Raw genomic sequence first — 44,653 nt, 5'->3', positions numbered from 1 at the left:
TAATTGCATGGGCAATATCAGTAATACTTGCTTTTGTTCGCCAATCCACCATTTTTCGAAGACCATCGGTCTCTATTTTTTCACCATTTAAAATCGCTTCAAGGATACGGCGTCCCGATACACCAAAAATGTCTGATAGAACGGATGTTAGCTTGATATTAGCATCTTGAAGAATTTTGTGAATGCGATTCTGCTCTGATGTGCGATGATGAATCAATTTTTTTCGATAACGAGTAAGATCTCGTAAATCACGAATGTCCTCTGGTGGGACAAAATTACTTTCAATAAGTCCGCATCTTAGAAGCTTGGCAAGCCATTCGGCATCTTTTACATCAGTTTTACGGCCTGGAACATTTTTGACATGCCTGGCATTGGCAAGAACAAGGTGAAAAGATCCTTCGAGTATATTCCATATTGGTTTCCAGTAGACTCCGGTACTCTCCATCACAACATCGGATACCTGAAGGGTAGCGAGCCAATCACTTAAAGCCAAGAGTCCCGTTGTTGTAGTTGAAAACGTTTCTCTAGAGGTTTTTGGCTTTTTATCTAATGGACCAAATAATACACAGGCTACTACTGTTTCTTGGTGTACATCTAGGCCAGCACACCGTTCAATCATTGCTTCCATAGGAGAATCACCTCAAAAAAAGATTAACCATACATATGACAGGAGATTTGTTACAAAAATTTTTGTATACGTACTAGCAGTACACTAAATGGTTCTTCCATACTGTCACAACCAGTTTCTTATACAGGGTATCTTCTTTAAGATCCACCAAAAAAAGTTCAGCCTGGTTGTATTGTTATCATCCATTATCGTCAAGAGGTTAATGGGTTAGACTCTATTTTGAGTTTAGGTTTTCGTAGTAGATGGTGGCGGCGAGGAGCGCCGCCATAGGAGTTTCTTATGGAACTATAGGGATTAAATAAATTCCAAAAGGCACGGATAATTTCTGCAGATAAGAAGGGAGGAAAAGCTACTTTCCCTGAATGAATTACGCATAAGGAGAGTATGTTACTATCTCCATACGGTAACTCCATCGTAAAATACCTATCTTTTGTGAGGGGGCCTTTTGATTTGTTAGAGGCAGAAAAAGCTAAATAAATGAAAATCCACTTTCAATAATCCTTGAAAAAACCCTCAATTTATTTACTTTCAGTTTGAAAGCCGCATTCCTCCGTTGAAAAATGCGGCTGTAATAAATATTTAATTGAAAGCAAATAACAACAATTATAATATGGTTTAATACCCTCGGTTCCGATCTACCATTCCATTCAATGGTTGTTCACTTGTAAATCTCCTTAAATTTTCTATGAAAAAGTTGCTCACTTCGTTAATCGTACTTGGCCCTGACAGATGAGAAGTGACAAACACATTTGGCATTGACCAGAAGGCATGTTCTTTTGGCAACGGTTCTGTCTCGAATACATCGAGGACTGCTCCCTGAAGATGTCCCGCTCGCATGGTAGATATTAAATCCCCTTCATCTATCAATGCTCCACGGCCAACGTTGATAAGGTAAGCTGTGGATTTCATAGCTAAAAGAAGTTCCTTGTTAATGATATGATAAGTGGAATCCGTTAAAGGAAGGGTTAGGACCAAATAATCTAGATCTTTTACAAATTTACCCCATTGATCTGAAGTAAAGTGGGAATCCACTAGTGTTGCTTGCTTTCCACTAAAGCTTAAGCCATGCACATTCATATCAAATGCTCGAGCTTTACGTACAAGTTCAGCACCAATCGATCCAAGTCCAGCGATCCCGATCGTTTTCCCCTTTAGGGTTTCAGAAATGAAAGGATCCCACTTTCGCTCCATTTGCGATTGTTGCATCCGAGGACCGTCTTTCACTATGTCCAAGAGAAACGAAAATACATATTCAGAGATGTAAGCACCAAATTGATCAATAATTCGGGTTAATGTAATGTTTTTAGGTATCGATTTGTCTGCGATCAAATCATTGACTCCGGCTCCCATTGACTGAAACCAGCGAACAGATGAGGCAATTGGTTTACATAGTAGTTGTGTAGGGAAATTCCATCCCAAAATAACTTCAGTACCTGGTAAATATTTTTCTGCTTCCTCCAAAGTTTTCGCTGCCTTCACCGATATAAACCCATTATTGCGGATACAATCAGCATATGCTTCAACCTCTGTCTGAATAGGACTAAATACAAGAATGTTTGGTTTGTGTGTACCACCCATTGACTTTCTCCTTATTGATTCTTTAAATATAGTATAAATTCTTCCCCCTGAGTCCTGCATCTTAAGAAAGCAGTGCACTTCTTTCGGAGTTTGCACTGCTTTTTTTATGATTTTTAATTAGAAAATCGTTATTGGAGACCCGCTTAATGAATCATTAGTTTATTTGTTTAATAAAATTGCTTCTGCGTTACTAGATTGTAGAGCTATTTGTAGTGCTCTTTCTTCTTCATTGTTTAAAGGGACCAATGGTAAGCGGATACCTCCAACATTTATCCCCCGCATATTTAATGCTGATTTTACCGGTGCTGGGCTTGGTGCAGCAAATAATGCTTTCATAATTGGAAGAAGGTTACGATGTGCAGTGGCAGCACCACGGACATCACCATTTTTAAAGCTATTGATCATTTCTTGCATTTCATTACCAATTATGTGTGAAGAAACCGAAACGATGCCTGTTCCACCGATGGCTAAAACCGGTAATGTTAACCCATCATCGCCGCTGTACAATGTAAAATCACTAGTTGTTTTGCTTATGATTTGTGCCATGGCATCTAAGTCACCACTTGCTTCTTTTACTGCCACAATATTGTTGATTTTTGAGAGGCTAACAATCGTCTCTACTGACATGTTCACAACACTTCGTCCTGGGATATTATAAAGCATTACCGGTAATGAAGTTGAATGGGCAATAGCACTAAAGTGCTGAAATAATCCTTCTTGGGACGGCTTGTTATAGTATGGGGAAACGAGCATGATTCCGTCGACTCCTGCTGCCTCTGCTTGTTTTGTTAAGCTGATGGAAGCTTTCGTGTTATTTGAGCCAGTTCCAGCTATGACTGGGACTCTTCCATCAACAACTTCTACAACAATTTTGAATAAATCTACTTTCTCTTCTGCAGTTAATGTAGGAGACTCTCCAGTTGTACCAGCTATTACTAATCCATCAGAACCATTAGCAATTAAATAATTTACTAAAGTTCTCGTAGCATTAAAATCAACCTCATCATTATGATTAAATGGGGTAACCATTGCGGTTAAAACTTGGCCAAAATTCATAACTTCACACCCTTTTGTATAATTTTTTTAAAAATTCAGAGGTGGTTAGGGCCATTCAGGAGTAAACGCAAAAAAGCAACAACGAGGATTCGCTGCTGCAATAGAAACAATGTTTATCAAAAAAATGTTTCCGCGCATAAGATAGCCCTCCATATAGTTTCCTATATGACAGTCCTGTATTTATTCAATAGCAGAACCAGCTTCAAGAACATGAGATTCTTTCCGCTTCGGCAAATTCCCCTTTCCACAATAGTCATAGGATCTCATTCTCCTCAAAATGTGTACTAATGGTCTTTGCTCCTCTATCCTCACTTCAAAAAGTTTGAAGTAAGAAAATATTCAATTGACTGTAATATAACGTGGAATCCTTTCTATTGCAAGGCTATTTTAAAAATATTTTTTTAGAATACATGGATGATTGATGGAAATGGCTGAGTAATGGGGTGGATTCATCTTTTTTAGTAGTATGTAAACTCAATATAATAGTTTTATAAAACAATCTGTATGAAAAGCTTCATCCTTTTATAGTCCGTTTTGAGAATTGATATATCTTATAGAAGGAATTAGTATTTGTCTAATGAATACCTAGAGTAATGATCAAGGAGACATGACCAATACAAAAAGGTATGAATATTCGTGATGTCTGGGGAAGCAAGAAAACGAATCGCTTCAATTGTAAGTAGAACTCCATTGATTCAATCTACTATACTATCAGAAAAAACTTGTTACTTGGATACAGCATCGTGAGCCCTTGGAACAGGCTCTTGTAAATAGTGGTTTTCAAATAAAGCTAGTAGTCAGCGAGCCTCAAACCGATTTCCTTAAGAACAATGTCGATGTTAGTTTTGTATTTGTTAAGTATTCGGATAATGGTGAAATAGTCGCTAACGGATTTCCAGATGGGGTATGGAGGAAAGATTCTTGCCAATGCAACGTTATAATTTACAATACTTAAGAAAAAAATTTACGAACAAGGAACAGGAAGAACACTTCGTCCAAAGGATCTTGAAAACATAGAAATTATTCAAGAGATAATTGATGCAAAAAGTTAGAAGTTTAAATAAGATCTTATTGTGCTTACTAAGGGAGGTTGCTAAGGCAGCCTTTTTCTTTTTGGATCTATCTTGGCAGGAAAGTTGAATAAATATATCAAATATAAGTATTGGGGGGAGTTGATGAAAATGAATGACGCAAAAATTGGCACGGATAGCGGAGTAATAATAGCGGTAAGTAAAAGTGATAAACACACATTCAGTAAGGAAAATTGCAATAGTATAAAACTGTTGAAAGGTTTGGGCGTTGAAGGGGATGCCCATTCAGGTAAAACTGTTAAGCATCGTTCACGTGTAGCGAAGGACCCCAATCAGGCTAACCTGCGGCAAGTTCACCTAATCCACTCAGAATTATTAGATGAATTGAAAGATAGGTTTAATGTTACAGCTGGACAAATGGGTGAAAATATTACCACAAAAGGTATCGATCTGCTTGAATTACCGAGGGATTCGTTACTATATATTGGGGAAACGGCAGTTATTAAAGTAACAGGCCTGCGAAATCCATGCGCTCAGATTAATCAATTTAAATCAGGACTTATGGACGCGGTTTTGGACCGGGATCAGCATGGGAACTTGATACGTAAAGCAGGAATAATGAGCATAGTTTTGGAAAGTGGTGAGGTTCACCCCGGGGACCTGGTTAGAATTCAATTACCACCTTTACCTCATTTACCTCTTGAAAGGGTATAGTGTTTTCAATAGAACTTTTTATTTTCAGTAAAACAAATCAAACTAAATGATCGCTTTCCTTCAATTAGGGGTTGCAGAGGCAGCCTTTTTCTTATGCAATCCAAAAAGAAATTCGTTTAAAAATAGGTAAATTATGGTATTGTGATATTAGAGGTGATCACTTGAGGAATTGCTTTGTTTTTATTAGCCTATTTGCTTTATTCTTTTTATCAGCATGTTCATCAAACCCTTCTCTGGAAATAGTAGATGCGAAAGTTGATATTGTTAAAGATAAAAATTTGCTTGGTTCAATTGTGATAACTGAAGGAGAAAGAAAGGGAGATGAGCTGATACCGACAGCTTTATTTTATGAATTCACCATTATAAATACAGGTAATAAAACAGCGGGTATTGAAGAAGTTGATAAAGGAATTGAACTTAAGATTGAGCCCAAAGACAAATTGAAAGCGGTGTCAGAAGACGTAATGGGCTTCAATATTTATGATCCTGAAGATTATAACGGGAGTGGTGTAGGGTTCGGTCATTCATTTTTATCCGTTCTTAAGCCTGATCAAAAGGGTGAGTATACTCTTAACTACGATTTAGGTGTAAGCGAAGAAAATCCCCAAATTCCACTGCTCGTACCATCAAAAGAAAAATTAGCTGAACTTAAAGAGTATGCATTTGATGCTTTTTTAGTTGTGACAATTGAAGATCAAGAAATAGCAAGATTTGACCTGAATACACTTAAAAACTAACGTTAGTTGTTAGATCACACGGATAAACGCATCTTAGAGGAACTATCTAAAAATAGTCGAATCACAATGAAAGAGCTGGGTGAGAAAGTCCATTTGACTGGTCAAGCCACAGCATCTAGAGTGGCCAGATTAGAAGATAATGATGTAATTGAGGGATATACAATTCAAGTGAATCAATTGAAGGTAGGGTGTTTGGTATATGCTTTTATTAATATCTATACAAAAAGTACAAATCATGGGCCTTATCTATCGTTTATAAAATAACAAGAGAAATACGTTATTAATAATTATAAAATTAGCGGAGATAGTTGTTATCTTCTGGAATGCAGGTTTCCATCTAATGAATTATTAGATCAATTTTTGATAGATTTAAACAAGCATGCAAACTATAAATTATCGATCGTTATTAGTAAATAGGGCATGAATAAAAATGGATATTTGTGAAATAATCACATCTAAACTATTGAGGCTTGAATAGTACTTAAACTAACGGGTATTTACATCATTACCAGGAACTGATCGGCATCTACTTTTCTTATTAGTAAAATAAGTACCTTACAGATAAATGCTGTTAAATAATGAAAATATAAAATACTTGGCGGGATAAATAATATTTAAATGATTAAGGGAGGAAGAATTATGTCCAATAACGTAAGATCAAGAAGAATGATTTTAGATTTAGCAGTTACTTTAGATGGTTTTATAGAAGGGAAAAATGGGGAAGTTGATTGGTGCATCATGGACTCTGAAATGGGGTTTATTAATTTCTTGAATCAAATTGATACGATTTTATATGGAAGAAAAAGCTACGATTTATGGGGACAATTCACTCCAGGAATTGAAGATGCTGATACTGAAAAAGAACTTTGGGAAATAGTTCATAGTAAAGAAAAATACGTGTTTTCCAGAACGCAAAAAGGAACTGATAGTAAAGCAATATTTATAAATGATAATATTATTGAAGAAGTAAATAAATTAAAGAATAAGCCTGGTAAAGACATCTGGCTATATGGCGGAGCAAGTCTTATTACAACATTTATCAATTTAGGGCTTGTTGATGAATTTAGATTATCTGTTCATCCTGTTGTTTTGGGAGAAGGAAAACCATTGTTTATTGACATAAAGCAGAGGTTGAATCTAAAACTGGTTAATACAAGAACGTTCTCCTCTGGCGTTGTGCAACTAATATATCATTTGAATGAAAATTAATAATATTGTCTTCAACAATCGGGAGCTTTAATGGTGCAAGCGATATTAGGCTTTCTAGATGATGAGAGGAAAAATGGTTTCAGTATGTTATGCATTTGCACCAACCAGAACATAAATGGCTTCAATTATTAAAATAACATCTTGTTGAACAAACAGGTTATTTACTTCATTATCAGGAGCTGATCAGCAGCTCTTTTTCTTATGCAACAAACGGGGCAGTTTAGTACAAATCTTCTTATATATTGTTGCTGTGATTATTGAAAACGAAGTATTAAATTTAAAATCATAGAATAAGTATTAGAAGTGAAAAGGAGCTTGCCTAAGTTATTTTTTTCTTATTGTTTTCGTTTTATCTTCAACTTTCTTCCTTTTTATTATCAGGGGAAAAGACGTTTTGAAAAAGGACTAAAAAAACATCAAATTTCTTTCCTGCTAATAATAATACTCTAGGGTGTGTGAACATGAAAAATAGAATAAAAACAAAAATGATAAAAATATTCAGTGGAAACAGGGAAACTAGATTAACCGTTCAAGTTGCAGATACTCATAGAAAAAGAGAAAAGGGCTTAATGTTTGTTGGAAAATTACCCGAAAATGAGGGGATGTTATTTGTGTATCCAGAAAAGATATATGGTGGCTTTTGGATGAAAAACACATTTATTCCTTTATCTATTGCCTTTCTTGATTGGGATGGGGAAATTCTAAGAATACTTGATATGATGCCTTGTATAGATGATATATGCCCTACCTATGATCCGGGAATTTCTTACCAATATGCAATTGAAGTGAATCTTGGATGGTTTGATAAGAATCAAATCAAAGAAGGGGATTATGTAAAGGTATATTGAATTCATCTCACCTCATCTAGTCCTTAGAAGTGAGGTGATTTTTTAGTCTTTAAGTCAGCTTAGTCTTATCCAGCTATCGGGGCAGTTTACAACAGTACTGTTTGATCTTTGTTCAAGGCTCTTTTCATGATGCTTGTGGATTTTAAGTGAAATGAGGTGTAATTTACTTTTTATGGTATTGTATATACAGGAGCTTTTTAAGCAAAAGAACAGTTATCCCGAACGTTTAGATAAAAACGATGGATTTTGCTTTCTTAAGGGGGGATTAGCATAAATCGTTCACGGACAAATGTGTTTCTCTTCTTTTTGGCAATCTTATTTTTCGCAGGTATTATTCTATTTTCATATAGGTTATTTGTTTGGGGATTATTACCGCTGATATTCTTGCTCATCATCTACATCTCAACTAATAAATACCGTTCATCAGCTTCCTTGTTTATGTTTTTCTTATTAGGTACATTAGTGTATCAACTCGGAAGCAGCTACATCAATGAATGGAACATATCCATGGAAATGAAAATCATAATAAACAGAAGTTTACTTATGTTTATTATGGTTGGAACAGTGATTTCACTAATGTTATCTAAGCAGAAGATATTTTTCTTCGCACTATTACCAGAGTGGCACAGAAGGATCACAATGCCGTTTCATACAATTAAATTACCGTATTTTTTACTTATTGGGCTAATGGTATCGAGCACAATACTTATACCATTATTTAGTCAAGAAATGAGCGATTTAAAAACAATATTACTTTTCGGCATATTGTTTGCCATCATAAACGCTACACTTGAAGAGGTAATTTGGAGAGGTATTATGTTATCTAGTTTAAAAAGAAATGTTTCCACCTTTTATGCTGTCGTAATAACCAGTATCGGATTCGGGCTACTGCATATATCAATTGGAATTCCTGTAATAATAAGCTTACTTTTTTCTTTCGGAGGGCTTTTCTATGCAATCGTAGTTTTAAAGACCAATAGTATATATCCATCCATAGTTTTTCACATTGTTATCAACTTGGGGATGGTTTTCAATGGATGGATAATTTGAACTTATTCCATACAAGGTTTCTAAATGAACAAACAGGTGTGTTAGCTAAGAATCAGAGCTGTCTTTAAGGCAGCTTTTTCTTTATGCAACTATCGGGGCAAGTTAGTTCAACAAGCTGATAACTCTAAGAAGCCAGTGAAAACAACAACATTTTCACGTGGTATATAATAAAAATATAATTATCCGGAACTATTAAGTGAGGCGAATAACATGAAGGTAGAAATAAGCTACTTCCCTCCAGAAAAAATAATAACTGTACCTGGCCCAGAAGCGACTTATCCTTTTGAGATAACCGGTGAGTTCCAATATATCGTAGAGTTTTCTTGTTATATTGACGGGGATTATACAGATGCCCATGAAGAATTCTTTTGCAATTGGCTGGAGAGCCCCAATTATTACCCTATTTATTCACTTGCGGAAATCTATGATTTTCAACTAGCAGAGTACGAAGAGCTGTTTAAGATGCAAAATATAGAGTTCAATTATATGAAGGGGAGTCGCAAAGATACGTTCTTTGTAAAGGCAATTATCCGTAGCCCACAGCAATTTAAACAATATTATCCTTATTTGCACGGGAATGGGAGCATGTTGAACTTATCATTATGGTCCTTAAAACAGGATATATTCAGACTAGAGGAAAGGGAACATGAGTCACCTTATCCTGTAAAAAGGACTAAAAATAACCGAACCAGACTTATCAAACTAAAATGGATAGCCAATACCCTGATAGCAACTTTATCTGAGAGTTCCACTATGTTTTGGGTAGGGCATGATGGCGATTATATAGCCGCATTCACAAATGATGAACACTTTTCAACAATAGAGTCTCTTCAAAAAATAATGCCAGAAAAGGTTGAGTTGGTGACTGATTATGAATGGGAATAGTGTTCTCCCTTTCCATACCCTTGTTGAACTAACAGTGCTTTACTTCATTACCGGGAGCTGATCAGCCGCTCCTTTTCTTTCGCAACTATCGTGGCAGGTTACGATATATCCATCTGTTTAATTGAGTGCCAGCTCATGTTATAATGAATAGCTTACGAAATATTACTATTTTTGAACGGATGCCAAGAAAAGCCTCCGCAAAGCGATAAAATATGGAGGTGTAAGAGAATGAATAAACAATGGACGATTGGTAAAATTAAAGAATTTGTTGAGAACAATTCGGAAAGTAAGTTGCTAACGACGGAATATCACGGTTTTTCTCAAAAGTTACTATTTAAATGTACATGTGGCAGCAACTTTGAAAAAACATTTAAGAAATTTAAAAATAATAACCAACGTAAATGTGATGTGTGCCAACCGCCTAAAGCGGCACGATAACGTATAGTGAATAAACGAAGTGCTGATTTCTTTTAAAAGAGAAGTTGGCACTTTTTTTGTTTTGGAAAATAAAAGTGGATTTCAATAAAGGGGAGTTTAGACACTTATTCCTTCCAGAACTAACGGTGCTTTAGCTGAAGATCGGAGCAGAAGCTTTTTCTTTATGCAACTAAATGCCCAGGAAAGTTTAGAAGCATGTTACAAAAAAAGTTGGTTTGTGGAAAGTTTTTCTAATAACAGTTTTAAAGAAACGGGATTAGCTAATAGTGAGGGGCGGAATGAAAAATTCGAAAAAGAGAAAAAAAAATCCGAAAAAATATTAAAGACCCTATAAATAAACATTTACCCTTAACGGAAAATGAAGAAGAAGTTTCCCTTAGGACAAAGGAAGAGATTATAAACAGAATTATCATTAGCGATAGTCTCAGCGAAAGCCATGGAGGCTCCGCCAGCAAAAATTGAGGAATTTATTGAAAGGTATAATGCTAATGAATTATTCACAGAAGAAGAACAAAAGTTTTTAATGAAAAAACATCCTAATCAGAACGAGCTGATTCAATACTCGTGGAAGTTAGAATGTATTTGGCTTCTGCTTTGGTCTGTCAATCTAATATCCGATATAGATGTTCCAGCCGATACGTGTAATGCTGAATATGTTTTTGAGACGGTTTTTCTTCATTCTAAACAAGAGTTGCTTGATATATCCACTTTAAAACCAGCCAGTGATATATTAGATAGTCTTGATTTTATTTATAGAGCACATTGGGCGGTACGAGAAGCTCAAATAAATCATTTGGAAGTTCCATCATCTCTAGATGAAGGCGTTGTATATGAAAGACACTACAATCTTAATTGGCTAGTAAATTATATGGATCAAGAATGGGAGGAAATAAGTACTGGTACATAAAAGCTGCAATACATACTTTTATGCTCCCTTATCAGGGGGATGAAGTTAACCACTTAATCTAAAGGCAGGAAGGTTGCTGAGGCAGCCTTTTTCTTATGGCACTAACGAGGCAGGTTAGCTGGATAAGGGACGAATTACCAGTACAAAAGTTTTAATATTTTGAGATAATCAATATGAACCAAGACTTCGAAAGTAATAGGGTGGATTTGTGAAGAAAATATTCTATTGGCTTCGTTTTAGGTGTATTAGTTATAATAGTATGTATAAAATTAAGTAAACATTTCATGGGGAATGTATTACTTGGTCTACCAATTGGAATATTTATTGCGGCCTTTATAAGGCAATACACAGATAAAATTACAAATAAATTGTAGGTTCCATAAAATACATAGTTAAATAACTTAATCTTAATTAACTTAGGTCGGTTTGGTTGAAAATGGAGTTGGGACGGGAGCTCTTTTTTCACGTAAAAGAACAGGCATGTTATAGTATAGGAGAACCAGATTATTATCTGAGGTAATTTTAATCATCAAAGGAGTTTATTCATAATGCATGTGCTACAAAAAACACAAAAAATAGTTCGCTATCAGAATCAACAGGGCAAGATACATTACGGTATTGTTGAGGATGAGATGATATTACAACTGTCCAGCAGTTTTGCTGAACTTGTCAACAAGGAAATAAAGTTTGACGGGGTAGAGGTAAAATATAGTGACGTGAAAATTTTGGAACCTGTAAAACCTTCGAAAGTGGTTAATTTCGGCTGGACATATGCAGGTCATGCGAAGGAAACAGGGGGAGAGGCAAACCTTGTTGAACCATTTTTATTTTTAAAGCCATTATCTTCGCTTATTGCAGACAAGGAGAATATTATCCTTCCTCCAAACGATCTATCCAACCAAGTGGAACTTGAAGGGGAAGTAGCCCTTGTTATTGGAAAGCGCGGAAAAAACATTAAAGAAGAAGATGCGCTTGATTATGTATTTGGGTGCACGATATTTAATGACGTCACAGCAAGAGATCTTACAAAAAAAGATCCACAGTTTACGCGGGGCAAAGGATTTGATACATTCGGACCTTTGGGGCCGTGCATCGTTACCGGCGTAGATCCCACTAATTTACGGATTGTGACCACCTTAAACGGCCGCGTTGTCCAAGACGGAAATACCAATGAAATGTCTCTAAGCATTCCGTTTCTGATCAGCTGGCTTTCACAGGTGATGACACTGGAGCCCGGTGACATTTTGGCCACGGGTTCACCATCTGGCAGCTGCCCGATCAAATCGGGGGATGAGGTCGTTGTTGAGGTCGAAAATATCGGTCGGTTGTGTAATGGTGTCCAGTAGGATTTGCTGAAATTCTTAATACCGAAATCTAAATAGTTAACAAGAATCAGAGCTGCCTTTAAGGCAGCTTTTTCTTTATGCTAATTAAGGATATAATGGAAGATAATTTGTTGAGTCAAAATATACTTAAAGTAACGAGGACGATTGTTTAAGAAGAAGGACATTACATATTGGTCATATATAATATGTAATGTCCCTTGATTTATCAGCATTTGTTTAAATAATGTAAAATCAAAAGAAAAGCCTACTCTCCAAAACTAGTAGAAATCTCTTCAAGCATTAATTTGTATATTAAGAATTTTTTTTGGGATATGGCTGTATATAGAATCCATTTGTTTCTGACCATTCTCCATATAGGATATCCTCAATTGTTTTATAATTTTTTTTCTGAAGCCCTTCCAGAAGCCATTCTTTTGATTTTTTCACGGATTGCAGCTCTTCCTCTTTTATTTGGCCTTCCTCAATTACTAAGATAGATGGGTCTTCATCCACAGGATTGAGGCCTAGCATATCTGGTGTGACGCTTCCTGCCTTAGTATGAAGCTTTACACTGATGTCCCCGCCAGGCTCAAGATATAAATCACGCACTTCCCGGAGATTGAACACACCCTGTTTCCGTAGCATGGTTCGGACCTGTTCAAGATCCAGATGATTTTTTTTCATTTGCTTTAAATCCAATTCGCCATTACGAATAATCAAAGAAGGGTGTCCTTTGAGCAATTTTTTCAAGCGATCACTTCTTAGAGCGCAGACCTCTATTATATAAATGGAAATGCCCCAAAGGCAAATTGCAAATAGAATCTGCCAAATCGACACTTTTTCATCGTAAATGCCTTCTTCTAGAATGCCGCCCAATACTAAAGCGTAAATAAAATCAAAAGGGGTCACTTGAGACATTTCTTTTTTTCCAAGAAGTCTTGTCACTGCCAGGAGTCCAACCAGCCCAATCACCAGCTTCATTGCTATTTCCAGGTATATCATTTTATCACCTCATCTTTTTTTCTTTTTCTCCCTTTTAACAATCATTTAAACCAAATAGTACCTGTTATTTATTGCACACGCAGAATACCGTTTTCTGCAAAGTGATTTATGGAACTAAAGGGGCAGTTTAGTTGAAGAAGACCCGTTTGCTTTATGGTATAGTTTATTAAATTCAGTTTGTAGTTTATGGGGGAAATTTAGTGTCAAATAAGTTGAAATATGTAATGGGATTGTTTTTTGAAAAAAGAGAAAGTACTAAACCATTTATACTGATTAGATATTTAATGATAATAGCAATGGGCTTAATTTTAATATTATGTATAATTAATGATTTTAATTTTAATTTCATAAAAAATATATATCTTTTATTAGGAATTGGTTCAATAATAGATGGATTTGAAAGTTTTTTAAAAAAGGAAAATAAGAGGCAGATGTTATTAAATTTTGGTATTGCGTTTATGTGGTTCGTAGTATTTTTGATATAGTATTTATATGGTGGTTCGGAACATTTTTTTTATGGAACTATCGGGGTAGGTTAGTTCAAAGAACTGAAAAAGGGTGAAAGTGAATGAATTGCATATCAAGTGTTAATTGGAATCCCATCTTTTAACACCCTTTATCAAAAATTGATTGTAGTTGTTTAAGAAAGTTACTTACCCAATTTTATTTAATTTTTGACGAACAAAACATACAATACACAACAGTAAAGGTATATATACCGAAAATATCGGATAAACATACTTAAGTACAATATCACTTTGAGCCATATGAGATGTATAATTTTCAGCAAAGAAGATTGAGGTAAAAAAAGTGATAAGACCAAATGGAATAATTAAGGTGTTTTTAGATAGTTTAAAAATAGTTGCTCCACCTATAACAGCCGCATACATAAAAATAAGAACTTTAAAAAAATCATTTGCGACCAACCAAATTAAAAATAATGGATCTACTCTGTTTATAAAATCAGCTATATTAATTTTTTGAACCATTTTCAAAAGGGGTGCTATAGATTGATTTCTTGTATATTCTCCTAAAACTGATATTGTAAGTAAATGTATGAAAGCTAGAGCTAACCCACCGGATATAACTCCTGCGATTCCAACTTTTATTTGTGACTTCGGTTTTTTTAAATAGGCGAATATCATCGTAAAACAAATGATTTCTCCAAATGGGGCCATCCAAGCTTCATTAATTGTAGTCCGGAAAATCGTTTCCCACCCTGGTTCAAGAACCGGAAGTAAGTTTTCAACTTTAGCGATATCTGAAACCAACAGAAAGATTATCATGAAAACTCCCGTGATTACGAGAAATACAAAAAAAGTCTCAACTGTTCTACATATTACTTCTATTCCTAAATATAAACCATAAAGTATAGGTAATATGAAAACAATTCCAATAGCCGAAATAGGAGTTCCTTCTAAAAATAAAGGGGTTAATTCCATTGTATCTCTCAAATCCCGTGAAGCACCATACAAAAAAAATAAGATATAAAAAATACCAATAATAGTCCCAATATATTTCCCGAGGATTTTTTTGCAATACTCCGTAAATAATAACTCAGGATATTGTCGATTAAGATAACCGTAAATAATAAGTAAAGGTAAGCCACAAAACATCCCAAGTATAATAGAAATCCAAGCAGCTTGTTTTGCATCCGATGCTAAAGGGAATATTACTGTAGTCCCTATAACAAAAGTTACAATCATAGTGAATAATTGATAAGAAGATATCTTAGAGTTCTCCATCATTTTTCCCCTTACATTTTAATCGTTATGCTTATATATTGCCCTATTTACTTTTTTTTCAAATCAAATTCTATCTTCATTTTCACCTGGTCGCTAAGGAATATCAGTTTAATTGGTTAATTTTAACCTTCTTCATCTTGAAACGGAACATTGGTGGCTGAATATTCTCATCTTGTTGAAGGGGTTTCATCATATCCGGCATTGAGGGAGGAATTAATGCGGCTGCGGGAATCAGTGCCGGTTCACAGGAGGTCAAGAATCACTGTCGTCACCCTCATTTTGATCATCGGAATATCCTTAGCGGTCCAGTGTTCATTATGACGTTTGCTTATACCTATACTCAAAGCAAGATCTTTCAGTTTTCCAGGAAGCGGGTCGAATGCAGGAGAGACAATCTGAGATCCCGTTATTTTTGATGGAGAATGCCCTTTATGGTCATTCTTCTTTTATGTGCTATTAATCAACTAACGGGTGCTATAGCTGAAGATCGAGCTGTCTTTAAGGCAGCTTTCTTTTTTATGGAACTAAAAGGGCAGGTTAGTTGAAGTAGGTATTTGTAATCGAAAATTGAATAATTAGTTACATATACAAAAAATGTAAAAGTTTTAGATTTGAGTTAATTAATATAAAGGAGGAATTAAATTGAGCGAACTTAAACTAATTAATACTTACAAAAACGAGCTTCAAAATTACTCTTTGGAACAGCTAAGATATAAATCTGAAGAAACGGTTTGGTCTATTGGGCAAATGTATGACCATTTAATCCTTGTTGCCCTTGAGTATCTAGATAATATGGATACATGTTTCACCTTAAATGGTGAACACCCCCTTGGGAAAACGGAGTTTGGTAAGCATTTATATAAGATTGGAGGGTTTCCACCAATTAAAATTAAATTACCGGATGAACTAAATACTCCTCCTAATAATTCAGATAGCAAGGACAATCTTATCAGCAGAATGGATCAAGTAATTCTAAGGTTAAGCCAATGGGAATCGAAAGTGGATAATATTAACCCTAATTATAAAGTCGAGCATGGAGGGTTCGGATGGCTGAATGCAAGGGAATGGTATGATTTGGTTGGTATGCATTTTCGTCATCACTTGCGCCAAAAAGATGAGTTAGAACAAAGGCTTGTTAAGTGACGGGTGTTTAAGTTGAGGATAGGATTGTTTTGGCGAGCATGTTTTCTTATTCAAGCAACAGGTGCGTTAGCTGAAGATCGGAGCTGTCTTTAAGACAGCCTTTCTTATGGAACTATCGGGGCAGGATAGTTCAATAAGAGAACCCCAATAATCACCAAAGACTGAATGGTGATTATTTGTTACAATCCCCTAAGTAGAGACACTAACTAGCAGTTATAAGAGGTGTATTCGTGGGTACTTTAAGTCTTATATTCTTAGCAATTTATTGGGTTGGAATAATTATTTGGTCACTAAAAAATAAGGAAAAGGCTAAAAAAGAATTACTTCAAATAAAAAACAATTGGAAGACAGGAGTAATAGTATTTTTACTTGTTTTTTCTCCATTTTTAGTTGTGGCTCTAATGATATTTATACAGTAATTTGTTGTGCCTTATTAATTTAACAAGGTGATTCTTCATTAAGAAGATTGCCTTTTCTTATGTGCTAAAGGGGCAGTTTACTTTTACAAAAATCATGTTATTGAGGGGATTTTTTTATTAAATGTCTAAGGGCTTTAACATGAAGGTTTTATACTGGGTAGTAATTATAGGTTGGTATTTTTTGATTACGATTTTAGCTACAACGGATTGGAAAGGACTTGGTTGGTGGTTTTTAATAATTTGTGCAATTGTATTGTTTTTTGGTGACGGCTTGATAAGAAGATTATTTAAAAAATAACTATTCTATTTTTTTCAACTAACAGGTGCCATACAGTAAGATAGGAGCTGCCATTACGACAGCTTTTTTATTGTTCACTAAAGGGATAGGTTAGCTTAATAAGAGTTAAACAAAATTAGGCGTTGTTTTGTAATGGGATTGTTTTTTGAAAAAAGAGAAAGTACTAAACCATTTATACTGATTAGATATTTAATCGTAATAGCAATGGGATTAATTTTAATATTTAGTTTAATTAACGATTTTAATTTGAATTTTATAAAATACATAATTCTTTTATCTGGAATTGGTTCAATAATAGATGGAATTGAAAGTATTTTTAAAAAGGAAAATAAGAAGCAGATGTTATTAGATTTTAGTTTTGCGGTTATATGGTTCGTAGTATTTTTGGTATATGTTGGTTCGTAACATTTTATAGAACTAACGGGTGCGTTAGTTGATTAAGAAAATAAAAAGAGAGCTACCCGAAGGTAGCCCATAGATATTATGCTTTGTTATATACAGTAGTGAACCAACCAGTAATAGCAGATGCTGTAACACCTGCATCATCAGCATCGACACGAGCTCTCCATTTACCGTCATTGATACGTTTTACGAATGTACCTTTAACACCTTGTGTGTTGGAAGATTACGGAAAAAAATTACGATTTTATAATAGGAAGTGTGTTTTGAAATTTTTCTTAATGTAATTGGCTGAAGAAACAAAGACACAAAAAAGGAAGAGGACTACAAAAGTTCTTCTTCCTTTTTTTTACTTTATTTTTTTGAAATTTACGTAATAAATATAAAGCGTATATGATAGCTGGTATAGCTCCAATCATTAAAATCATGTTTATTAAACCAAATATAAAATAAGAAGACGATACATTCATTTTAATTCAACCCCATTAAAAATTTTAATCTCTATATGTGTATTTTTGATAAACACGAGCAACTTTACTAGTTTTATTTAAAGAAGTAAGTTTGATATAACTAGTAAGAACTATATAGCCATTATTAAGTTTACCATTTAATTTATAAGTTCCTACAGCAATTCATATCATAACCTACTTTTTCAGCTTTTGAATCAGTAACTTCACATGAAGCATCTACAGCTGACCAAACAGTAACATTTGTTCCTGCTACATCAGCATATCTCATTTTCAACCCATAATCAAAAAAGCAAAAATAAAAGCCTAACCAAGATTTTTAGTCTCGATTAGGCTTTTATTTTTTGGCTTTTATTTGATTCATTTCTGCCAGAGTTTCTTTAGCACGCTGCTCAGCACGTTCATAATTTCTTTCCTCAACTTCGATGAGCTTTCCATCAATTATAAAATTGTAATGGTATTTCATTGAACAATTCCTCCTTCTTTGTTGTTCCATAATATAACATATCTTTATATGTTTTTTCCTTTGAAAATGTAAAGATTAGATTTTTAAAGTTCACGGTCAAACTGCGTTTTGGGTCTGTAGTGTGAACGACACTTCACACGTTATTATAGGTAAAAAAGTGATTTTTTATGAAAGTGGTAGGGCGTACCTTTAAGTCTTTCCTCGAACTCATTTGGATCCCTGCGGATTTGTAACTGAATCTTCTATCAATGGAGGGTAAACATTGTTTACCTTGACCTGCTTGATATGCTTCTCTTCTTGTGCTCTCTATGTTGTATCCATCATTGATTGAACTACCTATCATCATAACGTCATGCTCTTTGCTTACTCATAGCATGATACATCAACCATCATAAGCATAACGACATAACGCATTAGACATATCATCTATCATTGGTGGGGATACACAACAGACTGCACCTCACAGTCATTGCTGGTTCACTCATTGAAGCATACTGTTAGAACATATGATTCACCATCACTGTACCTCTGAGCACCACCCAGGACCTCTATACATATCAATAGCTTATCTGTATCAGCTGTATCAGTTAGATATAAGTACCAACTACCTTCATTACCTTATATAGGGGTAGCATCAGGATAATGCGTATTTACAACGATAAGCATTCTGATACAAGTCATATGGACATTATGATCTCTATTTTGTAGGTGATTGGATTGTGTCTAAAAAGGCTCTACACTATTGAGATTGTGAAAAAATGTACTTAAACTAAAGGGGCAGGTTACTTGAAGAAGAGCTATTTTAAAAGTCTAACCACTTTTACTAATTTATGGTAACATCAAATTAATGAATTTTATTAGGAGAGCTGAAATATGGGTATTATACTTTCAATTTTTTACGGCATTGTTGGGTTATTTATTCTATATATAGTTATCGAAACAGCAGTAAGGAAAGGAATTAACAGTTCAATAATTGGTCAATTTTTTGAAAAGAAGTATGGAATTAAAGAGGATAAAAAGTCTTTTCTTGAAGATGATTTAGATAATGATAAATAAATTGGATTCTTAAGCTAACGGGTGAATTAGCTACGAAATTTGGCGAAAAAGTCTAAATGAGTTGAAATAATGAAGGTACTTATGAGGTATTTTACGTTAATTACCATTTTAACAATAGTTTGTGGTTGTCAAAAAAACTATACTGGAGAATATGTACAATGGGGAGATACTGTTGAGACTGTTGACACAAAAAAATTAAAGGAAAATGATATCCCATACAAAATAAAGGATAATAAAGTTTTTATTCCTGAAGATGCCGCAAAAAAGGCAACATTTTGCTGTACATAATACAATAATTTTTAAGTAACAGCTGAAAAAGAAAATATCATTTTGGATAAGAACAGATTGTGAAATAAGGTACTTAAAGTAAAGGGTGCGTAAGCTGAAGATCGGAGCTGTCTTTAAGGCAGCTTTTTCTTATGGCACTAACGGGGCAGGTTAGCATTCCTGTAGTTCGTTATTTTTGAGCTTTGAAAAAAATAGGGCTCCTCAGTAAGATATGAGTAAGACACCACTCTAACTCAAATCCTTAGGAGGAACCCTAATATGAAGTTTAAAATGCAAGATAAACAAAATCAACTAATAGAAAGAATTTCCGATAAACACCTTGTTGTTGGAGTGGATATTGCCCAACATTTACATGTGGCTAGAGCAGTGAATTTCCGTGGAATTGTAGTCGGAGATCCACTTACATTTGAAAATAATGAAGATGGGTTTGCTAGATTATTAAAATGGATGGATAAGCTTCAAAGGTTAAATAAACTTGAGGTAGCCATCGTGGGAATGGAACCTACAGGCCATTACTGGATTAATCTTTCAAAATGGCTGTTTAAACAAGGAATTGAGGTAGTAACGGTAAACCCTCACTTAGTAAAAAGGAATAAGGAAAACCGGGATAATACTCAGTCGAAAAGTGATAAGAAAGATGCCCTGGTCATCGCTGATATGGTGAAGAACGGTTACTACGCTTTTGTCAGGAACACTTCAGAATCATTTGAAATACTTAGGGTCCTTATGTCTAACCGTGATGTGGTAGTTAAACGACTCGTTAGCGCGATTAATCAATTAAACCGTTGGGTGGATATCGTCTTTCCCGAACTCAGGCAAGTATTTAAAGACATTACTGCTAAAGGCGCAATCGCCACACTTCGTTTATTTCCATCTCCAATGGAACTGCGTTCCCTGAAACCTTACGATGTTGTTTCAGGATGGAAATCAATAATGAAGAGGCAGCCTGGATTAAAGAAAGCTCAATTACTTCTTCAGTTAGCTAAGAAATCTGTCGGCACAAGGCAAGCACTTGAAGCGTATAAATTTCATTTGGAACAATTATTAGAGGAGTATGATCTCGCAGTCTTACAACTCGAAAGAGTGGAACAAGAGGTTAAGGATATATTAAAACAAATACCTTTTGCCAAGAAGCTGCTTGCCATAAAGGGAATTAGTGAAATTTCTTTAGCCGGAATATTAGGTGAAGCAGGAGATCTAAGTGGTTTTTCACACGGTAATTCTTTACTTCGGCACGCTGGGTTGCATCTGGCTGAAGCAAGCTCTGGAAAGTGGAAAGGCCAAATTGTCATCACTAAGCGAGGGCGATCCAGGCTAAGGCGTTTCCTTTACTTAGCCACCATGAGCCTTGTGATGAATAACACGGAATTTCAAGCCATTCACTCCCATAATGTTAAAGTGAAAAAAATGAAGAAAATGAAATCGATTATGAAATTGGTAGGAAAGCTAGCTAGGATATTTGTTGGAATAGCACGCAGAAACGAGTCTTATTGTGCAGATAAAGTTCAACCTATAACCGAACTGGTTGCGTAGTTTTAAAGGGGTATTTCTTAATAGGGTTCTCGAAGGGAACCTTTAAAAACTAATGTTCATAGTTTTCTTTTTACTAATTTTGGCTTATTCGTAGGATTTCAAATATGTACGGAGTACCAGATTTCTTGAACAAAAGGGCACCGACCCATCAGGTTAGCATAACTGGCCTCCACCCCTTGGATAGGCATGACGAAGGAATGATAGGGCAATTGACCCGTTGAGACATGGGAGGGAAAGCCTCCAGGGGCGGCGTGGAGAATGTACATTATATGGTAAAATGTGGAGTGTTGTACAACTCCTTTATTTCCCTGTGCCTTCACGAAACATCCATGTCCTGAAATCACTCCGTTTAACCATGAACTAAAATTCAAGGGTGATGAAATCCTGCGAATAAGCGAGTATTTGTGAGAAAATCGGATTAAACTGAGGGAGTTCAACAAATAACTCAAGAACTATGATTATAATGTGGCTTGATTCATACTAATATCTAGAGATTCCAAATATTAGTATGATACAGTAAATATAAGGAATTTATAGATATCATAACGAGGTGGGACGAGAAATGATAAAAGGTCTTTATGAGGCACATTTACCTGTAAGTAATCTTGAAAACTCAATAAAATTTTATAAAAAGTTAGATCTAGAAATTGCATATCAAAATGATAAATTAGCTTTCTTCTGGATTGAGAAAGGTAAAAGTTGGCTTGGTCTATGGGAAACAAACCAGGTAGAAATTCCATACCATCCTTCAATACGACATGTAGCCTTACAAATAGATATAGAGGATATGACATCAGCAAAAGATTGGTTAAATAGTAAAGGAATTAAAATTCGTACGGCCTTTGACTTAACTGAAGAACAACAACCTTTAGTTCTTGATAACAATCCACAAGCTCACGCAGCTATTTATTTTAATGACCCAGACGGAAATTCTCTTGAATTGATTGCTCCTTTAAGATTGGACTTTGAGGAATCCTTTGGAGAGATGTCATTAGAGGATTGGTATAGACGAAATGCTGCTCACAACTAATTCCGTTCTGCTTCAGTAAAAGATTTTTGAATTTAAAAAGGGGGTTGCTGTGGCAATCCTTTTCTTTAGTGAACTAACGGGTGCTTTACTTCATTACCAGGAGCTGATCAGCAGCTCCTTTTCTTATGCAAAAAACGGAGCAGGTTAGTTGAAGAGGTCTGTTTAATCTTTGTTCAACAATTGGGACAGATTGTTGAGTAAAGAAATGATTGTTTTATGTTAAACTAAAAATAAGGTAGGAATAGTTAAAAAAGTAAATAAATTCAAGGTTATAGGGTTTTAGACTAGGTTTCTATGAAAGGTGGGCATATAAGACATGTCATATCAAGTTCTAACAGATTCTGACGTTTTGAGATTGACTAGAATGAAACCCGTCATTGAGGCAATTGAGCGCGTTTTTCGTGAACAAGCAAACGCAACCCTTGTTTCACCGCCTCGATTTCAATTGGAGACGGAGAATGGAAACTTAGTTTTCACTGCTGGCGCCGCAACGGAGACTGAAAAAGTTATAGGCTTTCGAGTTTACGATACCTTTTCAAACGATCATTCGGGTCACGAACAATTGGTATCTGTGTTTGATTCCGTGACAGGTGTATTCAAAGGCATTATTATTGGCAATTTACTTGGTGCCCTTCGCACGGGCGCAATTGGGGGAGCTGCCATTAAAGTCATGTCTCGTCCAGATGCTGAACAGCTAGCGATAATTGGAACAGGTATACAAGCTCGTACTCAGTTAGAAGCAGCTATAGCTATTCGTGATATCAAACGGGTTCTGGTTTACAGTCGTAATGATATAAATCGAAAGAATTTTGCCGAAGAAATGTCTGAAAAACTTGATATGGATGTAATTCCTATGGATTCACCCAAAAAGTGTGTTGAGAAGGCAGATATCATCATCTGTGCTACAAATAGTCGTTCACCAGTGATTAATGCGGATTGGTTAAAACCGGGTGTACATATCAATACTGTTGGACCAAAATCGATGAATGGGCATGAGCTACCCATAGAAGTAGCTGATAAAAGCTCCGTAATTACTACAGATTCCCTTGAACAGTTATGTGCTTATTCAACACCTCACTTCTTAGCCAATATTCCTTATGAACAGAATATTGTACAGCTTTCGGACATCATAACTGGAAAAACACCGGGCAGAACTTCACTCAATGATGTTACATTGTTTTGTTCCATGGGACTTTCTGGCACTGAAGTGGTTGTTGCGCATGAGATTATGAAATTGGCTGAAAAGTATGCGAGGATATGAAAGGTCACAATCGGGAGGGCAAAATGGTTGATTATAGTTATGAGAAACAACATCTGAAAAAACTCAGGACTTTTATTTTTATCACGATAGCATTAATTTTTTCAATGATATTTATATTTATTAGCATTTTTCTTTTGTATTTTTCTATGTCAGGCATTTTAGACGTTGTGTATTTTCCACCAAAGCTAGCGATTTTTTCATTCTTAATTTCTATTGTATTTTCTGTTTTAGCTATAAAAAATCTCTTTGGTAAAATATTGTTAGTATTAAACATATTTCTAATGCTATTTATGATTTTTTTTGGACCATAAATATATACAAGAAGACTAACTTAGGATGTAATAGTCAGGCTGTTGTTTAGACAGCCTTTTTTATGGAACTAAAGGGGCAGGATAGTTCAAGAGTGCATAGGGAGTTGTTCAACAATTGGGCCATATTGTTGAAAATCAGCAAGGAATATTATGACTAAAGAGAAGAAGAGTTTAGGAAGGAAATATTCACACATTCGCTGAAATATATAGATATGTTAAATAAATCGGGTTTCAAATGACGAAACCCACCCTAGGAGATGATTGGAGATGGAAATACGGGTGAATCAAATTGAATTAAATGGACTTACTTTTCAATATCGCGAGAGTGGGGAACCTTCTGCACCACCGGTTGTTGCACTTCACGCACTGGGAAAAAGTGCTGAATCATGGGATCGAGTGGCTGCTGTATTAGGAGAAAAATACCGAGTTTTAGCTTTAGATCAACGGGGTCACGGTGGGAGTGCGAGAACTAGTACATACACTTTTGAACTGATGTGCGATGACTTGCTTCATTTTGCGAATGCAATGAATTTGGAACGGTTTACGCTTATAGGTCATTCCATGGGGGGGACAGTATCCTATATTTTCTCAGAAACATTTCCGTCAAGGATAGAACGGTTGATTGTTGAAGACACTCCTCCTCCTCCCGTTCCGGATAGGCCGTTTGAAATTCCTTCCAAACCATCTGATCCCCTCCCATTTGATTGGCAGGTTGTGCCTTCGATTCTAGGGCAACTTAATAAACCCAATCCAGAATGGTGGACACGTCTTACCGACATTAATATGCCGACTCTTATTATAGGTGGGGGGGGGACCAGTCATATTCCCCAAAACAAATTGCAGGAGGTTTCTGAGCTTATTCCGAATTGCAAATTGGTGACGGTAGAGGATGCTGGGCACTTTGTTCATGATGCTAATTTACCATCATTCTTAGCTACCGTAGAAACTTTTCTTAATTCATGAGTTTCCGAACGCTTGCACCATTACCTTCATTCTTCTTAAACAAACGGGCGCGATTCTTGAATAAGGTTCGCTTTTCTTAATGAACTAACGGGTGCGTTAGCTGAAGATCGGAGCTGTCTTTAAGGCAGCTTTTTATTATGGAACTAACGGGGCAGGTTAGTTGAAAATAGTTTGGGTTTTTATGGTAACATAAAGTAATAGGTCAAAGAACTATTTTTGAAGTTTAAAGCTAGGATAGATATCGTTAGGAAGAAAGGGATTACTTATGAAGAAAATAATGTTTAAACCAGAATATATTACAATGTTTTTGGGGTGTTTAGTAGGGATGGTGCTTCTCATAGGAATAGCAAGTAGACTGTTTTCTATGAAAGAAATAGTTTCTTTTTTTCTCATAATATCTTTACTTTTTGTTATTAGTATTGATATAAAAAAAGGTGCCTTTAAGAAGAAAAAAAACAAATTCCCTATCAAATATTTTGTATTGATTTGTCTATTTTGTTTATTAGCCATTATCTAATTTATGCTGTATTATTCTATTCATTATTGAACTAATTTCAATAAATTTGTGAAGTATTGTACTTAAACTAACAGGTGCGTTAGCTGAAGATCGGAGCTGTCTTTAAGGCAGCTTTTTCTTTATGCAACTATCGGATGTATGGATCATCCGAAATTAATTTCCACTAAGGTCTTTTGTCTTTCACTGGAGCTGAATAAGCAAGGTTTGTGCGAATGCATTCAATCGCTTTTGTTAAATGTAGAGTATACCAAACACTAATGGACCCAAGGCAAAGCTTTGAGAGGTCGACGGGTTTGCCGTTTAGAGGGCAATCGATGATTGCATTAACGACCTTCCGCTTTATGCGTGAAGGTCGCTGTATCGTCTATTTTTGAGTTGTTGAGGCATTTCAAAAGTTTATATAATATTACCAATTATTTTTCAAAACAATTTTCCCTATCGCCTTGCCTGACTCCATGTACTCATGGGCTTTTGAGACTTCATCAAACGTAAACTTGTTTGGATCCACTAGCGGACGCAGCTTTCCTTCCTCAACTATCCTGGCAACCTTCTTCAAAATTTCTCCATAATGCTTATGCATGTCCTTGTTTAATATCTTCAACAACATAAAGGTGACATGTAGGGAAAGCCCCTTTGAATGCACGGGGGAGAGGTCATGAGTCGAACGGGCAGCAATGGCTGCTATCGTCCCATGTACCGCGGCCGCCTCAAAAGAGCGATCAAGGTTTTCTCCTCCTACCGTGTCAAACACAACGTCAAATCCTTTTCCGTCTGTATATTTTTGTACATAGTCGTGAACGCTTTCTTCTCGATAATTAATAGTTACATCTGCGCCAAGTCGCGTGCCAATCTCCAGCTTTTCTGGCGAAGAGGCGGTTGTATAGACTGTCGCGCCTCCCCATTTGGCCAGTTGGATGGCAATGTGTCCTACACCGCCGGCGGCTGCATGTATCAGTATATCTTGTCCAGGAACAAGATTTGCCCGATTAAATAATGCTTCCCAAGCAGTAATGGAAACTAAAGGTAAAGCGGCGGCTTCCTCCATCGTCAAATTATTTGGCTTGTGGGCCAGTAAATCAACATCTGCCAGCATAAACTCTGCAAGTGCACCGCCAGTCCCTTTAAAACCACCGGCGCATCCAAACACTTCATCACCAACTTTAAACTGAGTTACTCCTTCACCCACTGCAGATACCAAACCTGCGACATCCCCATGTAATACTGCAGGAAACTCGGGGGCAACGGCTGGAACTGCACCAGCACGGACTTTCGTATCAATTGGATTTACACTTGTAGCCTTGACTTGAATCAGTACATGTCCAGGTATTAGTTCAGGTTTTGAAATCTCTTTAAATTGAAATACGGATGGTTCACCAAAGGATTGAATAATTTGTGCTTTCACTTAAGTCACTCCTATTATTTAATTTATGGTAAAATTTAGCGTAACCTATTCGTGTTAAGGATGAATTATATGGAAGCTTAATTTCTTGACGTTACCACTATGATCCGAATTTTATTAGTAACATCTTTAATGGTGAATAGTATGAAAAGAACGAATGTTTAGTCTTTTCTTGCAAAATCAATGATACTTTATATAATATAAAATTAAAAGTACGTACATTTTTGTTGAATAGGATAAAATTTGTAATATAGTATACAATTTGATACTTAAAAGATCGGGGTGTCAATATGAAGGACTTTAAAACGGAAAAGTGCCCTGATACCACTGCTTGTCCTGTTGCAGTTACAGTAGATGTGATAGGAGGCAAATGGAAAGGGATCATATTATATAACTTAATTTCCGGCCCTAAACGTTTTAACGAGTTAGGGAGACTTATGCCCTATACCACAAAACGTATGATAACGTTGCAGCTTCGGGAATTGGAACAGGATGGTATTGTACATCGTGAAATATATCGAGAGATTCCTCCAAAAGTTGAATATTCCCTTACTGCTTTTGGGGAAACATTAAAACCTATTATTTACCTAATGCGGGATTGGGGAGATATGTACGGAAATGAGGTATTAATGAAACGAAAGATCTCGGAAAATATGTAGCCTCAATGGGGGGCTCCGCCGACGGGCAGGTGCTTTATGTGAAATGAATATAGTATTCTCATACTATCTTTGTAAAATAAATACACTCAACATACAATTATGTTGAGTGTATCGTAAAGCGGCTTACTTAAAGGCAAATGTCTGATATGCTGCCGAAATTATTCTTTGATCATTTTACAAAGCCAAGTTTCATAGCCGAAAAGGAAGGAAAAATAGTCGGTTTCCTGATAGGAATTCTATCTCAATCACAAGTCTTCTTTTTATAATCATGGTTCGGGGCATTCCATTCCGAACCTCCATTTGTATAAAAGGGAAACCAGTTTTCCTACAGTTCTTTGTAGTTGACTGGTTTTTTTGTGATTTTCTTCTTCTTAGGCAGCTCTTTTTTTATGGTTCTATATGAACAGGTTAGTTCAACAAAGATAAGATATAATTTGGATTAATATACAAAATTTTAATGAAAATAGAAAGGAAGCATGAATATGGACAGAAATGATACCACTGACATCGGAGAATTTGGAGCTATGTATCGAACTCTACATGAACGTTTTTAATAGTGAACCATGGAATGAAAGATGGACATATGAAGCGGCTAAAGAGAGACTTTCCGACTTATTGCATACGCCTAAATTTCTTGGCTTTTTATTTCATGTTGATCACAATCCTGTTGGTTTTGTTGCTGGAAATAGTAAGGTGTCTTATCAAGGTTTAACTTATTATTTGGCAGAACTTTGTGTGAATAATGAATTGCAAGGTAAAGGGCATGGCTCAAAAATGCTTCAATCTTTAGAAGCTGAACTTCAGAAAAGAGAGATTAAAAGTCTATATTTATTAACCGCCAATGACGGTCTTGCAGAAGCATTTTATCTAAAAAATGATTATGTTGCAAATGAAGATAGAGTGGTCATGAAGAAAAAATTATGAATTGATATTGCTTCCTAATCCTACTTCTAAGAAAGGGAAAAAGTGAATAATTATAATTTTATAAAGTAGTCAAGGGGTGTGATGGAAAATTGTCGAAATCTGTAAAGTTGTATCAATTAAGCCGAAAAATACATAAATGGACTGGATTGGTTTTATCCGTTTTTTTTATGTTCATCGCCGTCACAGGCCTCGTACTTGTTTATATGATACCACTTGGAGTGGCTGATGAGTTAAGGACGGGGAAAGAGGCGAGTCCAGATCAAGCGATACCTATGGAGAAGGTCGTGTCCATTGCTACATCTCAGGATCTACCAGGTGCGGACTCGGTAGAAGATATATTTAGAATCGAATATAGACCAAGTGCAAATGTGTACCAGGTTCGCTTTAATAACGGTCAAGGTGTTCAAATAGATGTGAGTACGGGAAAAGTGTTATCCACAAATCCGGATTACTCGACTTTCCTCATCACTTTGCATGATGGATCATTCTTTGGCGATTGGTATAGATACAGTATCCTTACAATGACCGGTTTATCCTTAATCCTGCTCTCATTTTCAGGGTATTACATGTTCGGGTATCCTCTCTATAAGCGTCTAATGGCGAAAAAAAGGTAATCTTAATATGAGGTGGTAGAGTGTCTATAAAAGGTTTGAATCACTTTTTATTTTCAGTTTCTAATTTAGAGAGATCCATTGAGTTTTATCAAAATGTTTTTGATGCGAAATTATTAGTTAAGGGGAGAACCACTGCCTATTTTGATTTGAACGGAATGTGGCTTGCCCTGAATGTGGAAAAAGATATTCCCCGTAATGAAATAAGCCAATCATACACACATATAGCATTTTCCATAGAAGAAGCCGACTTTATAGACATGTACGAGAAACTAATGAAATTGAATGTAAACATCTTGTCAGGCCGTCCAAGAGATGAAAAAGATAAGAAGTCCATTTATTTCACTGATCCAGATGGTCATAAGTTCGAGTTTCATACTGGTTCTTTACAAAATAGAATAGATTACTACAAACAAGAAAAAGCGCATATGGAGTTTTTTGACTGATAAATTCACAGAAAGGGGAATATTCATGAAAACCATTGGCCTTATTGGCGGAATGAGCTGGGAGTCATCATTGGAATATTATCGAATCATTAACGAAGAAGTAAAAGCCAAATTGGGAGGATTGCATTCAGCAAAGTGCATTTTATATAGCGTGGATTTTGAAGAAATCGAACGTTATCAAGCTGAAGGAGATTGGGAAAGCTCCGGGAAATTATTAGGCGATGTTGCTCTTTCTTTGGAAAAGGCAGGTGCCGAAATGATTGTCATTTGTACAAATACGATGCATAAAGTGATCGGATATATTGAAGAGAAAGTCAGTTTACCGATTTTACACATTGCTGATTCAACAGCAAAACAAATCCAAAAGTCCAAAATCAGTACGGTTGGTTTACTTGGCACTAAATATACGATGGAGCAAGCCTTTTATAAAACACGAATCGAGTCTAATGGTATCAAGGTTTTGATACCAAATGCTGAGGATAGAAAAGTCATCAATAAAGTAATTTATGAAGAATTATGTTTAGGGGAAATTCAACAATCATCAAGAGACTATTACAAAAAGGTTATCAAGGGGTTAGTTGATGAAGGAGCGGAAGGAATAATATTAGGTTGCACAGAAATTGGACTGCTAATAAAACCAGAGGATTCAGAAGTGCCATTATTTGATACGGCTGTAATACATGCCATTGATATTGTTAATATGGCATTGGAAAAATGAAGTGGTTAGGTATTGTACTTCAATAACAGGGTTGCTTCGGCAGCCTTTTTCTTATTGAATTAAGGGGTAGGTTCAAAAAGAGTTATAATATATTAGATTCAGAAGCTTGTAAAAATGGTGTTGAAAAATGCATATAAAGTAGTAGAGAGATCCACCTCGATACAGAAAGTCAATAGTGTATATACATCCTTTAGAAGTGAAAGGAAATGAAAAGTTAATCAAGGTCCCCATATATGTGCTTTGTATTTGAGGATTGGAATACATTCATTCTGAAAGTGATGATGGACTTTCTGTCTGAAAGATGTAAAATATAGGTTTAATTGAAGTTCATTTTTTACATAATGGAGCTTAATAAGGGTTAAAGTGATAATACAATCAGGAGGAATTTTTCAATGGTTTTGTCCGAAATGAATAGTAAATTGTTTAGAATGATTAATAATCTAGGTAAACAATATACCGATTTAAATCCTTTCTTTGTATTCATCGCTGAATACATGATTTTTTTCTTAGTATTGGTAGTCCTGATGTTTTTGTTTTCTCGAAGAAATAAAAATAGAATCATGGTAATCTGTGCATTTATTACATTAGTTGTCTCGGAAATATTGGCGAAAATAGCAGGGCATTTCCACTCGAATTATCAACCGTTTGCTGAGTTGCCCAACGTTAATAAGTTAGTTGAAAAAGCAGTCAATAATTCCTTTCCAAGCGACCATACGGTCATATTTTTTTCCTTTTGTATAACCTTCTGGTTGTTTAATAGGGGTTGGGGGTTTTTATGGGCAATTTTGGCTGTCCTTGTAGGAATTTCGGGAATTTGGGTAGGTGTCCATTATCCAGCAGATGTTCTTGTCGGAGCCATCATCAGTATCGTTTCAGCCACGATCGTTTACAAAATTGTTCTTAAGTTAAGTCTGACTAAGAAATTTATGGGGAATCAGGAGGGCGAACAAGCCATTCTATCTGCCCTATCCAAACAAAAGAAGGGTAAGTCAATGGACTTTTAAACCAAATCGATCATGGCTACACTTGCACTTGTTGTTTTAAGTCTTGCTCAAGAACCGAACGGAAAGAAGCAAATGGAGCAGGACAGACAATGATGTATTTATCAAAAGACAAACATTCTGATATTCTTCTTGAAACGAAAGATTATTAAACATTAAGTTTTAATTAACCATTCTTCAACTGAAAGGTCGATAGTTTAACAAAGGGGTGTTTCGGCAGCCTTTTTTTTATGGAGTAAAAAGGGCAGATTAGTTTAACAGACAGGATTTATTTTACGGTTTATAGAAAAGTCATATTAGGGAGGGGTATTTAGATGTCAAACCTTGAAAACGAAGAAATGCTAACAGGAGGGAATGTCTCTAACGTTTTTCGTTCAGGAGATACTGTGCGACGAGAATTAAAGCCAGATAGTCCCAAAATTCATAAGTTATTAAGGCATTTGGAGAACAAAGGTTTTAGGTATGCACCAAAGTTTTTAGGTATTGATGAAAAAGGAAGAGAGATATTATCATTTATTGAAGGAGAAGCTGGTAATTATCCTTTAAAAGAATACATGTGGTCCGATGATGTCTTAATAGAAATAGCGAAAATGCTCCGTCTTTATCATGATTCTGTGAGTGATTTTTCTTTTAATGATAGCTGGCAATCGATAGATAACACACCCAAACAATTTGAGGTACTATGCCATAATGATTTTGCAATATACAACATTATTTTTAATCATGAAAGACCAATAGGTATTATTGATTTCGATGTTGCTGGACCTGGTCCAAGGCTGTGGGACATAGCTTATACTCTTTATTCTTGCATCCCCTTAAGTAGATTTTATCTATCTGAAACAGGTGAGAAAGTTAATTATAATTCATTACAGCACGCTTACCTTATAAAACAAAGAGTTAGATTATTTTTTGAATCTTACGGTAAGGGAATAGAAGAGGATTATTTGGAAATGGTATTGCTACGATTAGAAGGGTTATGTCAAACCATTACAAGAAAAGCCACTGAAGGTGATATTGCTTTTAAAAAGATGATTGCCGAAGGGCATCTCGACCATTATCAAAATGATATCCAATTCATTCGACAACATGGAAAAGAGTGGATTTAAAGGTGGGTTTAAGTTGGTGCTTAGCTTCATTAACAGGGGCTGATCAGCTTATGTAACAAACGGGGTAGGTTAGCTTGAAGAGGAAAAAACGAGTATTTGGGATTATTTTTATAATGGACAGTAAAAAAGGGGAGTGGAAAATGGAAAGTGAATCTTCGTTAAAAGAGCATTTACGTCAACTGGAAGAGAAATTGTTAAAACCAGAAATTCGTACATCTCAAAAAGAGCTTAATAATTTACTTGCAGACAATTTTTTTGAATTTGGAAGTTCTGGTAAAGTCTTGTACAAAGATGAGGGTATTGGTGAAGAAGGAATAGGTGAGGTAAAAATGACATTGAGTGATTTTGAAATACATCCATTGTCTGAAGAAATAGTGTTAACTACCTACCGAATATTTAACGAAGTAAAAAAACAACATTCATTGCGTAGTTCAATTTGGAAATTTAGAGATGGAAGATGGAAAATGTTTTTTCACCAAGGTACAAAAACAACTCCTTCGCTTTAGTTACTGAACTAACGGGTACTATTATAGAGAAACGATACAAAAAATGGTCACCAGGAATATCTGGTGACCTTATAGTACGAATAGCAGTTTAGTTAAACAGTAGATTTATTAAAGAGCAGGTTTAAGTATATTTCTTCACAATCTTAGTACATTGATGAAAATAACCCCGGCTTTACTCTTCTTAGGAGCACAAGGTGTACAAATGGGGAAGTAATCTGTTTAAAAAGAGGTGCGTTAGCTGAAGATCAGTGCTGTCTTTTATGGCAGCCTTTTCTAATGGAACTTTCTGGGCTGTTTAGTTCAATAAGAATTCAAACCTTTTTTGGGAATTATTGTTATAATGAGGGAGGGGAATTCGTTAGGAAGGTTGCGTTCAAGGTGGAGTTTAGATATGAAATCTAAAAAGAAAGTATTGATTATTGCTATTGGTGTAATATGTATAGCTATATTTATAAATCTATTAAAGAAGGATTTATGGGATGTAAACGAGGTGTTGTTAAAAGAAGAAGTGTTATCAATTGGACAATCCGTTGAAACAATAAATTTATCAGATGTAACACCGTTTGACTGGGATGTAGTATATTCCTTTGGACCATATACCCCGAAAGATCATATATATGAAACGGTAGGTTATAAATGGGATATTATTAGCGAGACTGTAAATGAAGGAATGAATCAAATTGTGTTTTTGAAAGATGGAAAAGTGGTCTGCTATTTATATGGTTATCCTGAGAATAATGGATATGGCATATTTTTTGAATCTGAGAATTATAAAGAAACGGGCTATATGCTTAATATTAAGGATGATTTGAATTTTCAAGTAGAACGAAGCGACAGTGTTGTATATTTGAGAAAATAGGCAAGGATTTAAATGTGGGGGTTGCTGAGGCAGCCTTTTTTTTTGTGGAGCTAAAGGGGCAATTTAGCTGAAGAGCGGTTACATATAAAGGTATTGTCCTTTTTACATAGAATATTTTAAGAGAAGAGCATGTGAATAAATGGGGGGACATATATGGATATTTGTTTTATTGGTGGCGGGAATCACACGAATAATGAATTAGGCGCTGTGTTCCTGAAACTTTCAAAAATGATTAAACCTGATGCTAAAATCTTAATAATCCCTTTTGCAACCGACAAATCCAGGTATGAAAGTTGGCTGGCAAGTATCAAACAAGCCTTTTCACTTATGGAGAATGTAAGTATTGAATTATTAAACGAAGACCTTTCATACAAAGAAATGAAAAAGTCTATAAAAGAACATGATATTCTTTACTTTATTGGTGGAAAGCCAGATAGGTTAATCCATGTAATAGAAGCAAAAGGACTTGCCCCAATTATCAAAGACTTTCAAGGTTTAATCATTGGATATAGTGCGGGTTCGTTAGCTTTCTGCAATGATTGCATAATAACAAAAGATAAAGACTATCCAGAAACGATAGTGATCAAGGGCTTGGGATTAGTCGGGTTTAGCGTTGAGGTCCATTACGAGGATAATATAGATGGAGAATTAATTCCCCTTTCAAATGAACGAAAGATATATGCAATACCAAATGGAAGTGCAATTTTCTCCAAGAACGGAGAACTATTTAAAGTTGCAAATGATATTTATTCCTTTAAAAATATGAAAAAGGAAATAGTGAATTCCTAAGTCTTAAAGAAACAACAAGCCCTTTACCCCAATTGGAGCAGGGCGCCGGGCACTAAAGGATAGAGAAAAGGAGACTGCAATGAAAATAAATTTAATGATCTTCATTTCATCAGTAAAAGAACAAGAAAAGTATATATCAATGATGAAAACATTTGAATCTGATATTCGTCCTGTTAAAGGGGATATATTGGATGATCCAGGATTTGATTCAGGATTTCACAATGGTTATGAAGTTGTAAAGGTTTCGATCAATTACGCTTCGAATGTATGTTTTGTTTCGCTGCACCCGCTTGCGATGGAAATTGAGGAAATCAGGATGGAAACCTATATAGAGAAACTGGAAGCACACGGTTGGCATGCTGTTTCAAAAGAAGAATTGAAAAGTATGTAAAAAGGAAACCCTTCATTTTTCACGAAGGGTTTTTATATTCGATTATCGTTGTGTATATTCAGCTGCTAGCTTTTGATTAAGATGATTATCTTTATTTTTGAGGAATTTTAAACAGTTGTTATGATAGTTTACACCGATGATAACAACATATTCAAAAATCCCCGATAATACATAACAAGATATGGAATCGACAATATTTTATATAAGTGCTATCTTTGTACTTTTCAGGTATGCCCTGCCCACCTTTAAGTTAAGGCAAACATAAAAAAAATTGACAAGGACTTAGATGGTTCTTGTGAAGGAAATCTTCATCCATTATTATATTTTCTCGCTTGTTTATAGACGATATTAAATACTTCCCTGAATTTCTGTTTCTTTATTGATGGAGAGGAGGATAGAATTTTTAATTGGCGAACTGCTCCTTCACAAAGACTCCATCTTATACGAGTGTTTTGACATTCTTCCAGGATAAAGTCAATTAGTTCTTTTTCATCCTGAGAGTCAATATCATTCTTTACTTCGTCTAGTAGATTCTTGATATTCATGACAACCGTTTCCTGGGTTTCAACTGAACTCTGTATGCTAAATGGAAAGAGAATATGCTTAGATTGTTTTGTTATTTCTATGTTTTTTTCTAATCGAAGAATGTTGTAATCTAATATATCAGAACTATTCGTATCAAGGTTCATTTGATTAGAGTACCTAAATTGATAGCCTAATCCCCCAATGAAGTGAGTGGATAAATCCATTGCACTGGCTTCGATGCCAATACCATAAACCTCAATCAAACGTTTAGCTAACCAGTTTAATTCCTTATAATGGCTATCGGCCATATACTTCCTTAACACCTCATCATTTTCTGCCATCGAGATATTGTAAAGTTCCGCAATCCTCTCAGTACTGTATATGGAGTGTTTTACTCGAAGTTGAGAATAAAAAGTTTGCTTGCTATGGGGATCACCCTCTAACAGTAACTGGCTTTGTTGTTCTTCGACTTTTGCATCGACCTCTTGAATGATGCACTGAATCAATTGAGATTTAGAAGAAAAGTGATTATAGAAGGTACCTTTTGAAACCCCTGATTGATCTAGGATATCTTGTACAGAAGTATCATGATAACCCATCGTTCGAAAAAGCAATTTTGCTACCTCAATTATTTGTTCTCTTTTAGTCATTCATCTTCTTCTCCTAAAAATTATTGTTGACAGTTTCATTATACTATATTGTATACTAAAAAAGTATACTCGAGTATAAAAAAATGTACACGAGTAAAAATAGTTAAAAGGAGTGTGGGTTTTCTATGGGAAAAGCTCTCTCTTTACCAGTAGATATAGAGGGAAAACCCTTTAAGAGAGGTGGGTTTGTAATCGTTTTAATGGTGGGTACTTTTATAACCATTATTAATCAGACCCTGTTAGTTACAGCTCTCCCGAGAATTATGCAAGATTTAGGTATCACTGCTAATAATGCTCAGTGGCTGATCACTGCGTTTATGTTAATAAGTGGGGTAATGATTCCTATTTCAGCATTTTTATTGAATCAAATCGCTAATAGGTCTTTATTTTTTATGGCGATCGGAAGTTTTGCTTTGGGAACATTGGTTTGTGCTTTTAGTACAACCTTTCCAACTTTGCTTATTGGTCGTATTATACAGGCCATTGGAACGGGATTAATGATTCCATTAATGCAAACGTTAATTTTTTTAATATTTCCAGCCGATCGTCGAGGAGAGGCAATGGGATTAGTTGGGATTGTAATAGCATTTTCGCCTGCAATCGGTCCCACTTTATCTGGTTGGATTGTTGACATGTATGATTGGCATTATCTATTTTACTTAATCCTCCCAATCGTTCTGATTGATATAATTCTTGCTTTCTTTTACATGAAAAATGTCGTTCATTTAACAAAACCGAAAATGGATATTCTATCGATCTTGTTAAGTAGTATAGGTTTAGCTTCACTACTATACGGAATTGGTGTTGCAGGAAATATAGGATGGGGAAATAATACCGTCCTGATAACATGTGGAATTGGATTTGGAGTACTGATTGTGTTTGCCTGCCGTCAGTTCAAATTAACAGAGCCAATATTGGAGCTGAGTGTCTTTAAGGATAGAACATTCACTTTGACCACGGTCATTGTCTCCATTATTTTTATGACTATGATTGGATCGGAAATTCTCCTACCCATTTATACACAAACGATACATGGGTACTCAGCACTTCGTTCAGGTTTAATACTTCTGCCAGGTGCACTGGTGTTAGGGATCATTTCTCCCGTTGCCGGAAAAATTTTTGATAAGCATGGTATTAGAAGACTATCCATAATAGGACTGCTCATTCTTTCTTTAGGGTCCTTTCCATTTATGTATCTAACTCAGGAGACCTCTATTTGGTGGATAATTTGTTTCTATTCCTTAAGAATGGCTGGTATGGGGCTAGTAATGATGCCACTCGCTACCGCGGGGATAAATGTACTACCAAAGAAGTTTATAAGCCACGGTTCTGCGGCTAACAATACGGTACGGCAAATATTTGCTTCACTTGGTGCGGCCATTATGGTAGGGGTAATGTCGACTGCCATATCTAAATATACTGGCGATCAAACAGTGAAGAAAGGAGAAAATATATTACTGGAAGCAACTGTGAATGGGCTTAATAATGGTTTCATGATTGCTTTTATTCTCATTATTATTGCATTCATTTTGTGCTTTTTTATAAAACAGCCGTTTACAATAAGTAATAGAGTTGACGAGAAAGATTGAAAAGTAATAATTTTTCATGAAAAAGATCAGCTCCAAATAAAGAGGGAGGCTATCTTTTGAGGTGGAAAACATTTTAATGAATTTTAGAAATGATTAAAAAATAGAAGTTCTGTACAGTTATATAATGAAGTATTTCTAAGCCATTAGGCCTTAAAAAGAAATTAAATCTAATGTTTTTTCAAAATGGCATATGAAAAAAACTATAAAAAGTGGGTGTGTAAATGTACGAGTATAAGTTTGTAAGGATTAATTATAAAGAGAGCCGCAAATCCCGGGAAAGCTATCAAGATGTCATAAATCAACATTCAGAGCTAGGTTGGAGGTTTATTCAAATATTTGCACCGCCCATCCGTTCTTATGGAATAGCTGCATATTATGAAGTGATTTTTGAAAAAAGGAAACAGGATATATAAATTCGTTTCATATAGAAGAGAAATGGTTCATATGAGGGCTCTGAAAGAAAGGACGGTTTCTGAACTTGCGAAACCATTTGAAATGTCTTTGGCTGCAATTTCAAAGCATAAAGGTCTTGGAGCGGGCAAATATAGTCGATAAGTTTGTGGATGGAAGAACTCATATATGTCGATTGAATACCGGGTCACTATCAAAAGCTACAGAGTGGCTTTGCGGCGAGGGGGCTTGGCAGGGCGGAAAGTGTAGAAGGTCATTAAAGCAAGAACATTTCAGGTATCTCTAATTGCTTATTAATCAACCATTTCACAAATTAATGTACTCACTTTTGTGTCTAATCAGTAGGAACCAAAAGTGAGTACATTCTTTATATGGAAGGCAAAAGTGAGATCATTTTAAGCAGTGTAGAATGAAGCAATTCTTTAACAAATTTAACAGCATGTTTCTACAAATTACCGAGATTTCGACACAAACTAGCCCTATTGCTGAACAAAGTTAAAAAACACATTTTATTATTTGTTCCAAAACTCGTCCTTTTCTGAACACACCACTGTTCGATTTGAAAAGGACGTTTTTTATTGCCTTTCTCGTAACAAAACTTTGTTCATTATTCTACGTTCAATAACCTATCTCTTTTTATCTTATGTTACAGTAAATATAAAAGGAAAAATAAGAAAGAGTGATTTGAGTGTTAATTGGATATGCACGTGTGTCGACGGGATTACAAAATTACATTTACAGATGGACGCTCTTACGCAATATGGCTGTTCCAAAATTTTTCATGATATGGGGCAAAAAGACAGCGTCCTGGTTTAGAGGAAGCACTTCAGTATGCACGTGAAGGCGATACGATTGTAGTTTGGCGATTGGATCGATTAGGACGCAATATGCAAGATTTAATTCAAATTGTGAATAGCTTAAATGAACGTGGCGTGGGCTTCCACAGTCTACAAGAAAATTTAACAATGGAAAAAAGCAATGCCACAGGCCAATTGATGTTTCATTTGTTTGCGGCATTTGCGGAATTTGAACGTAATTTAATTGAGGAACGTTCGGCTGCCGGACGAGCTGCAGCTAGAGCACGTGGTCGTCTTGGTGGACGTCCTGAAAAATTTGGACCGAAAGATATTGAAATGATGAAATCTCTAATTGAAAATGGTACACCGATTAAAGACGTCGCAGAAAAATGGGGCGTATCTCGAACAACGATTTATCGATATTTAGAAAAGCAATAATAATAAAGCAACCCAGCTAATCTTCTTTTATGAAGGTAGCTGGGTTATAAAGTTGTATGTGCAAAATAGCACTTACTCATTTATTATTTAACTTAAATTTCCCACACAAAATCCACTTAAAATAGCATTTTGAATTGTCTATTATGATTGTACTCAAAATTCACATTTTGAATTTGTGTTATTGTAACATTGTGTTAATAACTGTACTCTCCTTTATTTATTAAGGTTCTTTATAATTAGATCCAGATAACTTTGAAAAACTAACAAACATTAAAGGACCGTCAATAGACCTGTTTTTTGTACGAAAGAAGGATGGCCACCAAGTTTCGACGAATATATCAATATACTTTGTGGAGGTGTTGGATATGGGGATTTGTTGTGGAGAGTGTCACGTTGAATTAAAGAGTGATGATTATGTCACATTGGATGAATTTAGCACGCTGAGGCACACATATTGCGGTTATGATCTTATTGCCGAGCTGATCAAAGACATTGGGACTTATCGAAATATCAAAACGAAGTATTGGTTTTCCCGTGAGCTTACTAAATGAAAATCGGTGAAATCTTGGAGTTAATTAAAACTGATAAACCAGCGAATATTGCCAAAAGGGCTGATGTTCATCTTTCAGAAAAATTACTAAGAAAAGCCTTGAATAAAGCTGGTTATGAGTATAGAAATTCAGGCGAAAAAGGCTGGTATTTCGTTGGTGAAGGTGACGAGGAAACGGTACAAGAGCAGCTTATTTATGACTTTGCAACAGCAGGAAAAGCAAAGGCGAACGTTTCAACTAATGTAAATAAAGAACCTATTAACGATACCAACCAACGTTCTAACGTTGGCATAAAACGTGGTAAAGAACAGGTCAAACAAGCGAACGAACAATCAGCACCAACCATAGAACGAACCAACGTTATAAGAAAACGTTCTTCATTCGATATGGATGTTGAACTTATGAAGGAACTAAAAATACAAGCAATCATTCATGATAGGACGGTTTATGAACTAGTTGAAAGTGCCGTAAGGCACTATTTACTGAATTAAGGGGAGAATGACGTAAAGGAGTGCTTATATAGCATTTTGGAGTCCTATCAGCAAACACAAAAAGCCCCCCAAAAAACGGGGCTTTTTGTGTTTTTTTATTTAAGCTCTGTTAAATAATGTTGTTGATTTTCTTGATGAACTAACGGGGCAGGATAGTTCCATAAGGAATACTGTTAAGTGACATTAAAGTTGTTTAATTTACAATAAAGTCGTTTAAAACATAATAAAGTTGTTTAAAAACGTCAGTCATGTTATTCCATTAAAGGGCCAGATAGTTGAGGAAAACTCTCGAAAACAAACAATTGGATATTTATGTGGATCTGAGATTGAGAAGTTTTGTGCTTAAATTAACGAATTATATTATTCAATAAAACTAATACGATTTTTATAAATGAAGAGGATAATTTTTCATCCATTTACATGACAGAAATACTTTCGTATGCCGATTAAAAGTAACACTTAAAAAAACTAATGAAAGAAGGTGTTTATATGTCAAAAGATAAAGGACGAGTTTCAGGAAAGGTTGCTTTAATAACTGGTGCGACCAGTGGTATTGGTCAAGCAGCATCTCGAATGTTAATTAAAGAAGGTGCAAGAGTTGTTTTAACAGATGTGAATGAGGAAAACGGTTTCAAATTAGCTGAAGAATTAGGTGAAGACGCATACTTCATACGATTAGATGTTAGATTTGAATCCGAATGGAAAGATGTAATAGCGAAAATCATACAACAATTTAAACGACTAGATATACTGATTAATAATGCTGGAATTACAGGTTTTCAAGAAAAGAGTGGAGGGCTTCAAGATCCGGAAAATGCCAGCATAGAAAGCTGGCATGCCATCCATGCCGTTAATTTGGACGGAACATTTTTAGGGTGTAAATATGGTATTCGTGCTATGAAGGAAACAGGAGGTTCAATTATAAATATTTCCTCCCATTCTGGAATGGTTGGCGTGGCACATGCGGCTGCCTATGCATCCAGTAAAGCTGCTGTCCGTAACCATACCAAAACGGTTGCTCTTTATTGTGCAGAAAAGAATTACAATATTCGATGTAACTCCATCCATCCAGGGGCGATTTTGACTCCAATATGGGAACCGGTTATTGGAGTAGGGGAAATTCGTGAGAAGAACATAAAGACTTTTACCAAAAATGTTCCATTAAAGCGATTTGGAACGGTTGAAGAAGTGGCTTATAGTATTGTTTACCTTGGTTCTGATGAATCTGCATACACTACGGGAATCGAATTGGTAATTGATGGAGGAATGATGGCTGGGGCATTTAGTGCAGAATAAAACCAATCCTCGCTGAACTTTTTAGCGAGTTGAACTCGTAACCTCCTGATTTCGTCGGTTCTTCAGCTAGGATCAAGGCGCGATTCTTTAATAAGAATCGCTTTTCTTAATGAACTAACAGGTGCGTAGTTGAAGATGAGAACTGTCTTTAAGGCATTTCTTTATGGAACTATCGGGGCAGGATAAGGGGTCTACCTGCTATGAAATTAGATGATAAAAAGAAAAAGATTCAAATGGAATATAGGGAGAAATTACAGCAAAAGAAAAAGAATAAAAAATTCACACTTGAAGCAATTGTAGTTGCTATTATCATTTTCTATTTATTGTTTTAAATTCAATTTTCAAATCATTTTAACTGTTTTTTTATGTCACAACTTGTGTTAACTCACAATAAGTCTTATTCAACAAACAGGTGCTTTACTTCAATAAGGGAGTTGCTTCGGCAGCTCTTTTTCTAATGGAATTATCGGGGCAGGATAGTTGAAGAAGAAAAAAATGATAAATAGATAAAATGGAATAATATGGAATATTAATGTATAATTGGATTGAAATTAGAAAGGGTGGAAAATAGGGGGTATGAAATGAAAGGCTTTTTTAGATTATTTATAGGAATGTTTTTAATTTCTATATTAACAGGATGTATAGGAGAAGATTATGATGTTGGTGTTCCAACTGCTCATTTATATTCAGAAGACCTTGCTACATCTGTGCAATTAGCAAAGGAAATGTCAGTTGGAGTTCATCAAGTGGAGATGTAGATCAAAAAATAGATGATATTCAAGAATTCGGATTATCACAAGAAAAAATGAAGGTTACTGCTAACGAAAAAGTTTCCTTAGAATTTCAAGAGAACGTAAGAAATGGTGGAGATATTTGGACAGACCCAAAAATAACAGTTGCCCTACTGAAAGACGAACAACGAATTGAACTCGAATTGCATGAAAATAGGGAATTTCAAATCCCCAATAACAAAGGAGGGTATGTTTTAGAAGTTGTATTCACAAGTTCAAGAGGTACTGCCCAATATGTAGGGAATATCTTAATTCAGTGATACAAAAATACCTTATTTTTGAACGGAAAAATATTAGAAGCTTGAAGATACATTTTCAAGCTCATTATAAGTGTATATTTGCTTTAGTTTTTCACCTTAGAATGCGGTGTTTGATACCATAAACGCTTATGATTTATTCAAAATCAACCAAGAACTTTAAAATAGCCTTTTTCTTATCTAGAAACGGGGCAGCATTCCTGTATTAACTGAATACTAAAAAGTTTGTGAAGAAATCTACTTAAACTAACGGGTGCGTTAGCTGAAGATCAGAGCTGTCTTTAAGGCAGCTCTTTCTTTATGCAACTAACGGGGCAGAATAGTTGAAGAAATGATATTATTATGGAATAAATTAACATGACATTTGGGAAGGTTGAGCAAAATTGGAGATTTGGAAATTAAGTGAAAAAGTATCGAAAATTAGCGATGTAATACCTTATTATTTTTTTAGTCTATTCTTGTCTTGTATCTCTTTTTCTGTTTTTATAATTGTATTTAGTGGAGAACCCTCTTGGTTGCAGTTAATGCCTGTTATTATTTATTCTTTTTATGTTGTTATACCTTATTTACTTTTTGCAGTACCATTGCAAATTATATTTAATAAACGCCCGAGAAAATTTAATGTGTTTTATCTTTTAATTTACACGGTACTTTCTTTTGTAGCAGTATTTTTATTTAATGTAATGTTATTTAGAATTGAACCTATATATTTAGTTAAAACCCAAATATATTACGGTTTTAGTTTTGCAGCAGCTGCTATTTATTGGTTTTGGGATTCTGTCTTCTTACAAAAGAAAAACTGAAATATCCTAGTTCTTCAGCTAACAGGGTGCGTTAGCTGAAGATCGGAGCTGTCTTTAAGGCAGCTTTTTCTTTATGCAACTATTGGGGCAGGTTAGTTCAACAAGCTTTAATTAAGAAATATTTCCATTTTAAACTTATTTAGTGCAAGGTTATTTCTTGCTTTTTTTCTTGTGTTTTAAAGTTTTTTTATTCAAAAAGGAAATTTTTTATTGAAAAATAATACTTTTAGTGTAAAATTACACTAAAAAGGAGTATTTAGTATATATGGAAAAAGAAGAATTCATCAATTTAATATCAGAAAAAATGAAACTTGTTCGAACAGAACAAGGTTTTTCTCAAGATAAGATGTCTGAAATTCTAGGAATTTCAAAAAAAACACTAGTTCAAATTGAAAAAAGAAGAACAGAAGCCAATTGGACCACCGTTGTTGCATTTTGTGCTTTGTTTAATCATAGCCAATTGTTGATATCGTCAATTGGTGACAATCCAGTTGATTTTGTTCAGTTAATTGCTAGCAAAAATGGTGGTACGCCTAAAGAAAAAACACTGGGTGGTAAGATATGGTGGAAAGAAATCGAGTATAGAGGGGATTTTCGTTTGCAACAAAATTTGATTAGTAACCATTACCGTATATTGGATCAATATGATTATCGTTGGCATAGTTCTTTTAATAAAGAAGAGAGTTTAAGTCGTTTAAATGAATTACAGGCGGTGGGGACTATCGAGATAGACAAAGGTATAGGGATATATGAAGAATAAGATTTTGCTTGTTCTAAGAAAAATAGTAATTGGTATTCTAGTAGTCTGTTTATACTGTTTTCCTTTTGTTTATTTTTCAATGCACCAAGATTTTGCTAACCGTTCAATGCTTGGCTATTTAATTATGATTGTAGTGACTTCACTTCTTGCTTTCTTCGGCAAACTCTTTAATAATTCAATCTCTCTTATTATTGGTAATATATTATCTGTAATAATTTAATTTTATTTCATAAGCGAGATGACAGGGAACGAACGATGGGGTGGCTATTTTAAGCCACTAACTCCATATCAATTATTAATCTTGGTTAGTTTTTTGAATTTAATTCCTCAGTTCTTTGCTATGAAGTTAGCAAATAGACACAAAAATAAAGTTAAAGATTAATTTGATTAGGAAGAGTAACTTCTTTGAATTAGAAGTTACTCATTTCTTTAATAAATATCAACAATATTCATTAACATAGACTACATAAAAAGAAAAAGTAAAAAAAGCCTACTTCCTTAAATAGCAAGGATCGTAGGCTTTCTGTCGTACCGATTTGAAAAAAGTTTAACCGTTTTTCTTATGGAACTAAACCAGCTAA

At 35.2% G+C, this 44,653-nt stretch carries 50 protein-coding genes, 3 pseudogenes and 1 riboswitch; of the genes and pseudogenes, 45 read left to right on the top strand and 8 right to left on the bottom strand.

The features are described from left to right. The 3 genes from J7E52_RS12960 to dapA all read right to left on the bottom strand — a co-directional run. The coding region (locus tag J7E52_RS12960) for an IS110 family RNA-guided transposase (RefSeq protein ID WP_214747025.1) at window positions 1-628 on the bottom strand (628 nt) is incomplete at its 3' end. A gap of 615 nt (window positions 629-1,243) precedes the next feature. After that, window positions 1,244-2,206, bottom strand: a complete 963-nt coding sequence (locus J7E52_RS12955; RefSeq protein WP_214747022.1) for a D-2-hydroxyacid dehydrogenase — start codon at window positions 2,204-2,206, stop codon at window positions 1,244-1,246. Between the two features lie 159 nt (window positions 2,207-2,365). Then, the gene (gene dapA / locus J7E52_RS12950) at window positions 2,366-3,262 is read right to left on the bottom strand and encodes a 4-hydroxy-tetrahydrodipicolinate synthase (RefSeq protein ID WP_214747019.1); all 897 of its coding nucleotides are present in this window, start codon (window positions 3,260-3,262) and stop codon (window positions 2,366-2,368) included. A gap of 134 nt (window positions 3,263-3,396) precedes the next feature. After that, window positions 3,397-3,575: riboswitch (Lysine riboswitch) on the bottom strand. Between the two features lie 862 nt (window positions 3,576-4,437). On the opposite strand from dapA, the gene J7E52_RS12945 reads away from it, so the two are divergent. The 11 genes and pseudogenes from J7E52_RS12945 to J7E52_RS12895 all read left to right on the top strand — a co-directional run bounded on the left by J7E52_RS12945 (window position 4,438) and on the right by J7E52_RS12895 (window position 12,427). Continuing rightward, on the top strand, window positions 4,438-5,007 hold the full coding sequence (locus J7E52_RS12945; RefSeq protein WP_214747016.1) for an MOSC domain-containing protein: 570 nt from the start codon (window positions 4,438-4,440) through the stop codon (window positions 5,005-5,007). A gap of 71 nt (window positions 5,008-5,078) precedes the next feature. Next, the gene (locus tag J7E52_RS12940) at window positions 5,079-5,744 is read left to right on the top strand and encodes a hypothetical protein (protein WP_214747013.1); all 666 of its coding nucleotides are present in this window, start codon (window positions 5,079-5,081) and stop codon (window positions 5,742-5,744) included. Between the two features lie 6 nt (window positions 5,745-5,750). Continuing rightward, window positions 5,751-6,161 (top strand): annotated as a pseudogene (locus J7E52_RS12935) (Lrp/AsnC family transcriptional regulator). A gap of 222 nt (window positions 6,162-6,383) precedes the next feature. After that, window positions 6,384-6,953 carry a dihydrofolate reductase family protein gene (locus J7E52_RS12930; protein ID WP_214747010.1) on the top strand — a complete coding sequence of 190 codons (570 nt, stop codon included), beginning with the start codon at window positions 6,384-6,386 and terminating at the stop codon, window positions 6,951-6,953. Between the two features lie 461 nt (window positions 6,954-7,414). Then, complete coding sequence (locus J7E52_RS12925) at window positions 7,415-7,801, top strand: DUF192 domain-containing protein (RefSeq protein ID WP_214747006.1); 387 nt, start codon at window positions 7,415-7,417, stop codon at window positions 7,799-7,801. 507 nt (window positions 7,802-8,308) lie between these two features. After that, window positions 8,309-8,851: a CPBP family intramembrane glutamic endopeptidase gene (locus tag J7E52_RS12920; RefSeq protein ID WP_286197721.1), complete on the top strand. Its 543-nt coding sequence runs from the start codon at window positions 8,309-8,311 to the stop codon at window positions 8,849-8,851. Between the two features lie 210 nt (window positions 8,852-9,061). Next, on the top strand, window positions 9,062-9,736 hold the full coding sequence (locus tag J7E52_RS12915; protein WP_214747000.1) for a hypothetical protein: 675 nt from the start codon (window positions 9,062-9,064) through the stop codon (window positions 9,734-9,736). A gap of 228 nt (window positions 9,737-9,964) precedes the next feature. Continuing rightward, window positions 9,965-10,174 (top strand): hypothetical protein, encoded by a 210-nt coding sequence (locus J7E52_RS12910; protein WP_063235826.1) that lies wholly within the window; start codon window positions 9,965-9,967, stop codon window positions 10,172-10,174. Between the two features lie 163 nt (window positions 10,175-10,337). After that, complete coding sequence (locus tag J7E52_RS12905) at window positions 10,338-10,508, top strand: hypothetical protein (RefSeq protein ID WP_214746997.1); 171 nt, start codon at window positions 10,338-10,340, stop codon at window positions 10,506-10,508. An 84-nt stretch (window positions 10,509-10,592) separates the two neighbouring features. After that, the gene (locus J7E52_RS12900) at window positions 10,593-11,081 is read left to right on the top strand and encodes a DUF4272 domain-containing protein (protein WP_309476886.1); all 489 of its coding nucleotides are present in this window, start codon (window positions 10,593-10,595) and stop codon (window positions 11,079-11,081) included. A gap of 548 nt (window positions 11,082-11,629) precedes the next feature. Further along, window positions 11,630-12,427, top strand: a complete 798-nt coding sequence (locus J7E52_RS12895; RefSeq protein WP_214746992.1) for a fumarylacetoacetate hydrolase family protein — start codon at window positions 11,630-11,632, stop codon at window positions 12,425-12,427. Window positions 12,428-12,718: 291 nt separating this feature from the next. On the opposite strand, the gene J7E52_RS12890 is transcribed toward J7E52_RS12895, so the two are convergent. Further along, window positions 12,719-13,408: a DUF421 domain-containing protein gene (locus tag J7E52_RS12890; protein ID WP_214746989.1), complete on the bottom strand. Its 690-nt coding sequence runs from the start codon at window positions 13,406-13,408 to the stop codon at window positions 12,719-12,721. Window positions 13,409-13,608: 200 nt separating this feature from the next. Between J7E52_RS12890 and J7E52_RS12885 the strand changes: the two genes are divergently transcribed. Beyond that, window positions 13,609-13,893: a hypothetical protein gene (locus J7E52_RS12885; protein ID WP_214746986.1), complete on the top strand. Its 285-nt coding sequence runs from the start codon at window positions 13,609-13,611 to the stop codon at window positions 13,891-13,893. Window positions 13,894-14,061: 168 nt separating this feature from the next. Here the strand turns inward: J7E52_RS12885 and J7E52_RS12880 are convergent, their stop codons facing one another. Continuing rightward, window positions 14,062-15,156 carry a GerAB/ArcD/ProY family transporter gene (locus J7E52_RS12880; RefSeq protein WP_214746983.1) on the bottom strand — a complete coding sequence of 365 codons (1,095 nt, stop codon included), beginning with the start codon at window positions 15,154-15,156 and terminating at the stop codon, window positions 14,062-14,064. A 639-nt stretch (window positions 15,157-15,795) separates the two neighbouring features. Between J7E52_RS12880 and J7E52_RS12875 the strand changes: the two genes are divergently transcribed. The 4 genes from J7E52_RS12875 (at window position 15,796) to J7E52_RS12860 (ending at window position 17,418) form a co-directional block, all read left to right on the top strand. After that, the gene (locus J7E52_RS12875) at window positions 15,796-16,296 is read left to right on the top strand and encodes a DinB family protein (protein ID WP_214746980.1); all 501 of its coding nucleotides are present in this window, start codon (window positions 15,796-15,798) and stop codon (window positions 16,294-16,296) included. Between the two features lie 230 nt (window positions 16,297-16,526). Beyond that, a complete protein-coding gene (locus J7E52_RS12870; RefSeq protein ID WP_214746977.1) occupies window positions 16,527-16,715 on the top strand; it encodes a hypothetical protein in 189 nt (62 codons plus the stop codon). Between the two features lie 121 nt (window positions 16,716-16,836). After that, window positions 16,837-17,013: a hypothetical protein gene (locus tag J7E52_RS12865; protein ID WP_214746973.1), complete on the top strand. Its 177-nt coding sequence runs from the start codon at window positions 16,837-16,839 to the stop codon at window positions 17,011-17,013. A gap of 132 nt (window positions 17,014-17,145) precedes the next feature. Further along, window positions 17,146-17,418, top strand: coding sequence for a hypothetical protein (locus tag J7E52_RS12860; protein WP_214746970.1), 273 nt, complete (start codon window positions 17,146-17,148; stop codon window positions 17,416-17,418). Window positions 17,419-18,216: 798 nt separating this feature from the next. On the opposite strand, the gene J7E52_RS26965 is transcribed toward J7E52_RS12860, so the two are convergent. After that, window positions 18,217-18,345: a hypothetical protein gene (locus J7E52_RS26965; RefSeq protein WP_286197720.1), complete on the bottom strand. Its 129-nt coding sequence runs from the start codon at window positions 18,343-18,345 to the stop codon at window positions 18,217-18,219. 873 nt (window positions 18,346-19,218) lie between these two features. On the opposite strand from J7E52_RS26965, the gene J7E52_RS12855 reads away from it, so the two are divergent. The 6 genes from J7E52_RS12855 (at window position 19,219) to J7E52_RS12830 (ending at window position 24,787) form a co-directional block, all read left to right on the top strand. Next, window positions 19,219-19,401, top strand: coding sequence for a hypothetical protein (locus J7E52_RS12855; RefSeq protein WP_214746967.1), 183 nt, complete (start codon window positions 19,219-19,221; stop codon window positions 19,399-19,401). Between the two features lie 69 nt (window positions 19,402-19,470). After that, entirely contained in the window at window positions 19,471-19,689 is a 219-nt protein-coding gene (locus J7E52_RS12850; RefSeq protein ID WP_214746964.1) for a hypothetical protein, read from the top strand. Window positions 19,690-19,947: 258 nt separating this feature from the next. Further along, window positions 19,948-21,222 (top strand): IS110 family RNA-guided transposase, encoded by a 1,275-nt coding sequence (locus J7E52_RS12845; protein WP_214746961.1) that lies wholly within the window; start codon window positions 19,948-19,950, stop codon window positions 21,220-21,222. A gap of 562 nt (window positions 21,223-21,784) precedes the next feature. Continuing rightward, entirely contained in the window at window positions 21,785-22,252 is a 468-nt protein-coding gene (locus J7E52_RS12840) for a VOC family protein (RefSeq protein WP_214746958.1), read from the top strand. A 316-nt stretch (window positions 22,253-22,568) separates the two neighbouring features. Next, on the top strand, window positions 22,569-23,513 hold the full coding sequence (locus tag J7E52_RS12835) for an ornithine cyclodeaminase family protein (protein ID WP_214746956.1): 945 nt from the start codon (window positions 22,569-22,571) through the stop codon (window positions 23,511-23,513). 578 nt (window positions 23,514-24,091) lie between these two features. After that, on the top strand, window positions 24,092-24,787 hold the full coding sequence (locus J7E52_RS12830) for an alpha/beta fold hydrolase (RefSeq protein ID WP_214746953.1): 696 nt from the start codon (window positions 24,092-24,094) through the stop codon (window positions 24,785-24,787). Between the two features lie 923 nt (window positions 24,788-25,710). Here J7E52_RS12830 and J7E52_RS12825 read toward each other — a convergent pair. Further along, a complete protein-coding gene (locus J7E52_RS12825) occupies window positions 25,711-26,706 on the bottom strand; it encodes a zinc-dependent alcohol dehydrogenase family protein (protein ID WP_214746950.1) in 996 nt (331 codons plus the stop codon). A gap of 287 nt (window positions 26,707-26,993) precedes the next feature. Here J7E52_RS12825 and J7E52_RS12820 point away from each other — a divergent pair, with 287 nt between their 5' ends. The 12 genes and pseudogenes from J7E52_RS12820 (at window position 26,994) to J7E52_RS12770 (ending at window position 34,713) form a co-directional block, all read left to right on the top strand. Next, window positions 26,994-27,362, top strand: coding sequence for a winged helix-turn-helix transcriptional regulator (locus J7E52_RS12820; RefSeq protein ID WP_214746947.1), 369 nt, complete (start codon window positions 26,994-26,996; stop codon window positions 27,360-27,362). Between the two features lie 131 nt (window positions 27,363-27,493). Next, window positions 27,494-27,610 (top strand): annotated as a pseudogene (locus J7E52_RS26960) (GNAT family N-acetyltransferase); the annotation flags it as partial. Window positions 27,611-27,854: 244 nt separating this feature from the next. After that, entirely contained in the window at window positions 27,855-28,286 is a 432-nt protein-coding gene (locus tag J7E52_RS12815) for a GNAT family N-acetyltransferase (protein ID WP_286197717.1), read from the top strand. 89 nt (window positions 28,287-28,375) lie between these two features. After that, window positions 28,376-28,900, top strand: coding sequence for a PepSY-associated TM helix domain-containing protein (locus J7E52_RS12810; protein WP_214746945.1), 525 nt, complete (start codon window positions 28,376-28,378; stop codon window positions 28,898-28,900). Window positions 28,901-28,920: 20 nt separating this feature from the next. Then, window positions 28,921-29,343 (top strand): FosM family fosfomycin resistance protein, encoded by a 423-nt coding sequence (gene fosM, locus J7E52_RS12805; protein WP_214746941.1) that lies wholly within the window; start codon window positions 28,921-28,923, stop codon window positions 29,341-29,343. A 25-nt stretch (window positions 29,344-29,368) separates the two neighbouring features. After that, window positions 29,369-30,061 (top strand): aspartate/glutamate racemase family protein, encoded by a 693-nt coding sequence (locus J7E52_RS12800; RefSeq protein WP_214746938.1) that lies wholly within the window; start codon window positions 29,369-29,371, stop codon window positions 30,059-30,061. 392 nt (window positions 30,062-30,453) lie between these two features. Beyond that, window positions 30,454-31,065: an undecaprenyl-diphosphatase gene (locus tag J7E52_RS12795; RefSeq protein WP_214746936.1), complete on the top strand. Its 612-nt coding sequence runs from the start codon at window positions 30,454-30,456 to the stop codon at window positions 31,063-31,065. 311 nt (window positions 31,066-31,376) lie between these two features. Then, window positions 31,377-32,168 (top strand): phosphotransferase, encoded by a 792-nt coding sequence (locus J7E52_RS12790; protein WP_214746933.1) that lies wholly within the window; start codon window positions 31,377-31,379, stop codon window positions 32,166-32,168. A gap of 140 nt (window positions 32,169-32,308) precedes the next feature. Beyond that, complete coding sequence (locus tag J7E52_RS12785; RefSeq protein ID WP_214746930.1) at window positions 32,309-32,674, top strand: nuclear transport factor 2 family protein; 366 nt, start codon at window positions 32,309-32,311, stop codon at window positions 32,672-32,674. 391 nt (window positions 32,675-33,065) lie between these two features. After that, on the top strand, window positions 33,066-33,533 hold the full coding sequence (locus J7E52_RS12780; RefSeq protein ID WP_214746927.1) for a hypothetical protein: 468 nt from the start codon (window positions 33,066-33,068) through the stop codon (window positions 33,531-33,533). Window positions 33,534-33,686: 153 nt separating this feature from the next. Continuing rightward, window positions 33,687-34,322 carry a Type 1 glutamine amidotransferase-like domain-containing protein gene (locus tag J7E52_RS12775; protein ID WP_214746923.1) on the top strand — a complete coding sequence of 212 codons (636 nt, stop codon included), beginning with the start codon at window positions 33,687-33,689 and terminating at the stop codon, window positions 34,320-34,322. A 79-nt stretch (window positions 34,323-34,401) separates the two neighbouring features. Continuing rightward, on the top strand, window positions 34,402-34,713 hold the full coding sequence (locus J7E52_RS12770; RefSeq protein ID WP_214746921.1) for a hypothetical protein: 312 nt from the start codon (window positions 34,402-34,404) through the stop codon (window positions 34,711-34,713). A gap of 308 nt (window positions 34,714-35,021) precedes the next feature. On the opposite strand, the gene J7E52_RS12765 is transcribed toward J7E52_RS12770, so the two are convergent. Beyond that, a complete protein-coding gene (locus tag J7E52_RS12765) occupies window positions 35,022-35,888 on the bottom strand; it encodes a TetR/AcrR family transcriptional regulator (RefSeq protein ID WP_214746917.1) in 867 nt (288 codons plus the stop codon). 125 nt (window positions 35,889-36,013) lie between these two features. On the opposite strand from J7E52_RS12765, the gene J7E52_RS12760 reads away from it, so the two are divergent. The 11 genes and pseudogenes from J7E52_RS12760 to J7E52_RS12720 all read left to right on the top strand — a co-directional run bounded on the left by J7E52_RS12760 (window position 36,014) and on the right by J7E52_RS12720 (window position 44,072). Then, a complete protein-coding gene (locus J7E52_RS12760) occupies window positions 36,014-37,477 on the top strand; it encodes an MDR family MFS transporter (RefSeq protein ID WP_214746914.1) in 1,464 nt (487 codons plus the stop codon). 221 nt (window positions 37,478-37,698) lie between these two features. Then, window positions 37,699-37,890 (top strand): DUF4177 domain-containing protein, encoded by a 192-nt coding sequence (locus tag J7E52_RS12755; protein WP_214746911.1) that lies wholly within the window; start codon window positions 37,699-37,701, stop codon window positions 37,888-37,890. Between the two features lie 686 nt (window positions 37,891-38,576). Next, window positions 38,577-39,123: pseudogene (locus J7E52_RS12750) on the top strand (recombinase family protein). 365 nt (window positions 39,124-39,488) lie between these two features. After that, on the top strand, window positions 39,489-39,674 hold the full coding sequence (locus J7E52_RS12745) for a hypothetical protein (RefSeq protein ID WP_061465031.1): 186 nt from the start codon (window positions 39,489-39,491) through the stop codon (window positions 39,672-39,674). Beyond that, window positions 39,671-40,165: a hypothetical protein gene (locus J7E52_RS12740; RefSeq protein ID WP_214746908.1), complete on the top strand. Its 495-nt coding sequence runs from the start codon at window positions 39,671-39,673 to the stop codon at window positions 40,163-40,165. The genes J7E52_RS12745 and J7E52_RS12740 overlap by 4 nt, the downstream gene beginning before the upstream one ends. 489 nt (window positions 40,166-40,654) lie before the next feature. After that, the gene (locus tag J7E52_RS12735; RefSeq protein ID WP_057219746.1) at window positions 40,655-41,461 is read left to right on the top strand and encodes an SDR family oxidoreductase; all 807 of its coding nucleotides are present in this window, start codon (window positions 40,655-40,657) and stop codon (window positions 41,459-41,461) included. A 200-nt stretch (window positions 41,462-41,661) separates the two neighbouring features. Further along, a complete protein-coding gene (locus J7E52_RS26955) occupies window positions 41,662-41,793 on the top strand; it encodes a hypothetical protein (protein WP_286197714.1) in 132 nt (43 codons plus the stop codon). Between the two features lie 249 nt (window positions 41,794-42,042). Next, window positions 42,043-42,219, top strand: coding sequence for a hypothetical protein (locus J7E52_RS26950; protein ID WP_286197713.1), 177 nt, complete (start codon window positions 42,043-42,045; stop codon window positions 42,217-42,219). A 47-nt stretch (window positions 42,220-42,266) separates the two neighbouring features. Continuing rightward, window positions 42,267-42,512: a hypothetical protein gene (locus tag J7E52_RS26945; protein WP_286197712.1), complete on the top strand. Its 246-nt coding sequence runs from the start codon at window positions 42,267-42,269 to the stop codon at window positions 42,510-42,512. 380 nt (window positions 42,513-42,892) lie between these two features. Then, on the top strand, window positions 42,893-43,312 hold the full coding sequence (locus tag J7E52_RS12725; protein ID WP_214746905.1) for a UPF0715 family protein: 420 nt from the start codon (window positions 42,893-42,895) through the stop codon (window positions 43,310-43,312). 265 nt (window positions 43,313-43,577) lie between these two features. Further along, a complete protein-coding gene (locus tag J7E52_RS12720) occupies window positions 43,578-44,072 on the top strand; it encodes a helix-turn-helix domain-containing protein (RefSeq protein WP_214746902.1) in 495 nt (164 codons plus the stop codon). Window positions 44,073-44,653 lie beyond the last annotated feature (581 nt).

It is taken from the genome of Bacillus sp. ISL-34, assembly GCF_018613325.1.
GTDB lineage: Bacteria > Bacillota > Bacilli > Bacillales > DSM-1321 > Peribacillus.
The sequence above is the reverse complement of the archived record's forward strand: the minus strand, read 5'-3'. Positions and strand labels throughout refer to the sequence as shown.

Excerpts from the sequence above, each read along its gene's own strand:
- J7E52_RS12850 (WP_214746964.1), top strand. The coding sequence starts at position 19,471 with ATGAAGGTACTTATGAGGTATTTTACGTTAATTACCATTTTAACAATA.
- J7E52_RS26965 (WP_286197720.1), bottom strand. The coding sequence starts at position 18,345 with ATGAAATACCATTACAATTTTATAATTGATGGAAAGCTCATCGAAGTT.
- J7E52_RS12925 (WP_214747006.1), top strand. The coding sequence starts at position 7,415 with ATGAAAAATAGAATAAAAACAAAAATGATAAAAATATTCAGTGGAAAC.
- J7E52_RS12795 (WP_214746936.1), top strand. The coding sequence starts at position 30,454 with ATGGTTTTGTCCGAAATGAATAGTAAATTGTTTAGAATGATTAATAAT.
- J7E52_RS12830 (WP_214746953.1), top strand. The coding sequence starts at position 24,092 with ATGGAAATACGGGTGAATCAAATTGAATTAAATGGACTTACTTTTCAA.
- J7E52_RS12910 (WP_063235826.1), top strand. The coding sequence starts at position 9,965 with ATGAATAAACAATGGACGATTGGTAAAATTAAAGAATTTGTTGAGAAC.
- J7E52_RS12945 (WP_214747016.1), top strand. The coding sequence starts at position 4,438 with ATGAAAATGAATGACGCAAAAATTGGCACGGATAGCGGAGTAATAATA.
- J7E52_RS12780 (WP_214746927.1), top strand. The coding sequence starts at position 33,066 with ATGAAATCTAAAAAGAAAGTATTGATTATTGCTATTGGTGTAATATGT.
- J7E52_RS12800 (WP_214746938.1), top strand. The coding sequence starts at position 29,369 with ATGAAAACCATTGGCCTTATTGGCGGAATGAGCTGGGAGTCATCATTG.
- J7E52_RS12905 (WP_214746997.1), top strand. The coding sequence starts at position 10,338 with ATGCAACTAAATGCCCAGGAAAGTTTAGAAGCATGTTACAAAAAAAGT.
- dapA (WP_214747019.1), bottom strand. The coding sequence starts at position 3,262 with ATGAATTTTGGCCAAGTTTTAACCGCAATGGTTACCCCATTTAATCAT.
- J7E52_RS12860 (WP_214746970.1), top strand. The coding sequence starts at position 17,146 with ATGGGATTGTTTTTTGAAAAAAGAGAAAGTACTAAACCATTTATACTG.
- J7E52_RS12760 (WP_214746914.1), top strand. The coding sequence starts at position 36,014 with ATGGGAAAAGCTCTCTCTTTACCAGTAGATATAGAGGGAAAACCCTTT.
- J7E52_RS12890 (WP_214746989.1), bottom strand. The coding sequence starts at position 13,408 with ATGATATACCTGGAAATAGCAATGAAGCTGGTGATTGGGCTGGTTGGA.
- J7E52_RS12755 (WP_214746911.1), top strand. The coding sequence starts at position 37,699 with ATGTACGAGTATAAGTTTGTAAGGATTAATTATAAAGAGAGCCGCAAA.
- J7E52_RS12745 (WP_061465031.1), top strand. The coding sequence starts at position 39,489 with ATGGGGATTTGTTGTGGAGAGTGTCACGTTGAATTAAAGAGTGATGAT.
- J7E52_RS12880 (WP_214746983.1), bottom strand. The coding sequence starts at position 15,156 with ATGATGGAGAACTCTAAGATATCTTCTTATCAATTATTCACTATGATT.
- J7E52_RS12720 (WP_214746902.1), top strand. The coding sequence starts at position 43,578 with ATGGAAAAAGAAGAATTCATCAATTTAATATCAGAAAAAATGAAACTT.
- J7E52_RS12820 (WP_214746947.1), top strand. The coding sequence starts at position 26,994 with ATGAAGGACTTTAAAACGGAAAAGTGCCCTGATACCACTGCTTGTCCT.
- J7E52_RS26955 (WP_286197714.1), top strand. The coding sequence starts at position 41,662 with ATGAAATTAGATGATAAAAAGAAAAAGATTCAAATGGAATATAGGGAG.
- J7E52_RS12775 (WP_214746923.1), top strand. The coding sequence starts at position 33,687 with ATGGATATTTGTTTTATTGGTGGCGGGAATCACACGAATAATGAATTA.
- J7E52_RS12930 (WP_214747010.1), top strand. The coding sequence starts at position 6,384 with ATGTCCAATAACGTAAGATCAAGAAGAATGATTTTAGATTTAGCAGTT.
- J7E52_RS26945 (WP_286197712.1), top strand. The coding sequence starts at position 42,267 with ATGAAGGTTACTGCTAACGAAAAAGTTTCCTTAGAATTTCAAGAGAAC.
- J7E52_RS12815 (WP_286197717.1), top strand. The coding sequence starts at position 27,855 with ATGATACCACTGACATCGGAGAATTTGGAGCTATGTATCGAACTCTAC.
- J7E52_RS12955 (WP_214747022.1), bottom strand. The coding sequence starts at position 2,206 with ATGGGTGGTACACACAAACCAAACATTCTTGTATTTAGTCCTATTCAG.
- J7E52_RS12920 (WP_286197721.1), top strand. The coding sequence starts at position 8,309 with ATGGAAATGAAAATCATAATAAACAGAAGTTTACTTATGTTTATTATG.
- J7E52_RS12895 (WP_214746992.1), top strand. The coding sequence starts at position 11,630 with ATGCATGTGCTACAAAAAACACAAAAAATAGTTCGCTATCAGAATCAA.
- J7E52_RS12835 (WP_214746956.1), top strand. The coding sequence starts at position 22,569 with ATGTCATATCAAGTTCTAACAGATTCTGACGTTTTGAGATTGACTAGA.
- J7E52_RS12865 (WP_214746973.1), top strand. The coding sequence starts at position 16,837 with ATGTCTAAGGGCTTTAACATGAAGGTTTTATACTGGGTAGTAATTATA.
- J7E52_RS12740 (WP_214746908.1), top strand. The coding sequence starts at position 39,671 with ATGAAAATCGGTGAAATCTTGGAGTTAATTAAAACTGATAAACCAGCG.
- J7E52_RS12845 (WP_214746961.1), top strand. The coding sequence starts at position 19,948 with ATGAAGTTTAAAATGCAAGATAAACAAAATCAACTAATAGAAAGAATT.
- J7E52_RS12735 (WP_057219746.1), top strand. The coding sequence starts at position 40,655 with ATGTCAAAAGATAAAGGACGAGTTTCAGGAAAGGTTGCTTTAATAACT.
- J7E52_RS12840 (WP_214746958.1), top strand. The coding sequence starts at position 21,785 with ATGATAAAAGGTCTTTATGAGGCACATTTACCTGTAAGTAATCTTGAA.
- J7E52_RS12765 (WP_214746917.1), bottom strand. The coding sequence starts at position 35,888 with ATGACTAAAAGAGAACAAATAATTGAGGTAGCAAAATTGCTTTTTCGA.
- J7E52_RS12785 (WP_214746930.1), top strand. The coding sequence starts at position 32,309 with ATGGAAAGTGAATCTTCGTTAAAAGAGCATTTACGTCAACTGGAAGAG.
- J7E52_RS12915 (WP_214747000.1), top strand. The coding sequence starts at position 9,062 with ATGAAGGTAGAAATAAGCTACTTCCCTCCAGAAAAAATAATAACTGTA.
- J7E52_RS12855 (WP_214746967.1), top strand. The coding sequence starts at position 19,219 with ATGGGTATTATACTTTCAATTTTTTACGGCATTGTTGGGTTATTTATT.
- J7E52_RS26950 (WP_286197713.1), top strand. The coding sequence starts at position 42,043 with ATGAAAGGCTTTTTTAGATTATTTATAGGAATGTTTTTAATTTCTATA.
- J7E52_RS12790 (WP_214746933.1), top strand. The coding sequence starts at position 31,377 with ATGTCAAACCTTGAAAACGAAGAAATGCTAACAGGAGGGAATGTCTCT.
- J7E52_RS12770 (WP_214746921.1), top strand. The coding sequence starts at position 34,402 with ATGAAAATAAATTTAATGATCTTCATTTCATCAGTAAAAGAACAAGAA.